Raw genomic sequence first — 57,671 nt, forward strand, 5'->3', positions numbered from 1 at the left:
TTCTTACTCATTATTACCTCGTTGGTTTTGGTTATGATACCTCCAACAATGTGTTTTGAATAATTAGACCATTACACTATGCTCAAACCGTGGACTTGTATATTAGAATAGAGAATACTCAATCTAGCATTTTAGCCCCAGTAGATATTCACACTCTTACGCTTCACCAAACCAGCACTTTCTACGACAGCATACTGTGGGGATTATTCTATGGTGGATTGATTATGTTGGGGGCCTACAATCTACTACTATATTTAGGCATCAAAGATAAAAGTTTATTAACCTACAAAGAGTATATAGTCGCAGTATTATTATGGCAACTTGTGTGGGGCGGACATTTCAAATTACTCATGCCATCCTATCTAGCCACTTGGTTTAGTGCTCATACAGACATCATTTTTATTATCCTTGGTCTAACCTCGGGCATATTCTCAATCACCCTGTTAAACGCCAAAGACAATGCTCCCAAAACTTATCCCTTTATTAAGTCATGCTTAATCACATATGCCATTTTAGCAATTTGTTGTGTGCTCGGCATCTTTCCTAATCTATGGCAAAATTTCTTAGTATATGCTGTCAGTTTTCTAGCAATGTTTTGTTATTTATATGCTGGCTTTGAAAGTTACGCCAATCGTTTTTATCCAGCACGATACTTCATTATTTCTTGGTGTATATTAATTAGCTGTAGCCTTACTGCATCACTACATTTAATTGGTTTTCTCCAAGATAATGTTTTCACATCCCATTGTTTTCAAGCCGGACTATTTATTCAAGCATGTTTATTCTCAGTGGCGCTTATGGATAAACACCGTCATCAGTTGCAGCAGGAAGTAGAACAAGCTACACAAGATTTAACTAACAATATTGAATTAGTCGAAGAGCAAAATGTAAGATTGGATATCGCCAGAAAAGACGCCATTGCCGCCAGTCACGTAAAATCACAATTTTTGGCCAATATGAGCCATGAAATCCGTACCCCATTAAACGCCATTTTAGGATTTAGTAAGGAGCTACATTCAGCTAACTTGTCACCAGAAAAGCAAGAACAAATCAGCATTATCAATGCTGCGGCTGACAACTTACTTAATATAGTAAATGATGTTCTAGATTTTTCGAAAATAGAAGCAGGAAAATTACAAATTAACAATCATCCATTTTCTCCCAATCAAATATTAGAAGATGTAGTTAGCATAATGGCTAAATCGGCCCATTTAAAACACTTAGAGTTCATATACGACTTAAGCCCTTTGCCAGAAAAACTGATTGGAGATAGCTACAGAATTAAACAAATACTTAATAATTTATTGGGCAATGCTTTAAAGTTTACTGACAGTGGGCAAATATCTTTAATTGTCAAAGGCACTGAAAAAGACCACGGAATTTATGAATTAGAATTAAAAATCGAAGACTCTGGGATTGGCATAAGTAAAGACGATCAGCGAAAGCTATTTGCCGCATTTTCACAGGTAGATGACGCCTTAAATCGCTCATATCAAGGAACGGGATTAGGCTTAGTTATATGCCAAGAACTAGTCAAAATGATGCATGGTGAATTAAGCTTACAAAGTACTCCTGATGTTGGCAGTACATTTACTGTATCCATCCGTACCAACCTATTAAACACTACATTATCGATCAAGCCAGATGATAATTGGCAGGATAAAAATATTATTTATTTTGATCCCAACCCACTATCGAGGCATTGCGGTACTAAGATATTGACGGCTATGGGTGGTAATGTAACTGGAGTTGAATCATTAACATTTTTACGTCAATTAACAGCACCACAAGATACATTATTTATTTGTGTACCAGGCAATAAAGCTAGCATGTTACCCAGCATTCTTGAAGCATCTCGGCACATTAATGCCAACAATAAAATTATGTTGTATTCAGGTGTAGAGTCCTTGTCAGCCCGCAGTGATTTATCACAATATTTTTCCCACAAATTGCGTTTACCGCTGACTTTAGGCAAATTAAATAGTTTAACCAAACAAACTGTAAAAACCCCAGTCAATGCCTTACAGCAAAGGTTAGAAGCCTTACCTAGGGCCAGAATTTTAGCCGTTGACGACATGGAAATGAACTTAAAGTTACTCACCACTTGGTTAAAAAACTCCAACTTACAGCTGACCTTAGCCTTAAGTGGAAAAGATGCTGTAGCGCACTGTAAAGAGTACGAATTTGACCTTATTTTAATGGATGTACAAATGCCACATATGGATGGATTAGAGGCAACCAAGCATATAAGGCAAACACCACTAAATTTAGGTACTCCCATCATAGCCGTCACTGCCCATGCGTTTAAAGAAGAACAGGATCGGCTATTAAGTTCAGGAATGGATGATTATTTACCTAAACCCATTAATCTTTCTGACCTTATCGATCTAATAAAACGATGGTGCCAGATTACTGATGCAACAGACGATTCTCTACCAAGTTTTGATTGGCAGTTGGCATTAAAAAACTCAAATTTCAATAAAGAGGCTGCACAAGACCTGCTAAGTCAGTTTATCCGTCAACTCCCTGAATTGGCGGCTGAAATTGAAAGACTCAATCAAGCACAAAACTTTGTGGAAATGCAAAATGCGGTACACAGATTACATGGAGTGTGTTGTTACACAGGTGTGCCAGCGTTACAAATAATATGTGAAAAGATTGAAAGTTCGTTAAAATTGCAGCAAATTGCCAAAGCTCAACAAGAACTGCCCAGATTAATCAATGAAACCGTTAAAGTATTAAAAATTGTTGAACAGGACAAATATTTATTTACATCGTAACACTTGGTTTTGACACTGCTTAAGTAGGGTTAAAAACTCCTGTTCAGGCCGATCAAGGTCCGACGCAGCTACAAAAATATCATAACCTAAGTTTGCTCTGAGCTTAATCATACGGTTAGCAAACATGCCTTGAATACCTTTATACTCTTTACCGCTGAGATCTTTATAATAATCATTCTCTAACAAATCCTGGCCTAAACATTGACCTGTAGAACAAGGTTTATCCTGGCCGGCAGATAACTGGTGAAAAAGCAGGGGGCGCTGCTCCATCAACATATTAGTCATTAATCTTGGAGAGATGTTATCTAAAAAAGTCACATAATCTTTTAACTTAAATCCAAGCATACCTAATTCCCGGTTTTCCATACCCACACTAACTTTTGGAATATCAATTCGTTGAATATTTTCCCAGTTAAGCTGCCATTTTCCATGTCTTGAACGATAGATAATCTGGTATTTGGTTAATTCGAAACTGAATGTAGGCTCTCGATATTTCACCCAAGCAATAATAAGCATCACACAGGCGAGGCTGATCACGAATATACCAACCAAATAGTATTCTTTAGGTAATGCACTTAATAGTATTAGACCAAAACATAAGCCCAAGAATCCACTCAGACTACTCACTAAAATATTTTTCTTGGCTAAACTACGGATCTGAATAATATCTGACATTAATTAAGTCCAAAAATATAAATAAACAACACACATAAAAACAGCCCAAACCAGCATAGCTCTAATTTGTTTGCATTTGGCACAATTAGTTTGCCACCAAGAATGCTTTTTTTTATTTGATTTGGTCATTGTGTTTATACAAATTAATACGATTCCATCTTAATATGTGATCACTCAGAGTGCATCCAGCTGTTTTTGATTGAGGCGTCGCTATGAAGTAATGGTTGTTCCCTTTCAAATAGTGAGAACAAAAAGCAAAACCCGCTGGGGCACTCCTTTCAGGCGATTTTTAAAAGAGCTTACACTGCGTTCCATGACTTAGAAAGAGCACTAGCTATCTTTTATTAAAGAGCTGTCAATCATTCGCCTTGATTAAGCTCTTTTAAACTCTCGCTGAGTGACTATATTTTAAGACGGAATGGTATAAACAAATTAAGGAATAAAGCTATTGTAGAGAATGATACAAATAGATAAAAGCTGATATTAGCGGTAGTTGTATTTCAATATTAATATGTGGTTATAAGACAAAGACCCTTTTGATTGAATCTACTGAAGGGTTACGAGAAAAGGGCACAAAAAAAGCGCAGCTATATCTTTAACTGCGCTTACCTAAGTAACAATTTTTGATTTGGATATTTCAATTGGGCGATTAGCCAAACTGAAATCAATCAACGCCATTACTTACCTTGATTTAAAAAGGCAGCTACTTTGGTAGCAGCACGTTCTTTAGAAAACTCAGTCAGACCAACACCGTTACACTTAACACCTTTCTCAGCGATTAAAAGTGCTTTAACTTTGCTTTGAGTGCTAGCAACTTCACCCACTTGCTTACGCAAACTTTTCTTTAGTAAAGCAACATCATCTACAACAACAGCTTCACAAAAATTCTTAAAATTAGTGTCGCCTTTATATTTAACTTTACTTTTAGATTCCATGGCCGCATTTGCATTCAATGCACACAGCGCGATAGATACAGCAATTAATTTTTTCATAATTTATCTCCAGATATTTAATTTGTGCGCTTCAGACCGCCATTAAATTAAGCCAGATGTAATTGCTAAATTCTGTGATTTAATTGTTCAAAATCAGTAAAAAGCATGTAAAACAGAATATCACAAGACAATTACTGACGTATCCTATTGATTTAATTATATATTCCCCAAACAAATATAACCATATGATATATCAAAACCCAAAGATACAAATATATATTCTAAAAAAATAAGTTGCCAAACGGATAAACGCCTTAAATTATTCAATTGTTAACGTCATTTAACACATATTAAGCCAAAACTTAATTTTTTAAGTCACTGCAAGAACACCTAAAAACATATACTCGATAAAAATAAGCCATTTTATCGTCATTATTTATTTAATAAATATTAGCAAATAAATAGATGAGTAAAGCAAGACAGGCGAGCCGCTTACAATTATAATTTACCTCAAATTTCTTGGTTCAAAACAAAATGACTGTCTATCAACAATTACTCCCCGAATGGGTAAAACAAGAAGCAATTTTATTGGCTTGGCCTGATCATCAAACAGACTGGCGACCTTGGCTAAACGAAGTTCAAAATGTTTATTGTGACATCATAAAAAATCTGATGCGATCTGACGTTGGCGTAATCTTATTAATACGCCAATCAGAAGTCGAAACATGTAAGAAGAAGCTTCCCGCCAATGCCAAGGTATTACTTGTCACAGCCGATTATAATGACACTTGGATTCGAGATTATGGATTTTTAACCACTTCAAGACAGGGCGTGATGATCCCCCTAGATTTTACGTTTAACGGTTGGGGGAAAAAGTTTAACGCAAACAAAGACAATAGAATAAATCAAAACGTATTGGCAAGCTTATGCCAACAAAACATAGAATCGGTTAATTTGATTTTAGAAGGTGGCGCGATTGAAATTGATCAAGACGGGACCTTGTTATCCACCCAATTATGTTTATTAAATTCGAAACGTAATGGCGACCTAACAATCGCTGAGTATAAAGCCCAGTTTAGTAATCAACTGGGCTCAAAGCGAAATGTTGTCTTTGAACATGGCCATTTAGAAGGTGATGATACAGACGGGCATATAGACACTTTAGTTCGCTTCACACCAAATCAAGCTTTAGTGGTGCAATCTGCCTTTAACCGTCCTGATGACTCCCATTATGCGAGTTTAGTTGCACTAGTCGAAGAATGCCACCAAGCGTTCCCACAGTATAAAGTATTCGAGTTACCTCTGCCTTTTATTAAAAATGCTGAAGGGGACAGGTTACCTGCATCATACGCTAATTTTTTGATTTCTAATGAGCAAATATTATGCCCTGTATACCAACAACCAGAAGACAAATTAGCTCTAGATATTATGCAACAAGCCTATCCGCAGTATAAAATTGTGCCGATTAATTGCTTGCCGCTAATTCAACAGTTTGGCAGTTTGCATTGTATTAGCATGCAAATTCCAGTGGGAACACTTAAATCAAACCTAGTCACACAACTTGCCAAAGGAGTTAGCCAATATGCAGGTGAATAACAAATTAAAACTGGGGTTAGTGCAACAAGCTGTAGCCAATAATGACAAAAATGTGAACTGGCAACGATCAGCAGAGCAAGTAACGGTATTAGCAGAGCAAGGTTGTGAACTAGTTTTACTACAAGAACTACATAGCAGCTTATATTTTTGTCAACAAGAAGATACCCAAGCTTTCGATTTGGCTGAACCTATTCCCGGCCCCGCCACAGAGTTTTTTGCTGAATTAGCAGCTAGATTAAACATAGTGTTAGTGACTTCTTTATTCGAAAAACGAGCGACCGGTTTGTATCACAACACTGCTGTCGTGTTCGATCGCGAACTAGGTTTAGTTGGCAAATATCGAAAAATGCATATTCCTGATGATCCTGGATTTTACGAAAAATTCTATTTTACTCCTGGGGATTTGGGTTTTGAGCCTATACAAACCAGTGTGGGTAAATTAGGCGTTCTAGTTTGTTGGGACCAATGGTATCCGGAAGCAGCCCGTCTAATGGCTATGGCTGGAGCAGATATGTTGTTTTACCCCACAGCCATTGGTTGGGACAAAAATGATTCTAAACAAGAACAAGAACGCCAACACAATGCTTGGCAAACAATACAACGTGGCCATGCTGTAGCAAATTCGATTCCGGTTGTGGTCGCCAATAGAACAGGTTTCGAAGCATCACCTATTCAAGGGGATCCTGGTATTCAGTTTTGGGGGCAAAGTTTTATCACCGGCCCCCAAGGTGAAATATTAGCCCAAGCAGCCAGTGATAAAGAACAAAACTTAATGGTAGAAATTGACCTTAATCGCACCGAACAAGTGAAACGCATCTGGCCATATTTCAGAGACAGACGCATCGATGCCTATGGGGATATCGATAAAAGATGGCGAGATTAGGGTTAACAAACTTCAAACTATTTCTTAACCGACTCTAGGGGCTGTTGATCTTTGGTGTATGTTTTTGCAGCGAGTTGTGCGGTATTTATACAATGAAGCGCGAGTGTGGTGTAGTTGTTCTACATGAGTGAGTGCTGAATCAGTAGAAATATTGCACAATCGCTGCGTCATTTTTTTTAAATGAAGTAGGTCTTCCTAAACACTTTTTACTCTTTGTTGCTGACTTTTGGCTTAATCCGCCGCTTTTAAAGAAATAATGCCTTCAAGTCAGCGCCTCAATTTAAAAGCGTTTAGTTTGAACAAAATTTATACACCAAAGATCAACAGCCCCTAATAAAAACTCGAAATCTAAAGCCCTGTTTAAGTTTTTAAGCAGGGCTTTGACATCTTATGTCGGACAATATAACTCGTCATTCCCCCATAAATATCAACCGCTATATGTAAAATTATAGCCATGAGTAAAGATTGACTAAACCAATATACTCCACATAACACCAGGCCAATTATAAAAGTTCTTATAACATGATCCAAACCTTGGTATAGATGGCATAAACCAAATAAAGCACTGGATATTAGCACTGCAAAACTCAGCCCTACATGTTCAGTTAATGCATGTAATAAATAACCTCTGAATATAAGCTCTTCACAAATTCCAGCTGACACAGACAAACCCAAAGTAAAGATGGCAAGTTGACTTTTTGTTTTCGGCATAAACCAAGCTAATGGAGTAATTTGTTTCGCTAAAGATGCTTGTGATGCCTCATCTTTAACCAAAGAAAGTGATGATAAAATGAAATAAAAAATCACCAGTATTAATAATCCTAAACTTGTTAAAAATTGCCAACTATCGTTCCACTTCAATCCAATAGACACTAGGGTTAAAGGTGAATAAACAAGATGTACTAGCAAAAATATAACAGGCAACCAAATTATCAGCATACCTTCAGCATAGGCCTGAATTAAAGACTTTTTATGATCCAAAATACTTTGCTGAGTGTTGTCAAACAAACTAATTACCACCATAAAACCTATCGACAACATCAAGCATATTTCTGTTAACTGCATTTTATTCTCCTTTTAATTTCAGGAAATAGATTAGCCCTAACGCAGTTATAGATATATAGTATACTTATTTACATTATCTAAACTTAAAGTTTATAAAAAAATCAGACTTCATACATCGAACTCAGGTTAAATAGGTTTGCCTCTTGCTAAAAGTAGAACAACTTAAAATTTTTATTGCCTTAACAGAACTCAATACAATGACAGCTGTAGCTAATAACCTGCAAGTATCGGTAATGGCCATTAGCAAGAGTATTGCTTTACTTGAAAAGGAAGTGGGCCAGCCACTTTTTTCTCGGACAAGAAGAAGTTTTACTCTGACTCAATTTGGTCATGATTTTAAGTCCCATGCTCAGCAAGTAGTGGCCCAATTAGATACCTTAGAAAGTTGGGTAGAAGAAAAGAATGGCAGTATTAGTGGCACAGTCAAAGTGTTATGCCAAGCCCCTGAAATGATCCATGAAACGATTATTCCTTGGTTAGATAAGTTTCTTGCTCTGTATCCCAATATCAAAGTAGAACTTGATGTTAAAGAATCGATCATTGATTTAAATACTGACGACTATGATGTTTTTTGGGGAGTATCGGATTATTTAGGAGATACCTTTTCAGGCCTAAAACGTCGAACTTTATGGACTTGCGACTATGGTTTGTATGCCTCACCAAGTTATTTAGCTAGGCACACTGAAATTAAAACTCTTGATGACTTAAATTCCCACACAGTTATTGGATATTTACATAACCAGCCTGCGGATATTATTATTTTTCAATCCGAAACGGGTGAGCCTACACATAAAGTTATTCATAATCGAGTGAAAAGTGTGACAGGTCTGGTCGAAATGGCTTGCAACGGATTGGGCATTATTAACGCTGGAAATGACGACGTTAAAATTTTACCAGCGTTAGCAGCGAATAAACTCCAACCTATATTGCCCGATCATTGGTATAAAAATGTCTCTACCTATGTCTACTTTCATCAGGTAAAAGGAGAACAAGCAAAAGTCAGATCATTCATTGACTATTTTATTGCGCAAAAAAAGTTTTGGGGGCTGGGATAAAGTTTGTTAGGTCAGTAACCCCGCTTTTTCCAAAATTGGATCTCACCATCGCCATGTTCAATCAATACACTGAACGTTTTATCAGCAACTATTTTGCCATCACATTCAATCACCATGCGCCAATCACCTACCTTGTTGTGGATAGGCTCCCACACTGTGTCACCTAAATAAAACTCCCAATCATTGTTTCTAACATAAACTTGTCCTTCAAAGGGCTCCATCACTCGGCCTTTATTATCGGGCACGTCAGGATGGTACATAGTCCAATCTAAACGTTTACCTTTGGCTTTTTTTGCATGCAGAATAAAACCAAATTCGATATCGATTTGTGCAGGGATATTAGTAGTGAAGGTTTTAATTTGTGGTAATTTTTTACTTTTTTCATCCCAGTTTTCATAGATGCCAAAACTAGTAATTTCAAAATGGGAACGCAACTTAGACACTAAATTTCCTGCCAATTATTAATACTTCCATATATTACTCAGGGTTATGAACTGATCCAATGACAATTGCAGCAAATATACAATAATGATTATTTTCCCACCAAGGTGTATAATATTTGATCAAAAACTTCATTCGCTACTAAAAATTATAATTAAGAGCTACTAATGAAATTGATCTCGCACGTTTTAATGATAATCATAGCAATAACTAGCATTCCATTGTTTGCCATAGGCCAAATCAAACACATCAGTAGTGAAGCTCAAGACAACCAAAAATCTTACTTTGTAGATATGTTAGCTTTGGCACTACAAAAATCGGAGTCTAAATATGGTCAATTCCAATTAAAGGCCGTCGATGCATCTATGGGAGAACAAAGACAATTAAAAAGTGTGAACGATGGCACATTAGACGTGATCTGGACCATGACTAGCATAGAACGAGAAAAGCAAGCACTTCCAATACGGATCCCACTACTAAAAGGTTTATTAGGATATCGAGTGTTTGTGATTAGAAAAGAACAACAGCATATTTTTGCAAATATCACTGATACATCAGAGTTAAAAAAATTAACCGCAGTACAAGGTTTCGGCTGGCCTGACTACGATATTTTAAAAGCCAATGATTTCACTGTAGTTGATAGCCAATGGTACAGCACAATTTATAAAAGTCTAAGTAGAGGGTTTTATGATTATTTTCCTCGCTCAATTATTGAAGTTTGGTCTGAAATGGATTTTTACGATGCTTCGCTGCTTACTGTTGACCAAAAGCATTTAGTTATTTACCCAACTGCAATTTATTTTTTTGTTGGCCTGAATCAAACCCAATTAGCCAAACAGATTGAAAATGGGTTGTTATTGGCTATAAAAGACGGCAGCTTTCAAAGGTTGTTAACTAATTACCCAACCCATAAACAAACCTTTAATAGTGACAATATAAAAAGCCGTATCAAACACTTTTTGCATAATCCACTATTACCAGAAAAAACGCCAATTCAAAACCCCGATTTATGGTTCGAACCTATACCTGAAGAGTTGCATTAAGACTCTTCGTCGAAATAACTGTTAGTGGATTGCCATTCTTTTAACTTCTGTTGACTATGCGCAAGGATTTTTTGATGATTTTGACTTACCCACCATTTTTCTATTATCCGTACATTTTTTTGATTAGATTTATAAAACAAATCAATCACATCACCCACTACGGGAATTAAGCCAAATACAAAATCCAATAAGATATGACGGTACATCAAGGCCCTCAGATCAGCAGGTACATCCATCTTTTTAGCTAAATGAACAATTCGAAGTGCAACTCCCACCATAATTATATCGCCTATTATAGGAATTAAACCAATTATAAAATCTAAACCTAGACGTATGCCTAAAATAGGAATACGAATTTTTGTATCGGTTAAATCTGCTAATTTTTGCGCTTTTAACAATGCCCCTGGGGCGAGAATATTATCTGTCATTGCATACCACTAATTTATAAATTGTGAGTGCTTACCATCATCCAATTACCTGTAATATTTGGCCACATAACCAAGCCATATAAGTTCCTACTGTATAGCCTAAAACAGCCAACATCACGGCTACAGGGGCCAGTGAGGGGTGAAACGCAGCAGCAACGATTGGGGCCGAAGCGGCTCCGCCCACGTTAGCCTGACTGCCAACCGCCATGTAAAACAATGGTGCTTTAATGATTTTAGCCACTAGCAACATTAAACTAGCATGTATGATCATCCAAATAGCCCCAATTACAAAATAAAGTGGGGCATCGGCGATCATAGTGACATCCATTTTCATGCCTATGGTCGCTATTAAAATATACAAAAAAGCGGCCCCTATCTTAGATGCCCCAGCGCCTTCTAACTGGCGTGCTTTAGTAAATGACAATATGATACCTGCAGTACTGGCAAATATAATCATCCAGAAAAATTTACTATGAAAACTGAACTTGTGTAATTGAGGAAAATTATCCACAAAATAAGGAGTAATATTGTCTGCAAAAAGATGAGCTAAGCCTGTCACACCTAGACCTACTGCGACTATTAACATGATGTCATGCAAGCTAGGAATTCGCCCATGTTTATCATCAAACTTTTTTACTTTTTCTTGTAACTCATCGATAGCACTAGTATCGGCGCCTGTTTTTGCATCAATCGATTTTGCATTCCCTGCCATAATCAATAACACAGCCATCCATAAATTAGCCACTATCACATCAACCGTGACCATAGCCGAAAACATTTGATCACCTGCATCATATATTTCTTTCATTGCGGCCTGATTGGCACTCCCACCTATCCAACTGCCAGCCACTGTGGTCATGCCTCGCCATACGGCATTGGGGCCGTCTACACCTAATAAATCAGGCACAAAGGTAGCCACAATCAATAATGCGATAGGCCCACCTATCACTATACCTACAGTACCGGTAAAAAATAAAATTACCGCTTTATTGCCAAGTCTGGCAATCGCTTTTAAATCGACGCTTAAGGTCAATAACACTAAGCAAGCTGGGAGCAGATAACGTGAGGCAACATAATAAAGTTGTGACTTAGATCCATCAATTAAACCAAAAGTATTGAGGAGGGATGGCAGAAAATAACAAAGCAAAACAGATGGCACAAACATATAAAACTTCTGCCAAAAAGAGTGCTGGCTACTGGCTGTGTAAAACACCAATCCAAGTAATATTGTTAAAATACCAAGTACAGTTGCATCATTAGTAAAAAGTGGTGTATTCACTGCTAACTGTGTAGCGACTTCTTGATTGGATATCACAGGTGTAGACATAGTTTTCCTATTCGGTATACATCAGTCAATGACGATACGGCCAAATATTTAACTGGTTTGAATATCTATTCTTATATAAACCTAGGACTCAAACCCTGTAAATATAATGTTAACAAAAAGAATGCTATTTTTCTGCTCCAAGTGATTTGGCTCTTTCCAAGCGCTCATTTAAATTGACAGTTGAATTTGTAGCACTAGCTAAATAAGGCTTTAATATCTGGCTTAGGGCATTTATGTGATTAGCATCAGCATTTAATGCTTCAATGTATTGATAACTTTCACCGCCTGCATTAATAAAATAATCGCGGTTCTCTACACCAATCTCTTCAATTGTTTCTAAACAATCTGAGGAAAACCCTGGACATACAACTTGCACAGATTTAATTCCATCAGCAGCAAACTGTTTTAAAGAATGATCAGTATAAGGCTTTAACCATTCCTCGCGACCAAAGCGAGATTGAAAACTCACAAAATATGCATCTTTCTCTAATCCAAGGTTCTCTGCAATTAAGCGAGAGCTTTTATAACATTCACAATGGTAAGGGTCACCATTAGTCAAATATCGTTTAGGTATGCCGTGATAACTGAATATTAATTTTTCAGCCTGGCCATTTTTATCCCAATGTTGACGAATTTTGTCAGCAACAGTTTGAATATAATCAGGGTGATCATGGTAATGCGTGATAAATTGTAATTCAGGCATCCAACGTTTTTTAGTTAAACTCGCGGCTACCGCATCAAATGTTGATGCAGTTGTGGACGCACAATATTGTGGATACAAAGGTAACACCACAAGTTTTCTCACCCCTAGTTGCAACATATTATCAATCACTGAATCTACCGATGGAGAGCCATAACGCATAGCAAACTCTACAACTATATTGTCACCATAAGCCTTTTGTAACTGCTTTCTAAGAGCGGTTGTTTGGTCTTGGGTATGATACATCAAAGGTGAACCTCTTTCGGTCCAAACTGTCCGGTAGGCCTTAGCCGACCGACTCGGTCTAATGTTTAAAATGACCAAATTTAATATAAACCACCATATAAATTTAGGTACCTCTACCACTCTGGGATCAGATAAAAATTCCTTTAAATAAGCTTTTAGTTGCTTTTTTTGCGGTGCATCTGGCGTACCTAAATTGGTAATCAATACGCCAACCTTATCGGCTTGAACATGGCTAAATGCCGAGTTACCTTGGTATTTCATGAATGTCTCTTAATATGAATAAAGTAGTTGTATACGCACAATCAACTATTTTGGACTATTTACTTTAGAAATCAATGGCCAAACCTTTCGAAGGTTAAATAATGCAACCAACACTTAAAACTGTTTAATTTAAGTTAAAAACTGTGCATTATACAAACTTGCGAAATATTTCATTCGTTACTTTGTAGCATAGGATGGCGCCATGACTGACAAAAAAAATACACCCTCTAAAAACGACAAAACTAGCTCAGATAGCCAATCAGAACTAGACACACTCCGGCAGATAGTGTTTGGCGCCGCACAAGATAATATCGAAAAGCGCATTAACACCCTAGAACAACAAACTCTGAGCAGTTTCAGTAAAATGGAACAATTATTAGAGAAAAATGTAAAAACCATAAAAGCACAAATGGAAGATGGTTTTAATAATCTAGAGGACAAACTTGCGCTGGCAGATCAAAGTCAAGACAAACGAGCTACAGAAATTAACAATTACGCGGACCAAATCTCCAGCGCTCTTGAAATGGCTGAAGCCAACAGCAAACAAGAAAATGACGAACTACATGAACGTTTAAATCAAGAAATCAAAAACCTTAGTTCTACATTTACGGAACAGCTTGAACAAGCTTTAGCTAAATTAAATCAAGTGTCGAGCGAATTAAACTCATCTAAAACCGATCGTAAAACCTTGGCCAAATTATTGGCTTCTGTGGCAAGTGATTTAGAAACTGGTGAAGACTAATAATAATTTATTATGACCAGCTCCAAGCAGAGTCAAACACAAACATCTGATTCTCAACAGATGGAAAAAATCCGCCAACTTGTGTTGGGTGAAGACGCATCTCTAGTAAAACAAACACTAAAAGATAACGCGCGAGAAATGGTAGCTGAGGTATTTTCAGAAGCCTTACATGACCGAGAAAAAAACGACGGCTCTGTTAACAAAGTATTATTGCCTTTAGTCGAGAAATCCGTCGAAAAATCCGTTTCCAATCATAGCGAACAATTTGTTGGGTATTTATATCCATTAGTAGGTAGCTTAGTTCGTAAATCTGTCACAGCCTTTATTACCGACTTACTCGAAAAAACCAACGCATTAATTGAAAACAGTCTGACTGTTAAAGGACTTAAATGGCGCTTTAGAGCTTGGCGTTCAAACGTACCTTTTTCACAATATGTTGCCAGTCAAACTTTCTCTTTTAGAGTGGAACAAGTATTTTTAATCCATAAAGAAACCGGTCTATTGTTGAATTCTGTTTCGTTAAACTTAGGTACTGCTGCTGACGCAGATATGGTCTCGTCAATGTTGACAGCCATCAACGACTTTGTGGCAGATTCATTTAAGCCCAATGCAGATAGCAGTGAACAACAGCTTGATGTAGTACGCACAGATGACTTTACTTTAGTCATAAAACCAGGACCAAAAGCAGCGGTAGTCGCCGCTGTTACCGGCAATATGCCACAACATGTAGCAGATCAACTGCAAGTTACTTTAGAAGATATTCATAAGCTCTATGACAAAGAACTAAACAACTTTAACGGTGATGCACTAACCTTTGAAAATAGCGAAAATCAACTACGAGATTGCTTAATAGCCGAATTAAAACCAGAGGCTGAACAAACATCTAAAACACCTTGGATGGCTTGGTCAGTTGTTTTTTTGTTACTTTGTACCATAACATTTTTAATGGCAATACGCTGGCAATCTGTAGCGCTGAAAGACCAAATAGAGTTAATCGATAGGCAACCAGGCATTCTTATTACAAGTTTGGAGTTAAACGGATTACGTGAAATTAATCTAAATGTATTACGTGATCCGTCAGCTATTATTATTAAAGATTGGCTTGGGTCACAAAATATTTCCTTAACTCACCTTAATATAAAAGAGCGAGCCTACCTTTCACTAGACCCAGAATTAATTAAGCACAAAGTCCAGATCGCACTAGGTACATTCCCGAATATTCAAATTCAATGGCAAGGCATGACCCCAAGTTTTTCAGGGCTGTTAACTAATTTTGACAAATTAATGTTACAAAATAAATTGTCTGGAATTTCCGGGTTAAATTTTATACCATCATGGTTAGATGGTATAGTGGTAAACACAGATAAAACAAATGCGGCAGACGACCCTAATGTTATTCGCGCCATTTTAGATTTAAATATCGCTAAAATTGAAAAGATGTCAGTGGCCTTTGAAAAAGGAAAAAGTGAATTATCTGTTACCGCTATTGAAAAGTTAATTTCCATCAAAGATCAATTCAATAACTTAATCAATCTCGCTGAACAACAACAGATATCTCTCGGACTAGTGATCATGGGAGCAACAGATACAGTTGGCACACCTAAATTTAACCAAATACTTAGTCAAAAACGAGCTGACAATGTAAAATTAAAATTGCAAGAATTAGGCATTAGCAACAATCGACTAAACGCAATTGGCTTAGGTGTAATCGATCTAAAAACAACTAATGCAGGTGCCCGAAAAGTATTGTTTAATGTGGTATATTTTGACGCAAGTTAGTAAATTTCTATTTTTGATAAACTTTTTTATTCTAAATAAACTTATTGTGGGTACTAACGTGTCCTTGAGAACCTTATGATCCAGAAGAAAATTTGTATACTTGGCGCTTCCGGTGTTGGGAAAACAAGTTTAATAAAACAATATGTGGAAGGTATATTTTCTGAAAAATACCTCACCTCTATTGGTGTGAAAATCGATAAAAAAATTGTCGATTTAAGTTCTGAAAAAGTTCAGTTAATGATTTGGGACATAGAAGGGATCGATAGATATTGTGGTTTTCAAGCCAAATACCTAAGAGGGGCTTCCGCATTTATCATAGTGACGGATCGTACTCGGTCTCAATCTTTAATTGAAGGCAATGAAATTTTTAATATGGCAAAAGAAGTTGCTGATATTCCTGGCATTCTTGCTTTAAATAAAAAGGACTTGCCTACCACTTGGCATTGGAGCGATTCAGAATTAGCTGACATCAAACATCCATTTGCAAAATCTTTTGATACAAGTGCTAAATCAGGAGAGGGAGTAGAAGAGATGTTCTCCTACATAGCGAAAATATTAACGGAGTAATTTCGAGTATGGACACTTCATTATTTCATGACTTAGGCTTGTTAGATTGTGTGATTTTCAAACGTATAGAGCCAACTAAGTATGAGGTGTTATACAATGCTCAAGATTGGTTGTTTGAACTACTACCAGAAACAAAAAGTCAAAAATCATTTCGGTTTGCCCAAAACTCCTTATACCTAGAAGACTTCTTGATCGATGCAGAAGCTCTGTGGATATCTAAACAGCCAGGTTCAGTTGATTCTGGAATTTGGTCAGAGACCTTACCTTCGAGAGAGTTACTTCAACTTGAAGCTTCAGCTATGGTTTGTAATCAACAAGAATATTTAGTCATTCATAAACTCAAAGACAAGTTTACTCAAAAACAACAAACCTTACAGATAGCTCGTGAATTACTTTTGTCGAATGACAAAATAACTGAACAACACGAACACTTACACGCTCAAATGGATGAGCTACTCAGCCAATCAGAACGAACAAAAGCTTTTCAACAACCCATAATCAATGCCTTAGAACAGACTGATTTAGGGGTAGCAATTCTTGACTCTAACTTACAACTTGTAAAAGGTAACCCAGCATTACAAACCTTATTTAATGACACTCACATTGCATTAAAGCTGCCTGTTGACCGACTTATTCTTGAATTGTTTAAAAAACAGTACCCAGAGTATGATCGCGTTTTTTCCACTAGGAGTGCTTGGACAGGAGAGTTATGTTGGCTAAACCCGCCTGAACAAGGAAAATGGTTAAAAGTGGCGATTCACCCAATTAAAAATGCTGATCAAGCATTACAATATTGGATGTTTAGTGTCAGTGATGTCACACAAATTAAGTTCTTACTCAAACGAAATGAAAAGTTAACTCACTTCGACGTATTGACAGATTTGCCTAACAGACAATATTTTTGGCAACAACTCGAAAACAAAATCAAAAAGAACCGCCCTTTCTATTTACTGTATATTGATATCAAAAATTTCAAACGCATTAATGAAGTGCATGGTCATTTAATTGGTGATCAGTTAATAAAAGACTTAGCGAAACGATTACAGTCGGTTACCAGAGTAGATGACTACATAGCCAGAATTGGTGGTACAGAATTTGCCATAATTATGGAAACTGATTATTTTCGTAAACAATTTGCATCTACCGATCAAGGCCAATGTAAAACCTTTGTACAAGAACTAATAAGAGCCAGTGAACTACCTTTCTATTTAGAGTCTGGTAGCCAATGCGAAATAGGCTTAAATGTTGGGGCATCTGCGTTTCCTACAGATTCTAATGATGCAGAAGAACTAATGAAGTATGCTGACTTAGCTGTGTTTGCCGCAAAAAAACAAGTTAAAAGTAGTTTAGAATTTTATTCAAAAAAATTAGTCGATGCGTCCTTAAAACGGATTGAAATGGAAGATGCTTTACAAAAAGCGGTGACCAATAAGCAATTTGAATTATTTTTACAACCTATTATTGATATCAGTTCCAGCAAAATAGTTAAAGCAGAAACGCTTATCAGATGGAGATTAAGCGATGGATCGATTATTGCTCCGGATGAGTTCATTCCACTTGCCGAACAAACTGGGCTAATTGTCCCTATTGGAAAATGGGTCATAGCTGAAGCTTGTAGGTTCTTGAATGAATTAAAAAAAACTCATCAAGAAATAAAACTATCTGTAAACTTATCTCCAAGGCAGGTAGCAGATCGGCAATTATTAGACTTCATCAAAACCACATTAACTCAACAAGATATATCACCTGAGCTACTAGAATTAGAACTTACCGAAGGGGTGTTGATCGATAATTACGACAAAGTACATTATTTACTTACCGAACTCCGTACATTAGGGATTAGTGTGTCTATTGATGATTTTGGCACTGGTTATAGCTCATTATCTTATTTACAAAAACTCCCCATTGATCATATAAAAATCGATCGTTCTTTTACTATGTCAATTCAGGATAATGAGCAAGACCAAGGAGGTAATAGTGCAATCATTTTAGCCGTGATTGCCATGGCTAAAAGTTTGAAGTTAGGAGTAATTGCTGAAGGGGTTGAGACAGATTCACAAAAAGAATTTTTGTTACGCAATCAATGCCATATAGCTCAAGGTTATTTGTTTAGTCGCCCACTGCCTTTTAATGAATTTTGCAAACTACTAAACACTAAAAATTAGACTTAGTAAAAATCAAATAATTGACACTCTCAATATTTCTTCCAGTCAAAAACTTGCCACTCCCCTAGCTTTGTCCTAGCGCTTCATAGATATGTGACATTAAGTTCACCTCCAGTTTTGGCACCAAACATGCTTATGGCTAACTCCTATTTCGACACATTAAGAAAACTATATGAAAATACTAAAACCAACCATTTTAGGATTAGGCATATTGACAAATTGTGCCCTAGCAGAGTCTACTATTTATCAATCTATTGCTAATGAATTAACCATAGATAGTGCAGGGGTTATAAAAGTAAAAGTCCTACTCGTTAATGAAACAGATGAAATAACCTGTAGCCATGGTAATTATGATTTTTTATTCAACCTAGAAAGCATTATTGGGCAGAAGTGGTATGACACATTATTATTATCTCGTAACGCTAATAGTCTAATAGATTTCATATACGACAACACTAGTTGCACATTATTAGCACTCAAACTACCTAAATTATACGAACACGGAGATAATGTTAACGAACCTGGAAAGGGGCTTAAAGAAACAGGCGAGTATGGCAATGTTGCACTTATTGGTAGTAATATTTTAACCGACGCAAACTACTCAACAAATAGCCACTACGGTCAGGATGTTGTTACAGCGGCATTTGACGGGTATACATATTCAACAAAATCAAACTCAGATGCTACAGACAAAATTAGCCGAGGGATATGGTTACACAAAATCATAGATGAAGCTGATGAGGAAATCGTAAAACCGTGGTTACAAGTAGACTTTAATAAAAATGTTACACTAGTTGGGCTAGCAATATTCATGAACCAACAATCCCTAGAATTGGGACGCAGTCCACGTTATGCCACTTTGTATACATCACTTGATGGAGTGGATTTTGAAAAAATTGAAAACCTATCATTTTCTTTTGATTCTCCAGCTTCTGGTAATTTTTCATCGCCGATTACATCTCGATTTTTTAGACTAGTCATAGACAGTAATTACGGTGATAACCGCTTTATAGAAGTTGACGAGCTTGAGTTTTATCAGTAATAATTTTACAGGTTTTCATAATTCAATAACCAATAAAAAAGCGCCAAATTTGGCGCTTTTTTATATTTTAGATAAATCGTCAATTAAAGGTTATTTTTTACCTTTCTGACCTTTCATATAACTGAAAAAGTCGCTATCTGGCTCAACAACCAACACATCTTGTTTGCTGCTAAAACTCTTTTTATACGCATCCATACTTCTTAAAAAAGCATAAAACTCAGGATCTTTAGTGTAAGTTTCTGCGTAAATTTGTGCAGCTTGGGCATCACCCTCACCTTTTAATTTACGTAAATTACGTTCTGCATCAGCCAACATAACTGTTACTTTTGCGTCGATCTCAGCTTTGATAAATTCTGCTTTTTCTTTACCTTCAGATCTGTGCTCTCTTGCTACCGCTTCTCGCTCGGTACGCATACGTTGGAAAATAAAGTTACGTACTTCTGGTGGTAAATTAATTTGTTTTACACGCACGTCAACAATTGCGATACCTAGTTCATCTGAACTAGTAGCTGCTTGAGCCATGGCTTCATCCATAAGCTCTGAACGTTCACCAGATACAATTTGCTGAATGGTTCGTGTACCAAACTCAGAACGTAATCCGTTATTGACTTTTTGTTGTAGTAACACTTCTGCGCTACTTTTAATGCCGCCTGTGGCTAAATAATATTTAGCAAAATCTTTAATTTTCCACTTAACGTACAAGTCTACAATTAAATCTTTTTTCTCAGACGTTACGAAACGGTCAGGCACTTCATCCAATGTTTGAATACGTGCATCAAGCTTAACTACACGATCAAAAAACGGTAGTTTAAAATGTAAACCCGGTTCAAATACTACAGTTTCGTCAGTTGCAGAGTCTCTCTGAACTTTACCAAACTGGATAACAATAGCTTTGTTACCTTCTTCAACTACAAACAAAGAGCCAAACGCTAACAAGCCTACAGCCACTATGAGTAATGCAATAAAATTTTTCATGGCTTAGTTTCTCCCCGTACGAGAACTGCTTCCACGAGAAGAGCCTCTAGAATTATTAGAGATTGAATCAGAACTAGTATCTTGATTACGTAATCCTTCTAATGTGCTTCTAATGTTAGCTGGAACCGTTGAACCAGACTGGCGATCTAATATTTTATCTAAAGGTAAATACATCATGTTACCTGTGCCTTGAGTATCCACTAAGATTTTGCTGGTATTAGAATAAACTTCTTCCAAAGTTTCTAGATAAATACGACTACGTGTCACTTCAGGCGCCGCTTTGTATTGAGGTAGTAACTCTTCAAAACGCGCTATTTCACCTTGTGCTTCTAACGCTACACGCTCTTTATAAGCTTGTGCGTCTTGAGCCATACGATTAACTTGGCCACGAGCTCTAGGCTCAATTTCACGAGAATAGGCTTCAGCTTCGTTGATAAACCTTTGTTCATCTTCTTGGGCTGCTATTGCATCATCAAACGCTTCTTTCACTTCTTCAGGTGGTCTAGCATCCTTGAAGTTCATATCAACAATGGATAAACCCATATCATAAGATTCGATAATGCTGGATAGTTCATCACGCACTGCTTGCCTAGCTGATTCACGTCCTGCTGTTAACACACTGTCCATTTTAGAATGGCCAACCACATAACGAATAGCACTATCAAAGGCCTGGCTTAAACTTTCTTCAGGGCTAGTCACTGCGAAGCTATACTTGTAGGGTTCAGTAATACGGTATTGTACTTCCATCTCAACACGTACTACGTTTTCATCTTCGGTTAACATTGAACCAGAAGAAGGCATTGAGCGAACAGTCTGCACATCTACAGGCTTAACTGTATCGATAAAGGTTGGTTTCCATTGCAAACCCGGCTCAACAAAATGGCTGAATTCACCAAAACGTAAAACCACACCACGCTCTGCTTCTCTAATGGTATAAATACCACTGAAACCCCAGGCTATGAGTAAAATTCCGGCTATAACAGCAATACCTATGCTACCTAACCCTTTGCCATCAGATGAACCACCATTACCGCCACCTAACTTGCCGAATTTCCCCATCAAGTTTTTAAACACCTCATCTAAATCAGGCGGCCCTTGATTTTTGCCGCCTTTATTTTTCCAAGGATCATTATTATTACCACCGGGCTCATTCCAAGCCATGTTTACTCTCCAACTAGTTAATTCAATAAATATACGAATATTTCTGTTTATTCGATCTGTTTATCATTCACTCATTAAACAAATCTACTGTTTTACTATGTAAGACTCTAAGTTCTCATCAACTCGCTTTATCAGTCTTTGCCAATCGGCCTGCTCCATACGCACTTCCACTAGCCAATCTCCGTTTTCAGCATAACTCTGTGCAGCAATACAATTCATTTCAAAAAACACGCCACGCAAATTACCTTTTTCTGGCGGGATCGACAAGCTGTGTTGTACCATATTTTCAGATAAACATTCAGTTATCGCTGTTAATAATAGATCAACACCTAAACCTTGTTGGGCCGAGATCCAAACCCGAATTGGTGTTCCTTCTTCGTCTCTATCTATTTTAGCTTCAACCCCTTCCATACGGTCAATTTTATTACACACCACCAACTGCTGGATCTCATGAGCGTCAATTTCTTCTAACACCTCATTGACCTGATCAACATTTTCTCTAAATTGATCATCAGCATAATCCACTACGTGCAACAAAAGATTAGCTTGTTGTGTTTCTTGCAGGGTTGCTTTAAAGGCTGCTATTAGATCATGGGGGAGGTGTCGAATAAAACCAACCGTATCAGCCAGAATTGCTGAACCAACATCTTGTAACTGAATCTTTCTAAGGGTTGGGTCTAGGGTGGCAAACAGTTGATCTGCTGCATAAACCGCTGAATTAGTCATTTCGTTAAATAATGTCGATTTACCCGCATTGGTATAACCCACTAACGAAACTGTCGGTATTTCTGCTCTAATTCTTGAACGACGACCTTGCTCACGCTGTTTTTGCACTTTTTCTAAACGGCGAAGAATACTTTTTATTCTCGCTCTAAGTAAACGCCTATCAGTTTCAAGTTGACTTTCACCTGGTCCACGTAGGCCAATCCCACCTTTTTGTTTATCTAGGTGAGTCCAACCGCGGATTAAACGTGTACTAATATGCCTAAGTTGAGCCAGCTCAACTTGCAACTTTCCTTCGTGGGTCCGAGCTCGTTGAGCAAATATATCCAAAATTAGACCGGTGCGATCTAATACACGACATTTGCACAATTCTTCTAGATTTCGTTCTTGTGAGGGGGATAAACTATGATTAAAAATGACGATGTCAGCTTGCTGAGTACGCACTGCGTTAGCAATTTCTTCAGCTTTACCACTACCAACAAAATACCTAGGATGTGGCGCTTGTCGTGAACCTGTTACTACATCAATTGCATTAACACCAGCAGAAGAAACCAATAACTGAAGTTCTAATAAATCTTCTTTACTATTTTCATCTGCAAATTCTACATGTACTAAAACAGCTTGTTCACCTGCTTCATAACGGTCAAACAAGCCGTTCTCCTATACCTTTCATATTAGCTTTTATTTATTTAGCTTTCGTCAGATTCCGATTGGCCTGCAGTAGGCATTGGAATAGCTCTTGATGGAACTACAGTTGATATGGCATGTTTATACACCATTTGACTCACCGTGTTTTTTAGTAAAATCACAAACTGGTCAAAGGATTCAACTTGCCCTTGAAGTTTAATACCATTAACTAGGTAAATGGATACGGGAATACGTTCTTTCCGTAGCGCATTTAGGAACGGGTCTTGTAGAGATTGCCCTTTTGCCATGATCTTTCCTTTTTATTATAATGATTTACCACTGATTTGGATTATACAGAAAATCAATTCTCTGTATAGGCCCTACTATAGTTGTATTTGGCTATGATTTATGACTTTTGATGAATTGTCATTCGCAAACGTATCTAAAGTGTAAATATTTTCCCAACCTCGCAGCCAAGTTAATTGCCTTTTGGCTAACTGTCTGGTCGCTGCAATTGACTTATTTCGCATCTCATCGAAATCAAATTCTCCCTCTAAATACTGCCACATTTGACGATAACCCACACATCGAATTGACGGCAAGTCTAGATGTAAATCTGCCCGTTTTTTCAAAAGTTCAACTTCTTGCTGAAATCCAGCATCTATCATCAATTGAAAACGTAAAGCAATTCTTTCATGCAATACAGATCTATCTTGGGGGGCAATACTAAATTGTTTAATTTCATAAGGAATTGGAGGGGATTTAGTCGCCATTAAATCTGTCATAGATTTATTAGTTAATTCGTAAACTTCCAATGCCCTGACTAATCGTTGGGGATCATTTGGATGAATACGCTTAGCCGATACAGGATCAATCTTAGCCAACTTATTGTGCATTTCTTGCCAGCCCAAATCAGCGGCCTGTTGGCTTATTTGGTCTCTTATTTGAACATCTGATTCAGGTAAAGGGGATAAGCCATCAACTAAGGCTTTGTAATACATCATAGTGCCCCCCACCAACAAAGGAATGTTTCCTCTTGCCGTGATTTCTTGCATAGCAACTAATGCGTCACGTCTAAACTCTGCTACCGAATAACTCTGTGCAGGGTCAAGTATGTCGATTAATTTATGGGGTGCCTTAGCTAATTCCTCAGAAGTTGGTTTAGCTGTGCCTATATCCATACCTTTATAAATTAATGCCGAATCCACACTAATAATTTCACAGGGTAATTGTTCACACAACTTGATCGCTAAATCGGTTTTACCAGACGCGGTAGGGCCCATTAAAAAAATAGCTGTTGGAAGGCAAGTATGTTCTAGCACTTTGTTATCAGTCATTATTTTTCTCAGCAGCGGACAACCATTTGTTTAATGGCAAAGGTCGAGCGAGTAACTTTAACGCATCTGATAAGTTAGATGACTGGATGACGAATTGTGCCCAAAGATCTTGTATTTGATTGTTCTCAGTAATATTACTATTTTTCACCACAACAGAAAGTAAGTATTCACCTACTTCATCAACACTAATTTTATCGCACTCTAAAATTTTTGATAAACATTCTGCCCATTGAAATTGTCTTAGTCCCGCTGGAACTTTGCGTAAGAGGATACGGTTGGGTGTCCAGCCAATCTCGACACTATTTTCGAGTAAAGGCTGATACAGTTTTTTGGCTTGGGTTAACATTTCTTCATTAGCCTCAATCGACACTGGCATTAATAAAGGCTGACTGACCGGCAAGGATTTTTGATACAGTTTCATCAAAACAGCCTTGTGTAAATCAGTTACATTCAATAAATAATAGTTTTGCTCAACCCCAACTATAATCTTTCCATCATCACACCTTAACCAATTCCCTACACCAACAGGACTTGCAGTCCCTTGTGAAGCTTGCATCAAGTCCTGATAACCTTGATAAGATTTTGTATTAACGCCTGCACCAGTAATCTTAGGTCTACTGCTAGTGTGGGCCAAACGCCCACGATTAGAAAAATCTGCCGAGTTAGATATTGGTGCGGTAGAAGCGGAATATCCATTCTGATTCTCTCGTGCCGCAGGTTCAGAGATTTGTGCTCCTGCTAAATAAACGTCTTGATCTTGAGTAGATTGTAAAGACTGTAGAGGTTGAATGTAATCATGCTTAGGTTCAACTGGCTCTAATACATTTATATTTGTAGTTGCCTGCTCATGCTCAAAATACTGTTTTAAAGCATCAGCCAAAGCTCGATAGATAAAATCATGGACTAAACGGGCTTGATGAAATCTCACCTCATGTTTAGCAGGATGCACATTTACATCCACCTGATCTGCGTTAATCGTTAAATATAAAACATAAGAAAATGAAGACTCTACGTCTGAAAAATTTTCAATAGCCTGACGAATAGCGTGATTAATTAATTTGTCACGCATAACCCTACCATTCACATAAAAATATTGAAATTCACTATTAGTTTGAATGTCACTTGGCGGAACCAGCCAACCTTTGAGTTCAAATTCTTGATATTGACTATTTAGTTCAATACTTTGCTGCGCAAACTCTTTTGAACAAATGGCAGTCACGCGTTTGATTGGGTTTCCCTGTTCACTTATTGCTGGGTATTTACGTAACAATTTACCGTTATGTTTAAGGTTAAAGCTCACATCGAAACGGCTTAACGCAATGCGCCTCACCACTTCGTCTATATGTGAAAACTCTGTTTTTTCGGTTTTTAAAAATTTCCGCCTAGCTGGCGTATTAAAAAATAAATCCGCCACATCAACACTGGTGCCATCTGGATGAGCTACAGGATTGATCTCGACCTGCATGTCCCTGCCTTCACAATGAGCTTGCCAAGCTTGCTGTTGTGCTTTGGGCTTAGAACTCAAGGTTAATCTTGCCACCGAGCTTATACTGGCCAACGCTTCGCCCCGAAAACCTAAACTACAAATAGCTTCTAAATCATCTAAGCAAGTTATTTTACTGGTAGCGTGACGGCTAAGCGCGAGAGCTAACTCGTCTTTAACAATGCCTGAACCATTATCGCGCAGTACAATCCGCTTATGACCACCTTTTTCAATTTCGATATCTATTTGCGTGGCGCCCGAATCCAAACTGTTTTCGATCAACTCTTTAACTACCGATGCGGGACGTTCGACTACTTCTCCGGCTGCTATTTGGTTGGCTAATCTAGCTGGCAGTATTTGAATTGGCAAAACAGTAACCTTGAATAAAGTGTGAAAAAATTGACATAGTTAGGTACGTGGGATTGTTAGTACCTGACCGATTTTTACCACGTCAGAACGCAAGTTGTTTACTTGCTTAAGTTGACTAACAGGTACGTTATATCGCTGAGCTAGTAACGACAAAGACTCGCCACTTTGTACCCTATGAGTGCGAATTTCTTGTTTCCATTTGGCCCATAAAGATCCATCTGGTGGCGACGATTTAAAATGTTGTTTTATGCCAGCAAAAATTGATTGAGCTAGCTTCTGTCTATAAGCAGACCAATTAAGATTTTTTTCTTCTCTAGGGTTAGAAATAAATCCTGTTTCAACCAAGATAGATGGAATATCTGGAGAAGTTAACACTGCCAAACTCGCAGCTTGAGGCGTTTTTTTATGCATTTTAGTCACGCGGCCTAAGTGTTTTATTACGTCTCTACTTAAGTCATAACTAGTGGTTAAGGAATGATCCATAGACATATCCAACAAAGCTTCCGCAAGATAACGCTCACTAGCCGTATCTTGGATCACCTCGGCTGCACCGCCTAACAATTCAGAGTGTCTTTCTGTTCTTTCTATCCAACGACCCAATTCACTGTTAGCCCGTTTCATGGATAATACCCAAACCGAAGCACCGCTGGGTTGTGGAGTGGTAAACGCATCCGCATGAATTGAAACAAATAAATCTGCTTTATGTTTACGGGCAATTTGCGGACGACTATTGGGAGAAATATAGTAGTCCCCAGTACGAGTCATAACAGCTTGTAAGCCTGGCTCGTTTTTAATTAAAGCCTCTAATCGTTTAGCAATACCTAGTGTGACGTTTTTTTCATAACTTTTCGCCCGACCAATTGAACCAGGATCTTCCCCTCCATGGCCAGCATCTAACACTATAACTATGTCTCTGTTATTACTGGATTTAGCGTCGAGTACAATTTGCGGAGTAGTGGGCACACTGTTATCGGTAAAATCTATCACCAAACGATTACCATATGGTGTAGTTGGCGGTAAGGCAAAAACTGTCTTATCTAATTTTTTTGTTAATTCGATGACAACTCTTATAGAACGAGCATTCTTGGCTTTACTGTAACGTACTTTTTTAACTAAGTTACTTTCGTTAGCTACAGTTGAAAAATCAAAGTCTTTAGTGGTGTTATCTATATCCAAGACTAAACGTTCTGGTTTAGACAAACTAAAATAGGTGAATGTAGGTGTGTCAGTTACATCAAAAACCAAACGAGTTGAATTTGGCGAAGGCCAGATCCGCAAACCATCAATATTATTTTGATTGGATGAACTTTGCGCTAATCCACAATTACAGACTATTAACAGCAATACACTGAAAATAGCTAGTTTCAAATTTTTAGACCTAGTTTTCTGCATTATTTTTATTCTAGTTCGCGAGCGCGTTAAGCAAATCTAAACCTTTTTGCGATTGCGCTTGCATTAATAAAGTTCGCCCTGCTTGTGTATATTCAATACTAATGTGTAAATCAGCAGAAGCCAATAGACCCGCACCTTTATCCGGCCATTCAATCAAACAAATACAATCATCTGCAAAATAATCTCGAATGCCCATAAACTCTAACTCTTCAGGATCAGAAAGACGGTATAAGTCAAAATGGTATATTTTCCAAGATACCAACTCATAAGGCTCAACTAAAGTATAAGTGGGGCTTTTAACCTTACCGCTATGCCCTAAACCTTGGATAAATCCGCGACTAAACGTAGTTTTGCCCGCACCTAAATCACCTTCTAAGTATATAACAATTGCTTGTTTGACCTGCTCAGCCAAGGTGTTAGCTAAGGTGACTGTGGCTTCTTCATTGGATAATTCAAATCGTCGCTGCGCTAAATTTGATGAAGTTGAGGTTAAAAAGTTCATAAACCGTTAATAATCGCTCTTAATGGTGTTAATAAATCTGAGGCTATCATACCACGTTGACCATATTGTCTGGCAACTCTATCACCTGCTTCAGCGTGGGCGCACACAGCATAAATTGCAGCTTGTTGTTCAGGCATTCCCTGAGCAAGAAAGGCAGATATTATACCGGTCAATAAATCTCCCATTCCAGCGGTCGCCATACCTGGGTTGCCACCATTACAAACCCAAGAACATTGATTCTTATTTTGAGTTTCTGCAGTTTGAATGAGCGTACCTGCTCCTTTTAATACACATGTGCCGCCATACATTTTGGAAATATTTTCGCTAGCTAGATACCTGTTATTTTCAATATCTTTAATCTGAACTTTAAGTAACCTAGCGGCTTCACCAGGATGAGGAGTTAAAATACATGCCGGAAGTTTAGAAAATATATTATAAAGATTAGTTTTGTCTTTTTTGTCAGCCAGTAAATTTAAAGCGTCTGCATCAACAACTAGGGATTTAGGATCCGTTGTTAAATACCTGAGTACATGATCTAACTTTTGCACCGCCCATTGGTCTTGACCTAAACCAGGCCCTATTACGACACAAGTACACCAGTTTAATGCCGCTTCAAGATCTTGATATTGCAACATTATTTCTGGCCTACCAGAAGCAACATGTAGTCCACTCGACTGGTGACAATACACCTTGACTAAACCAGTACCAGCCCGTAAAGCAGACTCTGCGCTCAAACGAATTGCGCCTGGCATACCTTGGTTTCCACCAATACATAACACTTTACCAAAGGAGCCTTTATTACCGTTTACAGGCCTAGATTTGATCGGATTCAATAGAGACCAATTCACAACTTGTGAATCAACATTTACTAGCTGATAAAACGCTTTACCAATCGCCAAATCCGTTAACTCTATTCGCCCACATAATTCTTTACCTATTCCTGTTAATAAACCTAATTTCGGGGCAATAAATGAAACGGTTATGTCTGCATGCACACAAATTGGCATGGGTATGCCAGTATTGGCATGCATACCAGAAGGTAGATCAAGACTTAATCTAGGCATTGCTGTTTGATTAATTTTTTCTATTAATAACTGAAAACTCTGTTTAACTTCACCTTCTACACCTGTGCCTAAAATGCCATCAACAATAATTTCAAAGTCACTAAAATCGATACAACTGAAATTTTTGCTCTCACCACCTGCTGCAACCCATTCTCGTTGAGCAAGACCCGCATCTGCTAGCAACTCACGCTCAATATTTTCACAAAAAACACAAACCTGCATGCCACTTTGTAATGCCAGCCTTGCTAAAATATAAGCATCACCAGCGTTATTTCCATTACCTGTAACCACTGCTATTTTTGTAACCTTAGGCCAGTGTGTTTTTAATACCTCAAACCCTGCCTCACCTGCTCGAGTCATAAGTTCGAACATACTACAATCTGCATTTTTTGCGGCTTGAGGTTCAAACTTTTTGACCTGTTCTGAACTTACAGCTTTATATGCTAAAATTTCAGCTGCTTGCTCGTTTAACAGGTTTGGTAATGTCATCATTTAGCACTTCAGATTTATTGGGTTTAGTTGAAAATATCAAGGCTTGGGGCAAAGAGCTAGGATTTCAGCAAGTTGGTATTAGTGATCTTGATTTAAACCAGCACGAAAGCTACTTAAAGTCATGGCTCGAAAAAGGATTTGCTGGTGAGATGGGATACATGTCAGAACATGGTATGAAACGGGCTCGTCCACAAGAATTATTACCTGGAACCTTAAGGGTAATCAGTGTACGGATGGATTATTTACCTCCAGATGCACAATTTTCTAAAACCCTTAAAAACAAAAATAAAGCTTATATAAGTCGTTATGCTTTAGGCCGCGATTATCATAAATTATTACGTTCTCGCTTAAAAAAATTAGGCGAAAAAATTAAAGCGCAATGCCAACACCTTAACTACCGTCCGTTTGTAGATTCAGCACCAGTGTTAGAACATGCTCTTGCTGAAAAAGCGGGTATAGGATGGACTGGTAAGCACTCACTTACGATAAACAAACAGGCTGGTTCTTGGTTTTTTCTAGGTGAGTTATTTATTGACTTACCACTTCCAGTGGATAAAAAGGTAACCGAAAACTGTGGCTCTTGTAATGCTTGTATAACCATATGCCCTACTCAAGCCATAGTGGAACCATATGTGGTAGACGCTAGGCGCTGCATTTCCTACTTAACCATAGAACAAAAAGGAGCGATCCCAATACAATACCGTAAGTTAATCGGCAATCGAATATACGGGTGTGATGATTGCCAATTAATATGTCCGTGGAATCGATATGCAAACATTACAGATGAAGCCGATTTTCACCCCCGTAAAAAACTTTTCAGCCAAGAGTTACTGGATTTATTTGCGTGGAACGAAGCCACATTTTTAAAAAATACTGAAGGCTCAGCTATCCGCCGCATTGGTTTCGAAAGGTGGCAAAGAAATATTGCAGTAGCATTGGGTAATGCTAATTTTTCACAAACAATAATTGAACATCTTCAGCACGCATTAATAACAGCTAGTGATTTAGTAGCGGAACATATTAATTGGGCGTTAAAGGAGCAAAAAAACAAGTATTCGGCGGGTGAATCTCCGGAAAACCGCTTAACAAAAAGATTAATCCGCAGCGTCGAAAAAGGTTTACCCAGAGATGCATAGAATCATTTTAAAAAGAGGACTCTACCGATCGTGATAAATTAAACGTAGTCACGAACTATTCTGGTCACCGAACCATGATACGAAGAAATATGTACGTCAGGATCGACAAAATCAGCGGGATATCCGTACAAGCCAAATAAGTTGCCACGACTATGACTAATCACTACAGCAAAGTTCGGAGTCGGCTCTATATTGCCTCTAAAGGGATCTAAGATTGGAATGGTATAACGTCCAAATTTTAACAAGCCAATTTCTCGGCCATTTTTATAAATAATTTTGTCAAACACAGGATTTTCGATAATAGAATAAACAGCAAATTTAGGAATTTGAACTGTCACCCCCTGCCAGTTGATTTGAATAATCTGCAACTCTTGTGCAAGCGATGATATTGATTTGGGTAATTCAAATGCTTTCATCATTTTCCCCTTTCATTTCATATCTGCGTAATCTCTACCTGATCAAAAGATAGGTGATATAAACATGGGTTGTCAAAAATTAAGGTAATATTCTCGACATAATTTTCGATACTCAGTAGAGTATTTCTCTTTCTGCTCGCCATAAATGCACATGTGTGAGATCAGCATTTGGCTTTTCTGTTTGCTAAATAATAGTAAATGTCGAATTACCTTTCCTTCGGGGTTTGCTTTTACTTTTAGCTGCTCCTTGCAATAAAGCCCCACCGACTCAGCGAATACAATAAATTTGGCCACAGCATCATCTGGCAAAACACAATAAAACCGGCCTGCTTCTGTCAAAAGTGTTGCCACTCTTTCTAATAACTCTGCGTGGTTTAATCCACTGATCTGTCTCGCTTTAATTCTTTTAATATCGCTATTTTTTGCATTAGAAGCATGATTAACAGGAAAGTAAGGAGGATTAGACACAATCAAATCGAATGGTGTATTAACTTGAAAAATTTGTAATGCAACCTGTTCAAAGAACAATTGTTCTGCCCAAGGAGACTGTGCCCCGTTACTCACTGCTTGGACAATTGCACTGACATCTAAATCAATTCCTGTAATTTTACAATCTGGTTGAACATTCTGCGCCAACATAATTGCCAGTAACCCACTGCCAGTGCCAATATCTAAAATATTTTTTGCATTGGCTACATTCACCCAGCTGCCTAACATAATACTGTCAGTGCCTACCTTCATGGCGCACTTAGCGTGCTCAATCGCGAATTGTTTAAACTGAAAACCATACATGCGTAACTTAAAGCTCCCGCCAAACATTGAAATTTAATATAAGATATAACATAATTAGATTATAGATTTAAAAGCTAGGTAAGTTTACACCCCTTCAAGTATACCCTCGCAGTTAAGCTCTTTTCACCCTTAAAAATAATTGGAATTTAATATGATTAAACAACTCGCCTGCTTTATGCTGTGCAGCTTGAGTTCAAGTCTTGTACACGCAAGTGAAAATACACTCGATAATCAAACCTTATCTATTGAACGTATATTTCAATCGCCTGCTTTGCAGGGCAGCAAAAAAAATAAATTGAAAGTGTCGCCTGATGGTAAACGTGTCACCTTTTTACAAGGGAAAAAAGATGACTATGAGCGTTTAGACATTTGGGAATATGACATCTCTAGTGGTAAAACCCAACTATTGTTTGACTCCAATAACTTACAATCTGCACCTGCTGAATTGTCAGATGAAGAAAAAGCCCGTAGAGAGCGTATGCGTTTAAGCGGTACTGGCATTGTTAGCTACCAGTGGGCAAAAGATGGAAAATCACTACTTTTTCCACTTGATGGTGATGTTTTCCACTATTCGTTAGGGGCAAAAAAAGCCAAACAACTACTTGATACCCAAGCATTCGAAACAGATATCAAACTATCCCCTCAGGGTAATTTCATATCTTATGTGAGAGAGCAAAACCTATTTATCCAAAATATGGACAGTGGTCGTGAGACTCAGCTTACTTTTGACGGTAAAGACAATATAAAAAATGCCATGGCGGAGTTTGTTGCACAAGAAGAAATGAAGCGCATGACGGGTTATTGGTGGTCGCCAGATGAGAAACGTATTGCTTTTATTCAAGTTGACGAATCACCGGTAGAGCAAATAACTCGCAGTGAAATATACGCTGACTCAATTAAAATGATCACTCAGCGATATCCCAGTGCTGGCACAAATAATGTAACCGTTAAATTAGCCATTATTGAGCTAGCGTCGAACAAAGTTGCTTGGGTAGATTTAGGCAAAGAGCAAGACATCTATCTACCTAGAGTTAAATGGATGGCCGATAGTCAGCATTTAACTTATCAATTGCAAACTCGCGACCAACAATCTTTAAGTTTGAATAGTTACAATGTGCAGAATCAAACACAAACAACATTGCTAACTGAAACTAGTGACACTTGGGTTAATTTGCATAAAGATTTACGGTTTCTAAAAGATAAAAAACACTTCATTTGGGCTTCAGAAAGAAGTGGATACAAGCACCTATACTTGTATAAAAATAATGGAGAGTTAGTCAAACAACTTACTACAGGTGATTGGGTAGTGGATAAAATTGCCGCTATTGATGAGAAAAAGCAGCTAATTTATTTCACAGGTGCCTTAGATACACCAATCGAACGCCATTTATATAGCGTGTCATTAACCAACGCTACAGTTAAAAAAATCACCAAACGCAGTGGCACACACGCAATTAGTTTCAGTCATGATGGGAGTGTTTATGTGGATAGTTTTTCTACAACCAATACACCTCAACAAGTCAGTTTACATAAAGCTAATGGCCAAGAAATCACTTGGTTAAACGAAAATAAAATTTCTCCATCCCATCCCCTTTACCCTTTTCAACAACAATGGGTAAAACCAGAAATATCGAGCTTTAAAACAACTGACGGCACCGAGTTATATTACCGTTTATATAAACCTAAAAAACTTGCAGACAAACATCCAGTCATTGTATTTACCTATGGTGGCCCACACGCTCAATTAGTAAAAGACAGTTGGCAAGGTAACCGTGGTCTGCTTATGCAATATTGGGTGAATAAAGGATATGTAGTATTCACTGTGGATAACAGAGGCTCGAACTATCGTGGCCATCAATTCGAAGCCCCTATTTATAAAAAAATGGGCCAGATTGAAGTGCAAGATCAAGTCGAAGGTGTGAAGTTTTTAAGAAACCTACCTTATGTTGATGCCAATAGAATAGGCATACATGGGCATAGTTATGGTGGATACATGGCACTTATGGGTATGTTTAAGGCGGGAGAATACTTTCAAGCAGGCGTAGCAGGTGCCCCTGTAACGGATTGGGCATTGTACGACACTCACTACACAGAACGTTATATGGGCAACCCCAAAACAGACAGTGCAGCTTATGTAGCATCATCTGTTTTCCCATACGCCAAAGATCTAAAAGGTAAGTTGTTGATTTATCATGGAATGGCAGATGACAATGTACTGTTCTCTCACAGCACTAAGTTATACAAACACCTACAAGACTTAGCCATACCATTTGAAAGCATGGATTACCCAGGTAAAAAACACAGTATTCGTGGCAAAAATACCGGAATACATATGTATAAAACCATTACCAACTTCTTCGATAACCATTTCGATATGGAAGAAAAGTAATCACGATTAAATTAACGCCCTTTCATTTTAACTAAGGGCGTTAAATATCTTCTGAGTGAGCAATCACTTACGGTTACTGAAATATATTTCTAGGCAAACATATTGGTTGCAAGTGTTTTTTGAATACCCACCACAGTATCTTTCTTCAATTCCTTTTCAATTGGTTGGTCTTGACCAGAGATCCAAATTTTTAGCTCTGCATCAAGATCAAAATGTCCGGCAGTTTCAATTTTAAACTGCGTTATGGCGCGATATGGGATCGAGTGATAATCCACTTTACGACCCGTCATGCCTTGTTTATCAATTAGTATGAGTCTTTTGTTAGTAAACACATACATATCTCTAATTACTTTAAAAACCTGCTGAATACTTTCAGTATCGCCAATTATTGGCGCTAATTCTTCAGCCACTTCATTTACATTTATCTCAGATGCGTTGCCTAATAATCCGTCAAGGATACCCATTTAACATTCCTTCTGGTTGAATTTTCAAAATCAGCATAAATGTTGCTAGGAAAATATCAAGATTAGGATAAGATCTAGCACACCTTCTTGCCAATCTATGCCCTGAACTAACCATGCCAAGTATCACCTTATCCGATATTGAAACTGCCCATACACGTATTAAGCCCTATATTAGTCAAACTCCGATTATAAAATCTAGCTTACTGAATGAGTGGTTAGGACACGAGATTGTTTTTAAAGCTGAGTGTTTGCAAAAAACCGGTGCATTTAAAATGCGAGGCGCCTTGAATATGATGTTGAAAGCCAAACAAGAAGGCAGGCTTGGCAACGAAGTAGTAGCCAGTAGTTCAGGTAACCATGCTCAAGCTGTAGCCTATGCTGCACAAGTTTTGGGTGTAAAAGCCACTATTTACAGTGCGAAAAATATTTCGACAGTTAAAGCGGCTGCCACTCAATATTATGGTGCAACCCTTGATTTAAGTAACACTCGAAAAGAAGCTGACCAAAAAGTAAAAGAAGCTGCCCAAAAAAACGGTGCACTTTGGGTACCGCCTTTTAATCATCAAGATATCATTACTGGTCAAGGAACAGTGGTATTTGAAGCCATGCAACAAACCGACAAAATAAGTGCCGTTGCAGCGCCTGTTGGTGGTGGAGGTTTAATTTCCGGCTCATTGATTGCAAGTAAAGCTATCTCACCCAATATCCAAGTTTTAGGTGCTGAGCCATTATTAGCCAATGATGCAGCCCAGTCGTTACGCACAGGCTCTATCCAATCATTAACTGCCCAACCTAACACCTTAGCTGATGGCGCTGCTACGTTAGCGGTTGGCCAAGAAACCTTTCCATACCTGCAAGCCCTTGATGGTTTTTATGAAATAGACGAACAGCAGATTGCTTATTGGTGTCAATGGTTACAGCACTTATTAAAGCTCCACGTAGAACCAACAAGTGCCATGAGCATGGCAGCGGTTGTTAATTGGTTAAAAAACCAAACCACCCGACAAAAGGTATTAGTAATATTATCCGGCGGCAATATTGATTACCAAAAGATGCAACAAATTTGGCAATTTAATCATTTAGAAAACATGCCTAGCTTGTAAGCCCCAAACACATCAGATTAATCAATTAAGTTAAAAACCTGAAATCAATATCAATGGCTTGTATGATATGAGGGATAACTTAACGCTTAATCAATTGAGAACATTAATTTTGAAATTATGGTGTGTTGCCGTACTCCTAATGGCATTATTTCAATCCCGTTTTTTACAAGCAAATGAATGGTTATTTGCCGATGCTAACTGCACCATAATATATTCACTTAAGCCTGCTGCTGATCTGTACTTAAATAAGGAAATTAAGACTCTAGATAGATTAATCCAAAGGCGGAAAGTAGTATTCATCGATCTAAATTTATGGCGTGACACAGCTCCTCACAAAGAGATTAGTGGCCGCCAAAGGCACCAAATTCGTAGTTTGTTTAATTTACCTAAAAACTCGAATCAAGCTTTGATTTTTAATCAAAAAGGTCAGTTAATAGGCCGTCATTCTGGGTCTGTGACTTTGGTAAATATGTTAATTGATTGTCAGCCTTAACTAGTCTCTGTTCACTTTCACCATATACACACAATCTTTCATATTACCTGGCACCCCCCCTGGATAATCCGTCTCAACAAATCCCAATTTTTGATAACAATGGTAAGCTGCTAGGTTGTCTTCAAATACAAATAATGAGGCGCTCTGGGCTGTATGTAAGCCAATGGCTATATCTAGTAATTGTTTGACCAGTACCTGACCTAAACCTTGCCCTCGGTTGTTGGGGTTAACCACCAAACGTGCTAAGTGGTGACGCTCTAATCTTATATAATGCTGACCAAATGCCATGACCTGGTTATTTTCATCTAACATAGCGTAAGAGTTAAAATGAGGCGCTTGTAGTAACTCGGTAAAGGTTTGGTCTTCAATTGGGTATGTTAATTCCGGCCCACCCCACCTTTGAATTTCGTCAAAATGATGAAACCACCTTTTTATCTGCAACATATGTTCAGTTGTTGCCCTTAAAAACTTCATACAAAGGTTTCCTTTAATTTGTAAGGCGTATAAATTGATAGTTCCTAATTCAAAGAAGATAACATGCATGTTCAAACGGATACAAAACACCAGTCTAATTTTCTTTATTTGCTGTTTGCTCTGCGCCTTTTACATTAACTTTAATCTATCGCCTGAGTGGGTAGAGAATCAACATCAGTACCAAACTTATAAGACTGCAGATGGAAGGTTAGTCTACAAAGCTGCTGACCAACAAATATCAATCGAATCTATAGTGGATTATCAAACCTCACCTATACGCCAAGCTGTCTTAGACTCGCAACAAGATAAACCTCTAATATTAGAACAGTGGGTATATTTAGGCTCCGAGGGTGAAGTAGTACTACTTAAGGCAGACTTCCATTTTGGGATATGGTCATTGTTGCCAGCATTTGTAGCTATTGCTTTGTGTTTATTAACGAGAGAACCCTTAGTCTCATTATTAGGTGGGATCATCATAGGAGCAGTGATGTTAGGGCGATTTGATATTACCCATCAAGTGTTTATCCCTAATATTGGTACCTCAAACGCCGCATCGATTCTAATATTGTATTTATGGTTACTCGGTGGATTAATGGGTATGTGGGCTAAAACGGGAGCCGCTCAAGCCTTTGCAGACTACATGACTTTACACTATGTAAAAGGCCCTAGATCAGCCAAATTAGTCACTTGGTTATTAGGTATTATATTTTTTCAAGGTGGTACCATGAGTACTGTGTTAGTGGGAACCACAGTTAAACCTATAGCCGACAAAGCTGGAGTAAGTCATGAAGAGTTAAGTTATGTAGTCGACTCTACCGCTTCACCTGTTGCTTCAATCATAGCTTTCAACGCTTGGCCTGCCTATGTACAAGCTTTTTTGTTCATTCCTGGCGTGGCATTTTTAGCTACCGAACAAGACAGAATTGCGTTCTTTTTTTCCAGCCTACCCTTTAGCTTTTATGCTATTTTTGCCATTTTAGGCACACTTTTGCTTAGTCTTAATATCACAATTTTTAGTGGTAAACCTTTACAAAAAGCCGTGTTGCGCGCTCAATCTACTGGCCAATTAGACGCGCCAAACGCCATGCCTATTAGCGCAAAAGAACTACACCACAATCAAGTGCCAGAAGGTTATCAAGCACACATGCTGGAATTTATTTTGCCTCTTCTCAGCTTAATTTTAGTCGCTATAGGTTCGTTTTTTGTGATGGGTTCACCGCAAATTCATTGGGCTTTTTCTAGTGCTTTAGGCTTATCAATTTTTATCGCCGTTTTTAAAGGCATGACCCTCAAACAAGTGATAGATGGTTTCGGTAACGGATTAAAAGGCGTGGTTGTCGCCTCAGTCATTTTAATGTTTGCTTTAACCATAGGTGTGTTAAGTAAACAATTAGGAGGAGGGATATATTTAGTGGCCACCTTAGGTGAGCAAATTCCTTTTTGGTGTCTACCTGTGATTTTACAATTGATGACTATGTTAATCGCATTTTCAACTGGCACAAGTTGGGGAACCTATGCTATTGCATTTCCGCTAGGTTTACCCTTAGCTTGGAGCATTGCGCAAACCCAAGGTTTAGCTAACCCAGAAATATTTATGATGGTTTGTTTTGCCACCATCTTAAATGGCAGTGTTTATGGCGATCAATGTTCACCTATTTCTGACACCACCATTTTAAGTTCAATGACCACTGGCTGTGATTTAATGGATCACGTTAAGTCGCAAATAATACCCGCTACTTTCGCAGCAATTTTAGCGGCAATACTTTGGACATCCACTGTTTGGATCTTTGCTTAATTTTGATTTATTACACCTTAACAATATTCTACTAAACTTGATTCGTCACATATTTTGTTGAGTTAGTCACATAGATCGTTAAATTCACATGAAATATGTTATTAACAATCAATAAGAGTCATTTTTTCGGATAGTTATGTATGCCAAAATTTAGTGTATTACGAACAATTAATGTCAACGCACCAATAGACAACATTTTTAAAATACTGACCAATTTTAACCACTGGCAAGCTTGGTCTCCATGGTTGATTATGGAGCCAGACGCCAAAGTACAAATATCAGGCGATGGCAAATCTTATCAGTGGTTTGGTTCTAGGGTAGGTGAGGGCAAAATGGAAATTTTATCCGAGCAAAAAAACAATCAGATTATTTATTCTCTTAATTTTTTTAAGCCATGGAAGTCTAAAGCTGAGGTTTCGTTTTTACTTTCAGACAAACAAGACTCAGTTGAAATTACTTGGACTATGCATAGTAAGCTGCCTTTCTTCCTATTCTGGATGAAAAAAATGATGATAGCCTTTATAGGTAAAGACTATGAGCGAGGTTTATTGATGCTTAAAGCCATAGCCGAACAAGGCGAAGTACCTTCCAAACTGGAGTTTAAGGGAGTGAGTGAATCCCCCTCAATAACTTACATTGGAATAAAGACTGAGTGTTCTCAATCGGAAATTGCTGAAGCAATGGGTAGAGACTTTAATGACTTAGCGAATTACCTTGAAGGTCATAAAGATTTAATAAATGGTCAAGCATTATCGATTTACCATAAATGGGACATGGTAAAAAAGGTAGTTGAGTATACCGCGGCAATACCTGTTAGGCTATTTCCTCAACAGCGATCTTCAAAGTATATATATGCCCAAATACCAGCGACAAAAAAATATACCATCAAACATACTGGCCCTTATGTTTACCTAGGCAATGCTTGGAGTACTTTATATAACATGCAACAAAACAAGGAATTAAAGTGTAATAAACACATTCCACCATTCGAACAATACATGAACGAACCAAACATCACACCACACAATGAGTTAGTGACTGAGGTTAATTTTCCAATTAAATAAAGTAAGAAAATTAGCCTAAATATTCAAATCTGGGCTTATTTTCTCCTTCAACTTCCACCTGCTCAACAAACATTTCTAATGGTCTTACCCAAAGGCCCTTGTCGCCATAAAGCGGTCTGTAGACTACTAATTGGGATTCATCCTCAGAGTGTCTAGCTACACCAATCACTTCATATTTGTTACCTTTGTAATGACGATATTTACCTAACTGTAATGACATCTAATTTAACCTTAAGTGAATGATTGTTCTTTAACTGTTTTGTACTGCTGCCAAGCAATGATACCAGTCTGAATCAGTATGATGCTAACACTTGCCATTAATAGTCCATGCCAATGAATTAGATTTAAAATAACGCCAGCACTTAAGGATGCCAAAGCCTGACAACCGAAAACTAAAAACTCGTTTAAGCCTTGCACTTTAAATTTTTCAGCAGGCTGATAGCTTGTTGACAACAATACTGTCCCACCTAAAAACAAAAAGTTCCAGCCTAGCCCTAATAACACCAATGAAAACCAATAGTTCATAAATTCTGAACCAGAAAGTGCAATGACAATGGTGGACATATATGCCATCAAACCTAAATAAATCACTTTATTCACGCCAATTTTACTAATTAACCAACCGCTAAATAACGAAGGAAAAAACATGGCAAAAATATGACTCTGAATAACCAGCTTTGTATGTTCTAAAGAATGGGACTCTATAACATGCATATGCACAGGCGTAGCTGTCATAATAAAACTCATCAAAGCGTACCCCACTACCGATGCCGAAACCGCTAACACAAAACTAGGCTGTTTAACTATTTGTTTTAAACTGCGTCCTGAATCAGATACGTACTGATTTTTTACATGAGTGTTTTTGATAAAAGCGAATAGTACACAACAAATAGCGAGTATCGTTGCCATTAGATAAAAAGCGCCAACAAAATTCTGCAGCACGAGCTTATTACCGATTAACACAAGTTCAGGGCCTAAAATTGCGGCCACTAAACCGCCGAGCATAACGGTAGAAGCGGCCTTAGGTGCTAGCAGTGGACTTACGGATTCCATCGCGGCAAAACGTATCTGCTGGATCCCAGCCATTACCATTCCAAGAATGAATGTTCCTATAATAAATCCGTAAAAACAACCATGCAAAACGCTATAAGCTAAGAATAGACTATCAGTAGCGCCCAAACTGACTGCAATCATAAAGATTGGTTTACGACCAAAGTGTTGCATTAAACGAGTGATTGGAAATACTCCAACTGCGGTTCCCACTACTGTCATAGCAAGAGGCATAGTCGCCCACTTTGGATCTGGAGCTAATTGAGCCCCCAACACTCCGCCAGCTAACACCAGCATAGTGGCAGCACTCATGGCAAGGGATTGAATTAAGGTTAACAACCAAATATTAGCGGGCATAAAAAAATACAAGACAGTCATTGAAAGGGAAAGTACAACTATACCTAATTTAATCGCTCGAATAAGACATTTGATATGTCTTTCAAGACACTAAGTACAATCGGTAATTTGGGCGTATCTTATTCGCTAAAAGCTAAGGTAAGTTGTTTTTGGGTTTGTCTGTCAATCAAGCCTACATGTAACCCGACTAAACGAATACCTCTGTTAGCTTGTCTGGCTAGTCCTTCTGTTAAAAGCTCAAAGAAGTAATCTTTATTTAACTTTTGAAATTTGTGCTCTACAGTAGTTTGTTGGAAATCAGAAAACTTAAGTTTTATCCCTTGGCTTTGAATCGCTAGGTTGGGGCTGGATTTCTTTAATCTCTCTTGAAGTTTTGGATAGAGATTATCCACCATCTGGCGACAATCGCTTAGGCTAAAAATATCTTGTGGTAAAGTTCGCTCTACTCCAACAGATTTTCTTTGGCGTTCTACCGTTAAACCACGATCGTCTTCACCGTGGCTACGAGCCCAAATTACAGGCCCAAATTTGCCAAAACGTTTAACTAATTTGTCAAATGGATAATTACGCACATCGGCGCAGGTATACAGTCCCATGTCATTTAATTTAGAAAGAGTAACTTTACCCACTCCAGGGATCTTCCCCAACTTTAGTTGCACAACAAATTGGTCAAGGTTCTGTGGGGTAATTACGCAAATTCCATTTGGCTTATTTTCGTCGCTGGCAATTTTAGCTACAAATTTACACGGTGCTACCCCGGCGGATGCGGTTAATTGAGTTTCTGCAAAAATGGCTCGACGAATATCTTCAGCAATTAAGGTTGCACTACCAGAAAATAACTCGCAGTCAGACACATCTAAATAAGCTTCGTCTAAAGATAGCGGTTCAATTTTATTGGTATAACGCAGGAATATCTGGCGGATTTGCTCAGATATATCACTATATAAATCCATTCTACTAGGTGCTAATACTAAATCAGGGCATAGCTTAAGCGCATGTGAAGTGGCCATAGCAGAGCGTACACCGAATTTTCGAGCGATATAATTACAGGTGGAAATCACTCCACGCCTATCGGTGCTACCACCAATAGCTAAAGGCACATTCCGGTAATCTGGATTATCTCGCATTTCTACCGCGGCATAATAACAATCCATATCTATATGGATGATTTTCTTCAAAACCGGCCTATTTAAAAAACAACTGTTTATTTAAACAGTATACTGCCGGAATTATTTAAAAAATCAATATAAAAAAACCGCCTAAATATCTGGCGGTTCAATCGAGAAGAAGCTTTGATTACACTATAATATCTGGTTTTCTTTCCATTCTTTTAGTTTCTTTTCTCTGGCTAGCTCTCTTTCCATACGCATTTTTTTACGATCGCAAGGTTCAGGGCAATCACAAGCTTTATCAATACCTATTGAACCTAATCCACCGCAACTACCAGAGATGGTTTTTTGCTGGAAAATATAGCCTACAGCCATTGCCACAACGACAACGAGGAAAAATACGAATGCGAGAATAAAGGTACTCAAAATTAACTCCGAATAAAATACTTAAACCTTAATGAACAGTAACCACTTGTTCAAACTTGGTACTAGTATACTCTTTAAAATCATCATTTTCTCTAGTAATCAAAAACACGGCTAAGTCATTTTTGTTAGCCAATGCTAAGGCTCTTTCTTTACCCATTACATTTAAAGCGGTTGCTAATCCATCGGCTGTCATTGAAGACGAGTGAACAACTGTCACTGAGACTAGATTGTGATTAATCGGGTAAGCTGTAGTCGGATCGATCAAATGGGAGTAGCGAATGCCATTTTCTTCATAGTAGTTGCGATAATCTCCAGAAGTCGCAATGGCGTTATTTCCTACACTAATAATACGCTCAACAGCACGCTCTTTTGTCAAAGGTTTCTCAATAGCGACTCTCCAATCCTGACCATTTGATTTTTTACCTGACAAACGCATTTCACCACCCACTTCTACTAGGAAATTGTGAATATTATACTGCTGTAGGATTTCTGCCAATCTATCCACTCCGTATCCTTTAGCAATGGTGGATAAATCAACGTACAGGTTTGGATGAGTTTTCCTCGCTGAAGTCACGTTTAGTTTAAGTCTATTCAAGCCGACTCGCTCTCTAGCCGCTATAATATCTGCATCCGAAGGTATCTTCTCGGGACGTGCTTCAGGACCAAAGCCCCATAAGTTAACTAAAGGGCCAACTGTCACATCGAGTAAACCACTACTAAGTTCTCCAAGGCGTTTAGCTTCTTGCATCACAAATAAAGTTGCATTAGATAAAGGAAAAGGCTCTGTACTATTCCATTGATTAAAGCGACTCAATTCTGAGTCCTTAATATATGTAGACATCAGTTGATTGATATTAAGTAACTCAGTATCTACTAATTTTTGTAATTCATTTGCTGTAATCAAGTCTGTATCTACATATTTAATATTGTACACAGTACCCATAGTTGGGCCAGTGAGATGAATTTCTTTTTCATCTCGTCCACAAGAGAACATTAGAGTTAAACAAAAAACTGATAAAACCAGCGATTGAAAATAAGACTTTAGTAATTTCACAATAAACTTTTCCATAAGAAAAGGGGCATCAAGCCCCTTTGTAATTCATTTAAATAAGCTTAACGATTATCCGCCGAAGTCATCCAACATAATGTTTTCGTCTTCTACACCTAACTCTTTAAGCATATTGATAACCGCTGCGTTCATCATAGGTGGACCACACATATAGAACTCACAGTCTTCTGGAGCAGGGTGATCTTTCAGGTAATTTTCTAACAATACGTTATGAATAAACCCTGTATCCCCTTCCCAGTTATCTTCTGGTTGTGGATCAGATAAAGCAACATGCCAAGTAAAGTTGTCGTTCTCTTTTTGTAACATGTCGAAATCTTCAACATAGAACATTTCACGAAGTGAACGAGCACCGTACCAAAATGTCATCTTACGTTTTGATTTTAATCTACGTAGTTGATCAAATATATGTGAACGCATTGGCGCCATACCAGCACCACCACCTACAAATACCATTTCAGCATCAGTGTCTTTTGCAAAGAACTCACCGAAAGGACCAGAGATAGTCGCTTTATCACCTTCTTTAAGACTCCAAATATACGACGACATTTTACCAGCAGGCAAAGACAAGTTGTTAGGCGGAGGGGAAGCCACACGCACGTTCAACATTATGATGCCTTCTTCTTCGGGGTAATTAGCCATCGAATAAGCACGAATAGTTTCGTCGTCAACTTTTGATTCAATATTAAAGAAACCAAAACGTTCCCAGTCACCACGATATTCTTCAGGGATGTCAAAGTCTGAATACTTAACATGATGAGGTGGAGCCTCGATTTGAATATAACCACCGGCTTTAAATGGAACGCTTTCGCCATTTGGAATTTTAAGTTTAAGTTCTTTGATAAACGTGGCTTTGTTATCGTTAGAAATAACTTCACATTCCCACTTTTTAACACCGAAGATTTCTTCTTCTAACTCAATATTCATGTCTTGTTTAATTGCCACTTGGCAAGATAAACGACAACCGTGTTTGGCTTCTTTTTTACTGATGTGATCTAACTCAGTAGGTAATAGTTCTCCACCACCTTCTTTGATATCAACACGACACTGACCACATGTTCCGCCACCACCACAAGCAGAAGAAACAAATATGCCTGCATTGGCTAACGCACCTAATAGTTTGTCACCCGGCTGTGCAGTAATTGAGTCTTGGCTACCATCATTAATGGTAATAGTTACTTCACCTTCTGGTACTAATTTGGATTTAGCAAACATGATGATAAACACTAACGCTAATACGATAGTGATAAACATGCCTACACCAAGATAAATTTCATTTGGATTCATTAAAATACTCCCAGACCGCTTAAAGCGACACGCCAGTGAATGATTGGAAACCCAGAGCCATCAAACCTGCGATCATAAATACAGATCCCAAACCTCTGATACCCTCTGGCATGTCAGCATATTTCAGCTTCTCACGAACAGCAGCAAGTAAAGTAATGGCTATTGCCCACCCTAACCCACTACCTATACCGTAAACTAAACTTTCACTTAAGTTGTATTCGCGCTGCACGGCAAAAGCTACACCACCAAAGATGGCACAGTTTACAGTGATTAGCGGTAGAAAAACGCCAAGTGCGTTATACAACGCAGGGAAAAACTTATCCAAAGTCATTTCTAGAATTTGTACTAAAGCAGCGATCACACCGATGAAGGTTAAAAAGCTCAAAAAGCTTAAATCTGCGTTAGGAAAACCAGCCCAAGCAAGTGCACCAGGAGCAAGAATATTGACAAAGATAATTTGGTTAACCGGTACCGAAATACCCAACACAACAATTACCGCCACACCTAGACCCATGGATGTTTTTACTTTCTTAGACACAGCTAAGAAGGTACACATACCCAAGAATAATGAAAGCGCCATGTTTTCAATGAAAACAGACTTAATAAAAATACTTAAATAATGTTCCATGAATTACTCCTTCGGCTCTACTTGTTCAGGACGGATAGTACGAATCGCCCAAATCAAGCCACCAATCAAAAAGAAAGAGCTGAAAGGTAAAATCAATAAACCATTACCTTGATACCAACCACCATTTTGAACAAGTTCTAATACAGGGAAACCTAAAATTGTACCGAAACCAAATAACTCTTTAATGGTACCAATAACAATCAATACCATAGAGTAACCTAAGCCGTTACCAATTCCGTCTAAGAAAGACATCATAGGTGGACTCTTCATGGCGTATGCTTCTGCTCGTCCCATTACAATACAGTTTGTAATGATCAAGCCAACAAACACCGAGAGTTGCTTAGAAATCTCGTAAGAATACGCTTTCAATATTTGGTCAACTACTATTACCAATGAAGCAATAATAGTCATTTGAATAATAATCCTAACACTCGATGGTATTTGAGTACGGATTAATGAGATAAACAAACTAGCAAATGCTGTTACCGCTGTTAACGCTAACGACATAACCAAAGCTGTTTCTAATTTAGTAGTAATTGCAAGCGCCGAACATACGCCCAGTACTTGTAGAGCAATTGGGTTGTTGTCTAGAACCGGTCCAAACAATACCTTTTTCATTTCTTTAACGTCAGCCATTGTGTGAACTCCTTACGATTTCCAAGTTTTATTTTTTAGGTAAGGGCCGTAACCATTTTCACCTAACCAATAAGACAATGTGTTTTGTACACCGTTACTTGTCAACGTCGCACCAGAAAGCCCATCGACAGCATATGGATCAGCTGGATTTGCATTTTTCTTGACCTGAATAGCCACTTCGCCTTCGTTAAACAATTTTTTACCGTCCCACTTGGCTTTCCAGCTAGGGTTCAAGACTTCGCCACCTAACCCTGGGGTTTCTTTTTGTTGATAATAAATCAGTTCACGAACTGTATTACCATCAGCGTCAATCGCTAAGAAACCGTACATTAAGTCCCACAGACCACTACCATGCACAGGTAAAATGATACGTGACACTTCACCAGCATCATCTTTAACAACATAGATGCTTGCAATACTAGCTCGTTGTTGAAAGCCAACATTACTACCTTCAACCTTAACCGAGTATTCAGCCATTTTGGCAGCTTTATACATGTCGTAGTTATCAGAAGGTTTTTCTACGTATTGGCCAGTTGCTAGGTCAATGTACTTTTCTTCAACGTATTTGGCAAAGGTACCAGCAATATCACCGGCAGCTTTATCCATTAAACCTGCAGCTTGAACAATATTTGATTGTTTATCTAATGCTGCGTTTGTTTGTTGTAACGAACGTAAACCAACTGCTGCGCCAGATACAATAATCGAACAAACTAAACATACAGCAACAACAACACCTACTGTTTTTCCTAAAGTTTCTTTTTTAGCCGACACGAGCGATCCTCCGTTTAATATTACTTTGGGCAACAAAATAATCGAACAAAGGAGCCCACAAGTTAGCGAATAAGATGGCCAACATCATGCCTTCAGGGAAAGCAGGGTTGATAACACGCACCATGACACACATTACGCCAATCAAAATACCGTATGCCCATTTACCTTGATTGGTAAATGATGCAGAAACAGGGTCAGTCGCCATAAAGAACATACCAAAGGCAAAACCACCTGTAACAATATGCCAGGTTGCCGGCATAGCAAACATTGGATTAGTATCACTACCGATCATATTTAGTAATGTACTTAATGCTGCTCCACCAATTAACACACCCAATACAATTCGCCATGAGGCAATACGCATGTAAATTAGGAATAAACCACCTAAGGCAATAGCTAAAGTCGATACTTCACCAACAGAGCCTTGGATATTACCGAAGAATGCATTCCACCAATCAGCGTTCATACTCCAATCTGTAATGCTACCTGATGCAGCCTGACTTAAGGCTGTTGCACCCGAATATCCATCTGCAGCTACCCAAATCGCATCACCAGAAATTTGTCCAGGATAAGCAAAATAAAGGAATGCACGACCAGACAATGCTGGGTTTAAGAAGTTACGGCCAGTACCACCAAATATTTCTTTAGCGATTACTACACCAAATGTAATACCTAACGCGGCTTGCCATAAAGGAATGGTAGCCGGCAAGGTCAAAGCAAATAACACTGAAGTAACGAAGAAACCTTCGTTAATTTCATGTTTACGTACCGATGCAAATAAGACTTCCCAGAATCCACCAACAATAAAGACTGTTGCATATATGGGTAAGAAGAAACATGCGCCGTAAAGCATCATGCCTATCCAAGTACTATCAGCATTTAGCTGACCACCAAACATTTCAAACAAACCTGCTTGCCAAAATGCTGTAGCTGTATCAGCCCAGACTGCACCACCTAAAATAGCTTCGTGAGCTTGTGCACCTACATTGTACATACCGTAAAACATAGCTGGGAATGTTGCCATCCACACCATGATCATAATACGTTTTAAATCGATACTGTCTTTTACGTGAGTAGTCGATTTATTAACAGTTCCTGGAGTATAAAAAATGGTGGCTGCAGCTTCATAAAGCGCATACCATTTTTCGTACTTTCCACCGGCTTCAAAATCCGGCTCAATTTTTTCTAAAAATGCCTTTAAGCCCATGATTAACCCTCTTTCTCAATCTGGTCTAAACATTCACGTAAGACCGGGCCATAGTTATATTTACCTGGGCAAACATAAGTACATAAAGCCAAATCTTCTTCGTCTAGTTCTAAGCAACCTAAGGTTTGCGCACCATCTGTATCACCTGAAAGTAAATCTCTCAGTAGCAAGGTAGGCAAAATGTCTAACGGCATAATGCGTTCGTAGTTACCAATTGGCACCATTGAACGATCTGAACCATTAGTTGTTGTTGTCATACTGAACAACTTCTTAGGACTTAAATGCCCAAGATAAGCGCGGGTAATTGAATGTTGATTCACACCTGGCTTGATCCAACCGAAAAGCTCTTTTTCACGACCTTCACGCAACACTGACACTTGGTTGTGGAAACGACCTAAATAACCATGAACACCGTGAGCATTGGTACCCTGTAATACAGAACCAGATAACACACGTAAATCACCGTCATTAACTTCATTAGCAGTCAGTTCAGCAAGATCAGCACCTAGTAAGGTACGAACCAAACGAGGATTTTTCACCTCTGGACCACCTAGAGCAACCACTTTACGGTTGTCTAACTCACCTGTGGTAAATAAGCTACCAATGGCAAGTACATCTTGATATCCAACATGCCAAACAGTTTTGTTTGCACCGGCAGAGTCCAAGAAGTGGATATGAGTTCCGACTAAGCCAGCAGGATGAACTCCCGCAAATTCATTTACATCAACATTCGCATCGCCAGTTGCAATATCTGCCCCAGGCGCTTTGTTGACGTACACTTTGCCGTCAGTTAAGCAAGTTAATACTTTTAAACCATTAGCAAAATCTTCAGTACGTTCGGCAATCACTAATTGCGGATCAGCCGCTAATGGATTGGTATCCATAACGCTTACAAAAATTGAGCTCGGTTTTGAGTCTAACGCTGGTGCTTTACTAAATGGGCGAGTTCTAATCGCGGTCCACATACCAGAGTTAACTAAATTTTCTTGGACTTTAGCAGCGTCTAATGAACCCAGCTCAGCGCTGCTATATTTAGCAAACTCTTCACTTTCTTCACCTTCCAGTTGAATAACAACCGACTGCAAAACACGTTTTGCACCCCGGTTAACTTCAACCACATTACCCGCAGCTGGAGCAGTAAACTTAACACCAGGATTCTTTTTATCGACAAAAAGAACTTGGCCTTTTTTTACCTTGTCTCCAACTTGGATATGCATGGTTGGACGCATACCGACATATTCTTCACCCAAAATAGCCACTCTTGTGACAGAGTTTCCATCTTGAATACTTTGTTGTGGCGACCCCTGAATAGGGAGGTCTAACCCTTTCGTGATTTTTATCATACGCAATAGCACTACTCTAAATTAATACACAGCACCATTAGGTTCTTTTGCCACAAATCCTAAAATTTCAGTAAAAACCTAATGGTGATGAGTATTTTATGCCTATATAAGGTTGTTTAAATTAATTCGCTGCAACCGCTTGCGAACCGTATGAGATGTTCAAAACCCTTATAAAATGTGTGCCTAATCAAAATGCACAACACCATTATCATATTTCGCTTGGGTTTAGCCTCGGAATTTTAACATTAACCGCACCCGATCTTCCACGCAAATTATTGTTTAAACGCCTTTTTTGTGTGGTTTTTATGTATTTTTCTTCAAAAACCCCCTTAGAAAGGTAGACTAATTTTCCAAAATAAAAAAACCGCCATTTTAGGCGGTTTATTTTTAATCAATATTTTGCTAAATTACCAACCAGCTAAAGTGTCTACTTCAGCTTCATAGTCCACACTTTCTAAATCAAAGCCAAACAACTTCAAAAATTCATGATGATAACCAGCATAATCACTTAACTCATGAAAATTTTCTTGGGTCACTTGATCCCACAATGCTTTGATTTTAGCTTGAGTGGCATCATTGGTTTCTTTGCCATTCATATACAAGCGACCATTTTCATCAACAGTTGGCTTAGCTTGATTTAATTTTTCGTTAAACAAATCATAAATTTGTTCAATACAACCCTGATGTGTACCTTCTTCTTTCATCACTTTATAAATTAATGAAATATACAAAGGCATAACAGGAATAGCGGAACTAGCTTGGGTGACCAATGCTTTTAACGAAGATACATAAGCCTGAACGTTTTTAGACGCTTTACTTTTAACTATAGCCGCTGCTGCCCGATCTAAATCTTCTTTAGCTTTACCGATAGTCGCTTGTCCGTAAATCGGCCAAGTTAACTCTTTACCTACATAGGTGTAAGCTGTGGTTTTGCAATTATCCGCTAATAGATCTGCTTGATCTAATGCATCTAACCACAACTCCCAATCTTCGCCACCCATAACTTTAATGGTGTTTTGAATTTCTTCTTCGCTAGCTGGCTCTAAGCTGATGTCATGCACCTTGTCTTTGTCTGTGTCATAAGTCTTAGTGGTATAAGCTTGGCCAACAGGCTTTAAGGTCGATTTATATACTTCACCTGTTTCTGGATCGGTACGACGTGGGGAAGCCAAGCTATAAATAACCAGGTCAACTTTACCCATATCAGCTTTAAGAGTGTCGATAACTTGCTGTTTCATTTCTTTTGAAAACGCATCACCATTTAAAGTTTTGGCATACAAGCCTGCTTCTTTAGCCTTAGCATGAAATCCAGCTGTATTGTACCAACCAGCCGTACCTGTTTTGCGCTCGGTTGGCTCTTTCTCAAAACACACACCTAAAGTTTTTGCGCCGCCACCAAATGCTGACACGATACGAGACGCCAAGCCATAACCTGTTGAACAACCTAACACCAAAACATTTTTAGCAGTATTAGGCACATCACCTTGGCTTTTTACATAATCAATTTGTTGTTGAACACTTGCGGCACAACCTACTGGATGAGCATTTGTACAGATAAAGCCTCTGATTTTGGGCTTGATTACCATGTGATATTCCTATTTGAAAAAGAGTAAGAGTTAACATCCACTATTGTAGAGGCCATATTCAGATAAACAAATCTGAACAGCTAACCTCTACCTAATGAGATGTTAAAGTTATTAGTTTTGAACTGAGCGGTTTTTATAATACTCATGCTCAGAAATCTGATGATACTGACTGACTTTATTTTGAAACTCTGAGTAAGATTCATACACTTTCTTGAAAGTGGCATCTAAAGCCGATTGTTCTTGCATGACTTCAGTCGAAGCAAGCTTTAACGCTTTCATCACATCTGCTGGTAAGGCACGCATATCTACATTATGAGTATCTTTTAAAGACTGCATGGCGGTATTATTGCGCGCGGTATATTCATCTAACATGTCTTGATTGACTGCGCGGGTTGCCACTTCAACAATAGCTTGTAAGTCTTTTGGTAAAGCATTAAACGCATCTTCGTTAACAATAAACTCTAAAACAGGGCCAGGTTCATGCCAACCTGAATAATAGTAATAATCTGCAGCTTTATATAAACCAAATGCCAAATCATTGTATGGACCAACCCATTCGGTCGCGTCAATTGCGCCGGATTGCAAAGACGTAAATAACTCACCACCGGTTAACGCCACTGGAATACCGCCAAGCTTTTTAAATACTTCTCCACCTAAACCTGGAATACGCATTTTTAAACCTTGGATATCTTCAATACTATTGATTTCTTTTTTGAACCAGCCCGCCATTTGTACGCCTGTGTTACCACCTGCAAACGGAATGAGTCCAAATGGTTTATATACTTCGCGCCATAACTCCATGCCGCCGCCATAATGCAACCAAGCATTAGTTTCTTGGGCGTTCATGCCAAAAGGGATAGTGGTAAAAATTTGTGCTGCCGCAGCTTTACCTTTCCAATAATAAGCCCCTGAGTGACCCATTTGCACTGTTCCTTGAGATACCGCATCAAACACTTCAAAACCTGGTACTAACTCGCCTGCGCCATACACTTTTACGGTTAGGCGACCACCAGACATTTTCTCAACATATTCAGAGAAGGTCTCAGGCGCACGGCCAAGGCCAGGAAAGTTCTTAGGCCAAGAGGTGACCATTTTCCACTGATAACTTTGTTGTGTTTGAGCCGCTGGATCAGAACTTGTTTTTTCTTGTCCGCAAGCAATTAACAAAAAGGAAAGAGCAATAAAAATTGAGGACTTAATAAAACGTCCGAATGTAACATTAAGCATAGTGTTTTCAACCGTATAAGTTTTCAGGTAACCAAGTAACTAAATTAGGCCATTTCGCCATAGCGATTAACAGCATAATTTGGATCGCAATAAACGGCAATACACCTTTATAGATATCAGTCGTTTTCACTGATTTAGGTGCAACACCACGTAAATAAAATAAAGCAAAACCAAAAGGTGGGGTCAAAAATGAAGTTTGCAAATTCACTGCAATCATAATTCCCAACCAAATAGGATCTATGCCCATGGCTAATAAAACAGGAGCAACCAGAGGCACAACTACAAAAGTAATTTCAATAAAATCTAGGATAAAACCTAAAACAAAAATCACCACCATAACTAACAACACGGCTGTAAATACACCACCTGGCAAGCTATTAAATAATTGTTCGATTAACTCTTCGCCACCATAACCACGAAAAACTAACGAGAAAATTGATGCGCCAATCAAAATCAAAAACACCATAGAGGTTACTTTAGTGGTGTTCAACATCACTTCTTTTAACTTAGTTAAACTCAATTGCTTTTGGATTAACGCCAAAACAAGTGCGCCAGTTGCGCCCACACCTGCGGCTTCTGTCGGTGTGGCAAAGCCACCCAAAATAGCCCCGAGCACCAAAAAAATTAAAACTAAAGGCGGCAATAAGGCATTTAATAACTGCGGGATAGAAACGTTACTGGCTTGAGGGGCAACTTTAGGTACTTTATGTGGCTGAAACCAAGTGACCATGACCACATACAATAAATACAAAGAAACCAAAATCATGCCAGGCACAATTGCGCCAACAAACAAATCCCCTACCGAAACAGACTCAGGGGAAAATATACCCATATTAAGTTGGGCTTTTTGATAGGCACTGGATAACACATCACCTAACAAAACGAGCGCAATAGAAGGAGGAATGATTTGCCCTAAGGTACCTGTTGCACAAATACTGCCAGTGGCAAAACTAGGCGCATAACCTTGTTTGAGCATAGTAGGCAAAGATAACAAACCCATAGTCACTACTGTAGCGCCAACAATGCCAGTGCTGGCCGCAAGTAATGCTCCAACCAATATAACCGAGATAGCCAAACCACCCCGATATTGACCAAATAATTGGGTCATAGCGTTGAGTAGATTTTCAGCGACTTTAGATTTTTCTAATACCACACCCATAAATACAAAAAGAGGCACCGCGATAAGCGTTTGGTTAGTCACTATGCCGTATAGTCGACTAGGCAATGCATGCAGATATGCGCTTTCAAAACCACCTGTCATTACGCCCACACCGGCAAAAATTAAAGCCGTACCCGCTAAAGAATAAGCTACGGGGAAGCCCAACAATAACACCGCACATACCACCACAAACATAAGTAACGAGATATATTCCATTACACCTCTCCCTTATCTGCTTCATCAATTTTTTGCGAATGTTTAATAATTAGAATGTTACGGATTAATTCGGCGAGGCCCTGCAAGTTCATGCTTACCGCAAACAACAAAATCAGAGTTTTTAATACAAACACAAAGGCTAAGCCGCCAGCTTGGGGGGAAGACTCAAGGATTTGCCAAGACTTGATCACATAATCAAAACTCAGGGCCAAAATAAAACAATTCACAGGCATCAAAAGTAACAAAGTACCTAAAGTATCCACCCAAGCTTTTTTCTTTTGACTCATCTGTCGATAGAAAATATCCACTCGAACGTGTTCATTTACTTTTAAGGTATGTGCAGCGCCAAGCAAAAACACAGTAGCATGCAAATACATCACAGATTCTTGCATGGCTATCCAACCTAAATTAAAGCCATACCTTAGTACCACAATTAAAAAGGTGATTAACACCATAAATAAGGTGAACCAGCTAACCAGTTTGCATAGTGATTGATGCACTAAGTCGATTTTATGCTGCAAACCTGTAGTGAGAGATGAAGAGTTCATAAAGGGGATATTGGTTTCTTATTTTTGTTACTACCGGATGACAACTTTAAGGTAGCTAAACGAATAATGTTATTAATATGTGAATGTTAATGGCATTTACAAAAAATTGGAAGGAAGGGGCAGTTATAAGTAATTAACTTGTAATTATTCAGCTCGTCGCCTTATTGTCCAACTTCTGCGTTCGAAGTGCTCAAGTAGTACTCATACGTTCTGCGCTTCTGCCTTGAATTTAAACAATATGGCTTAGATTTAAACAATTACGGAGATATACTGACTATGAAAATCAGCTTTAGCCAGTTGAACTACTGCTTTGAACCACCCAAACAATTAGGAGACTTAGGAAAATCGCCAAATAACTTTTGCCATTCGCTTTCTGTGTAGGTGTGCAAGGCTAAAGCGTGGATATCATTTTGCAATTCATCTTTAAGCACGGCATTAACCGCTCTATGCCTGTTAATTAAACGCTCTCCAGAAAATTCTGGTGTCACTATCACAACTTTAAAATGACTTTCAGAACCTTCAGGCACATTGTGCATAAAACTTTCGTTTATCACTTCTAAATGTTCAGGTTTAAAATGAGATAAGAGTTTGTTTTCTATATTATTTTGGATGTTCATATGTGTTCCTCTTTCAATGCCTATTAAGCGGATAAAGCTCCAGAGAAATATTTTTTGTTGATTTTATTATTGTCTATTTCAAACTTAACTTTAGCTACAAAAAGCATGTTCCGTCACTAAGTTTTCAATCAACCTTAGTGTTTTTCAGTTAACTTGTTGAGTGCTAGCGATATATATTTAATGAGGTATTTTACCAGTTTTAATATCAAAAAGTATTAAAAATCACTATTTTTCTTTATAGATCTGAAGGTTAGATTAACCCTAGGCCCTAATACTTTTTTACTTTTGGCCACGCCATGTTGCCAATTAGCTTGAGTGCCACCTTTCATCACTAACAAACTGCCAGATTCTAAAGGTAACCTCAGTTTTTGAGTAGAGTGATTATGATAAAAATCTAGGTTACGGGTTTCACCAAAACTTAAAGATGCTATCACCGGGTTTTGGCCTAACTCTTTTTCATCATCTGCATGACGACCCACTCCATCAGCGCCATTCCGGTAAAGATTTGCCAATACCGAATTAAACTGAGTTTTAGTAGTTTGTTCGCATATCTTTTTTAATTCCAATAACTCTTTAGTCCAAGTTTGTGGCTGCATAGTTAATCCTGAATACTCATAAGCAGCGTCGTCATCGCCATACCAAGCTTGAAGTCTAGGGACATTAAAAATTTTACCATACAGGGTAATTTGATCTTTTTTCCACAAGATAGTTTGCTGTAAAATAACCATCAACTCAGACGCTCTTGGCGGCGGGATAAAATTTGGATAATAAACTACGTCGGCGTCAGGCATATGTAAAATGATAGGCGTGTTATCATAGTCACTATCGAACAAAGATTGTTGCATGATCAATCAACTCTTAAAAATGTACTCATTTGGAGCTTATGAATACTAGTTTAACCTTATTAAATCGTGAATTGCAGTTAGTCCGCTACCCACAAAATTTACAGCATCCAAGTTGGCAGGCATGGGATGCAGCTGATGAATATTTAATTGAGCACGTAGAACAAAATATATCTGACATAAACAATCTCAAGATGAGAATTTACAACGATGATTTTGGTGCTTTGGCTTGCTGGTTTGCCCATTTAGAACCTGATTTAATTAGTGATTCATTTGTTGCCCAACAAGCTTGTTTGCAAAATTTAACACAAAACCAATTAAGTATTGATCCTGAACACTTTTTTGATTCTGTAACTTTGCCGATTGATGTCGCAGACTTAGTGTTAATTAAAGTGCCGAAAACCACTGCCTTGTTAGAACAGCAGTTAATTGATTTGCAGAAGTATGTTACTCCTCAGACTCAGGTGATTGCTGCGGGTAAAGCGAATTTAATTCAAAAATCTACCCAAGCATTGTTTGATAAATATTTAGGTCCTTGCCATACCTCGCTCGCCAAGAAAAAATCTCGTTTAATATTTTGCCAACCAACAGGGGATAAATCTCATACCAGCCCCTATCCAACAGTTTGGTACACAGATAAACCAAGATTCGAGATAAGCAATTTAGCCAACGTATTTGCGCGGCAACAATTGGATATTGGTGCGCGGTTTATGTTACAACATTTATCGAAACTACCCGACTTACAAAACAAAACTATTGTGGATTTAGGCTGTGGTAATGGCGTATTGGGTTTACATATTTTGGCGAAACAGCCAGATACTCAAGTGGTTTTTGTGGATGAATCTCATATGGCGATTGAATCTGCAAAACATAACATAGAAACTAATCTAGCTAACGCCGTTTCTAATTGTGAATTTATAGTCAATAACTGCCTAGATCACTTTGCAGAAAAATCTAAGTTCAGCTCAATTGACCTTGTGTTATGCAATCCGCCCTTTCATCAACAGAACACCATAACAGACCATATTGCTTGGCAAATGTTTAAAGGTTCAAAAGATTTATTAACCAAAGGTGGACAAATTTTTGTGATAGGAAATAGACACTTAGATTACCCAGCCAAACTAAAAAGGTTGTTTGGTAATGTCACAGTGGTTGCAAGAGATAAAAAATTCAGTATTTTATCCGCAACAAAATAATAGGGATCCACCATGCAAAATAAATTTATCTTAAAATCTTTATTCTTACTTTGTTTTTTTATATCTCAAGCAAGTTATGCTAAACCAAAGGATGATGGCTCTCAAATTCAAGCCGATAACTTTTACCCTAGAGTAAAAATGGTGACTAGCATGGGTGACATCATTGTTGAATTAGACCGGGCTAAGGCACCGATTACGGTCAATAATTTTTTACGTTATGTAAGCAAACGAAGTTACGAAAACACTATATTTCATCGCATTATTCCTGACTTTGTTGTGCAAGGTGGCGGATACGATACTGACTTTATTAAAAAACCAGCTTTTGCTCCAATTTATAACGAATCAGGCAATGGTTTAAAAAACAAGATGTACAACCTGACTATGGCTCGAGAAAACGATCCACACACAGCGACACGTCAGTT

At 38.2% G+C, this 57,671-nt stretch carries 55 protein-coding genes (1 of these 55 running past the window's edge); 18 read left to right on the forward strand and 37 right to left on the reverse strand.

The window, feature by feature from the left end; translation table 11 throughout:
- Positions 1-89 precede the first annotated feature (89 nt).
- Positions 90-2,780 carry a 7TM diverse intracellular signaling domain-containing protein gene (locus tag L0668_RS12890; protein ID WP_235313052.1) on the forward strand — a complete coding sequence of 897 codons (2,691 nt, stop codon included), beginning with the start codon at positions 90-92 and terminating at the stop codon, positions 2,778-2,780.
- Here the strand turns inward: L0668_RS12890 and L0668_RS12895 are convergent.
- Positions 2,766-3,455: a DUF2982 domain-containing protein gene (locus L0668_RS12895; protein WP_235313053.1), complete on the reverse strand. Its 690-nt coding sequence runs from the start codon at positions 3,453-3,455 to the stop codon at positions 2,766-2,768. The genes L0668_RS12890 and L0668_RS12895 overlap by 15 nt on opposite strands.
- A gap of 677 nt (positions 3,456-4,132) precedes the next feature.
- Positions 4,133-4,447 (reverse strand): hypothetical protein, encoded by a 315-nt coding sequence (locus L0668_RS12900; RefSeq protein ID WP_235313054.1) that lies wholly within the window; start codon positions 4,445-4,447, stop codon positions 4,133-4,135.
- A 474-nt stretch (positions 4,448-4,921) separates the two neighbouring features.
- Here L0668_RS12900 and L0668_RS12905 point away from each other — a divergent pair, with 474 nt between their 5' ends.
- On the forward strand, positions 4,922-5,983 hold the full coding sequence (locus L0668_RS12905) for an agmatine deiminase family protein (RefSeq protein WP_235313055.1): 1,062 nt from the start codon (positions 4,922-4,924) through the stop codon (positions 5,981-5,983).
- Positions 5,970-6,866 carry a carbon-nitrogen hydrolase gene (locus L0668_RS12910; RefSeq protein ID WP_235313056.1) on the forward strand — a complete coding sequence of 299 codons (897 nt, stop codon included), beginning with the start codon at positions 5,970-5,972 and terminating at the stop codon, positions 6,864-6,866. Before L0668_RS12905 ends, L0668_RS12910 begins: the two co-directional genes overlap by 14 nt.
- Before the next feature lie 360 nt (positions 6,867-7,226).
- Here L0668_RS12910 and L0668_RS12915 read toward each other — a convergent pair whose 3' ends face one another.
- Positions 7,227-7,931 carry a CPBP family intramembrane glutamic endopeptidase gene (locus L0668_RS12915; protein WP_235313057.1) on the reverse strand — a complete coding sequence of 235 codons (705 nt, stop codon included), beginning with the start codon at positions 7,929-7,931 and terminating at the stop codon, positions 7,227-7,229.
- 143 nt (positions 7,932-8,074) lie between these two features.
- Between L0668_RS12915 and L0668_RS12920 the strand changes: the two genes are divergently transcribed.
- Positions 8,075-8,986, forward strand: coding sequence for a LysR family transcriptional regulator (locus L0668_RS12920; RefSeq protein ID WP_235313058.1), 912 nt, complete (start codon positions 8,075-8,077; stop codon positions 8,984-8,986).
- A gap of 11 nt (positions 8,987-8,997) precedes the next feature.
- Here the strand turns inward: L0668_RS12920 and L0668_RS12925 are convergent, their stop codons facing one another.
- Complete coding sequence (locus tag L0668_RS12925) at positions 8,998-9,429, reverse strand: DUF3859 domain-containing protein (RefSeq protein ID WP_235313059.1); 432 nt, start codon at positions 9,427-9,429, stop codon at positions 8,998-9,000.
- Positions 9,430-9,594: 165 nt separating this feature from the next.
- On the opposite strand from L0668_RS12925, the gene L0668_RS12930 reads away from it, so the two are divergent.
- Positions 9,595-10,470, forward strand: a complete 876-nt coding sequence (locus L0668_RS12930) for a hypothetical protein (protein WP_235313060.1) — start codon at positions 9,595-9,597, stop codon at positions 10,468-10,470.
- Here L0668_RS12930 and L0668_RS12935 read toward each other — a convergent pair.
- The 3 genes from L0668_RS12935 to hemH form a co-directional block, all read right to left on the reverse strand.
- On the reverse strand, positions 10,467-10,898 hold the full coding sequence (locus tag L0668_RS12935) for a DUF4112 domain-containing protein (protein ID WP_235313061.1): 432 nt from the start codon (positions 10,896-10,898) through the stop codon (positions 10,467-10,469). The genes L0668_RS12930 and L0668_RS12935 overlap by 4 nt on opposite strands.
- A 37-nt stretch (positions 10,899-10,935) precedes the next feature.
- Positions 10,936-12,225, reverse strand: coding sequence for a DUF819 family protein (locus L0668_RS12940; RefSeq protein WP_235313062.1), 1,290 nt, complete (start codon positions 12,223-12,225; stop codon positions 10,936-10,938).
- Between the two features lie 124 nt (positions 12,226-12,349).
- Positions 12,350-13,432, reverse strand: a complete 1,083-nt coding sequence (gene hemH / locus L0668_RS12945; protein ID WP_349815648.1) for a ferrochelatase — start codon at positions 13,430-13,432, stop codon at positions 12,350-12,352.
- Between the two features lie 202 nt (positions 13,433-13,634).
- Between hemH and L0668_RS12950 the strand changes: the two genes are divergently transcribed.
- The 5 genes from L0668_RS12950 to L0668_RS12970 all read left to right on the forward strand — a co-directional run bounded on the left by L0668_RS12950 (position 13,635) and on the right by L0668_RS12970 (position 19,727).
- Positions 13,635-14,174, forward strand: a complete 540-nt coding sequence (locus tag L0668_RS12950) for a hypothetical protein (RefSeq protein ID WP_235313063.1) — start codon at positions 13,635-13,637, stop codon at positions 14,172-14,174.
- A gap of 12 nt (positions 14,175-14,186) precedes the next feature.
- Positions 14,187-15,953, forward strand: coding sequence for an OmpA family protein (locus L0668_RS12955; RefSeq protein WP_235313064.1), 1,767 nt, complete (start codon positions 14,187-14,189; stop codon positions 15,951-15,953).
- 75 nt (positions 15,954-16,028) lie between these two features.
- Entirely contained in the window at positions 16,029-16,520 is a 492-nt protein-coding gene (locus tag L0668_RS12960) for a Rab family GTPase (protein ID WP_235313065.1), read from the forward strand.
- An 8-nt stretch (positions 16,521-16,528) separates the two neighbouring features.
- Positions 16,529-18,685, forward strand: a complete 2,157-nt coding sequence (locus tag L0668_RS12965; protein ID WP_235313066.1) for a putative bifunctional diguanylate cyclase/phosphodiesterase — start codon at positions 16,529-16,531, stop codon at positions 18,683-18,685.
- A 172-nt stretch (positions 18,686-18,857) separates the two neighbouring features.
- The gene (locus L0668_RS12970; RefSeq protein ID WP_235313067.1) at positions 18,858-19,727 is read left to right on the forward strand and encodes a discoidin domain-containing protein; all 870 of its coding nucleotides are present in this window, start codon (positions 18,858-18,860) and stop codon (positions 19,725-19,727) included.
- Positions 19,728-19,817: 90 nt separating this feature from the next.
- Here the strand turns inward: L0668_RS12970 and hflC are convergent, their stop codons facing one another.
- From hflC to L0668_RS13015, 9 genes are all read right to left on the reverse strand, one after another.
- Positions 19,818-20,702 carry a protease modulator HflC gene (gene hflC / locus L0668_RS12975; protein WP_235313068.1) on the reverse strand — a complete coding sequence of 295 codons (885 nt, stop codon included), beginning with the start codon at positions 20,700-20,702 and terminating at the stop codon, positions 19,818-19,820.
- A gap of 3 nt (positions 20,703-20,705) precedes the next feature.
- Entirely contained in the window at positions 20,706-21,863 is a 1,158-nt protein-coding gene (gene hflK / locus L0668_RS12980) for an FtsH protease activity modulator HflK (RefSeq protein WP_235313069.1), read from the reverse strand.
- Positions 21,864-21,947: 84 nt separating this feature from the next.
- The gene (hflX, locus tag L0668_RS12985; RefSeq protein ID WP_235313070.1) at positions 21,948-23,237 is read right to left on the reverse strand and encodes a ribosome rescue GTPase HflX; all 1,290 of its coding nucleotides are present in this window, start codon (positions 23,235-23,237) and stop codon (positions 21,948-21,950) included.
- 38 nt (positions 23,238-23,275) lie between these two features.
- A complete protein-coding gene (gene hfq / locus L0668_RS12990; RefSeq protein WP_235313071.1) occupies positions 23,276-23,521 on the reverse strand; it encodes an RNA chaperone Hfq in 246 nt (81 codons plus the stop codon).
- A 75-nt stretch (positions 23,522-23,596) separates the two neighbouring features.
- On the reverse strand, positions 23,597-24,550 hold the full coding sequence (gene miaA, locus L0668_RS12995; protein WP_235313072.1) for a tRNA (adenosine(37)-N6)-dimethylallyltransferase MiaA: 954 nt from the start codon (positions 24,548-24,550) through the stop codon (positions 23,597-23,599).
- On the reverse strand, positions 24,543-26,402 hold the full coding sequence (gene mutL, locus L0668_RS13000; protein WP_235313073.1) for a DNA mismatch repair endonuclease MutL: 1,860 nt from the start codon (positions 26,400-26,402) through the stop codon (positions 24,543-24,545). The genes miaA and mutL overlap by 8 nt, the downstream gene beginning before the upstream one ends.
- 39 nt (positions 26,403-26,441) lie before the next feature.
- Positions 26,442-27,794 carry an N-acetylmuramoyl-L-alanine amidase gene (locus L0668_RS13005; RefSeq protein WP_235313074.1) on the reverse strand — a complete coding sequence of 451 codons (1,353 nt, stop codon included), beginning with the start codon at positions 27,792-27,794 and terminating at the stop codon, positions 26,442-26,444.
- Between the two features lie 10 nt (positions 27,795-27,804).
- Positions 27,805-28,296, reverse strand: a complete 492-nt coding sequence (gene tsaE, locus L0668_RS13010; RefSeq protein WP_235313075.1) for a tRNA (adenosine(37)-N6)-threonylcarbamoyltransferase complex ATPase subunit type 1 TsaE — start codon at positions 28,294-28,296, stop codon at positions 27,805-27,807.
- The gene (locus tag L0668_RS13015; RefSeq protein ID WP_235313076.1) at positions 28,293-29,852 is read right to left on the reverse strand and encodes an NAD(P)H-hydrate dehydratase; all 1,560 of its coding nucleotides are present in this window, start codon (positions 29,850-29,852) and stop codon (positions 28,293-28,295) included. The genes tsaE and L0668_RS13015 overlap by 4 nt, the downstream gene beginning before the upstream one ends.
- Between L0668_RS13015 and queG the strand changes: the two genes are divergently transcribed.
- On the forward strand, positions 29,843-30,988 hold the full coding sequence (gene queG / locus L0668_RS13020) for a tRNA epoxyqueuosine(34) reductase QueG (RefSeq protein ID WP_235313077.1): 1,146 nt from the start codon (positions 29,843-29,845) through the stop codon (positions 30,986-30,988). The two genes, L0668_RS13015 and queG, sit on opposite strands and share 10 nt — an antisense overlap.
- Positions 30,989-31,026: 38 nt before the next feature.
- Here queG and L0668_RS13025 read toward each other — a convergent pair whose 3' ends face one another.
- Together L0668_RS13025 and L0668_RS13030 are read right to left on the reverse strand one after the other, a co-directional pair.
- On the reverse strand, positions 31,027-31,404 hold the full coding sequence (locus L0668_RS13025; protein ID WP_235313078.1) for a hypothetical protein: 378 nt from the start codon (positions 31,402-31,404) through the stop codon (positions 31,027-31,029).
- A 72-nt stretch (positions 31,405-31,476) separates the two neighbouring features.
- A complete protein-coding gene (locus L0668_RS13030; protein WP_268820367.1) occupies positions 31,477-32,223 on the reverse strand; it encodes a tRNA1(Val) (adenine(37)-N6)-methyltransferase in 747 nt (248 codons plus the stop codon).
- Between the two features lie 127 nt (positions 32,224-32,350).
- Between L0668_RS13030 and L0668_RS13035 the strand changes: the two genes are divergently transcribed.
- Positions 32,351-34,585 carry a S9 family peptidase gene (locus L0668_RS13035; protein ID WP_370659905.1) on the forward strand — a complete coding sequence of 745 codons (2,235 nt, stop codon included), beginning with the start codon at positions 32,351-32,353 and terminating at the stop codon, positions 34,583-34,585.
- Positions 34,586-34,674: 89 nt separating this feature from the next.
- Here the strand turns inward: L0668_RS13035 and L0668_RS13040 are convergent, their stop codons facing one another.
- Positions 34,675-35,049 (reverse strand): PH domain-containing protein, encoded by a 375-nt coding sequence (locus tag L0668_RS13040; RefSeq protein WP_235313080.1) that lies wholly within the window; start codon positions 35,047-35,049, stop codon positions 34,675-34,677.
- Positions 35,050-35,162: 113 nt separating this feature from the next.
- Between L0668_RS13040 and L0668_RS13045 the strand changes: the two genes are divergently transcribed.
- Positions 35,163-36,152, forward strand: coding sequence for a serine/threonine dehydratase (locus L0668_RS13045; RefSeq protein ID WP_235313081.1), 990 nt, complete (start codon positions 35,163-35,165; stop codon positions 36,150-36,152).
- 139 nt (positions 36,153-36,291) lie between these two features.
- A complete protein-coding gene (locus tag L0668_RS13050; protein ID WP_235313083.1) occupies positions 36,292-36,645 on the forward strand; it encodes a hypothetical protein in 354 nt (117 codons plus the stop codon).
- Here L0668_RS13050 and L0668_RS13055 read toward each other — a convergent pair whose 3' ends face one another.
- Complete coding sequence (locus L0668_RS13055; RefSeq protein ID WP_235313085.1) at positions 36,646-37,119, reverse strand: GNAT family N-acetyltransferase; 474 nt, start codon at positions 37,117-37,119, stop codon at positions 36,646-36,648. It lies immediately after the preceding gene.
- A gap of 67 nt (positions 37,120-37,186) precedes the next feature.
- Here L0668_RS13055 and L0668_RS13060 point away from each other — a divergent pair, with 67 nt between their 5' ends.
- Both L0668_RS13060 and L0668_RS13065 read left to right on the forward strand, forming a co-directional pair.
- Positions 37,187-38,914, forward strand: coding sequence for a Na+/H+ antiporter NhaC family protein (locus L0668_RS13060; protein WP_235313087.1), 1,728 nt, complete (start codon positions 37,187-37,189; stop codon positions 38,912-38,914).
- Positions 38,915-39,054: 140 nt separating this feature from the next.
- Complete coding sequence (locus tag L0668_RS13065; protein WP_235313089.1) at positions 39,055-39,978, forward strand: SRPBCC family protein; 924 nt, start codon at positions 39,055-39,057, stop codon at positions 39,976-39,978.
- A gap of 10 nt (positions 39,979-39,988) precedes the next feature.
- On the opposite strand, the gene L0668_RS13070 is transcribed toward L0668_RS13065, so the two are convergent.
- The 17 genes from L0668_RS13070 to L0668_RS13150 all read right to left on the reverse strand — a co-directional run bounded on the left by L0668_RS13070 (position 39,989) and on the right by L0668_RS13150 (position 56,056).
- Complete coding sequence (locus L0668_RS13070) at positions 39,989-40,198, reverse strand: DUF1653 domain-containing protein (protein WP_235313090.1); 210 nt, start codon at positions 40,196-40,198, stop codon at positions 39,989-39,991.
- A gap of 11 nt (positions 40,199-40,209) precedes the next feature.
- Complete coding sequence (locus L0668_RS13075; protein WP_235313092.1) at positions 40,210-41,385, reverse strand: MFS transporter; 1,176 nt, start codon at positions 41,383-41,385, stop codon at positions 40,210-40,212.
- 119 nt (positions 41,386-41,504) lie between these two features.
- The gene (gene dinB / locus L0668_RS13080) at positions 41,505-42,563 is read right to left on the reverse strand and encodes a DNA polymerase IV (protein WP_268820368.1); all 1,059 of its coding nucleotides are present in this window, start codon (positions 42,561-42,563) and stop codon (positions 41,505-41,507) included.
- A 123-nt stretch (positions 42,564-42,686) separates the two neighbouring features.
- Positions 42,687-42,920 carry a (Na+)-NQR maturation NqrM gene (nqrM, locus tag L0668_RS13085; RefSeq protein WP_235313094.1) on the reverse strand — a complete coding sequence of 78 codons (234 nt, stop codon included), beginning with the start codon at positions 42,918-42,920 and terminating at the stop codon, positions 42,687-42,689.
- A 28-nt stretch (positions 42,921-42,948) separates the two neighbouring features.
- Entirely contained in the window at positions 42,949-43,989 is a 1,041-nt protein-coding gene (locus tag L0668_RS13090) for an FAD:protein FMN transferase (RefSeq protein ID WP_370659899.1), read from the reverse strand.
- Between the two features lie 51 nt (positions 43,990-44,040).
- The gene (nqrF, locus tag L0668_RS13095) at positions 44,041-45,273 is read right to left on the reverse strand and encodes an NADH:ubiquinone reductase (Na(+)-transporting) subunit F (protein WP_235313096.1); all 1,233 of its coding nucleotides are present in this window, start codon (positions 45,271-45,273) and stop codon (positions 44,041-44,043) included.
- 19 nt (positions 45,274-45,292) lie between these two features.
- Positions 45,293-45,901, reverse strand: a complete 609-nt coding sequence (nqrE, locus tag L0668_RS13100; RefSeq protein ID WP_235313097.1) for an NADH:ubiquinone reductase (Na(+)-transporting) subunit E — start codon at positions 45,899-45,901, stop codon at positions 45,293-45,295.
- A 3-nt stretch (positions 45,902-45,904) separates the two neighbouring features.
- The gene (locus tag L0668_RS13105) at positions 45,905-46,537 is read right to left on the reverse strand and encodes an NADH:ubiquinone reductase (Na(+)-transporting) subunit D (RefSeq protein WP_235313099.1); all 633 of its coding nucleotides are present in this window, start codon (positions 46,535-46,537) and stop codon (positions 45,905-45,907) included.
- Between the two features lie 12 nt (positions 46,538-46,549).
- A complete protein-coding gene (locus L0668_RS13110) occupies positions 46,550-47,308 on the reverse strand; it encodes a Na(+)-translocating NADH-quinone reductase subunit C (protein WP_235313101.1) in 759 nt (252 codons plus the stop codon).
- Positions 47,298-48,515: an NADH:ubiquinone reductase (Na(+)-transporting) subunit B gene (locus L0668_RS13115; RefSeq protein WP_235313102.1), complete on the reverse strand. Its 1,218-nt coding sequence runs from the start codon at positions 48,513-48,515 to the stop codon at positions 47,298-47,300. Before L0668_RS13115 ends, L0668_RS13110 begins: the two co-directional genes overlap by 11 nt.
- 2 nt (positions 48,516-48,517) lie before the next feature.
- On the reverse strand, positions 48,518-49,858 hold the full coding sequence (locus tag L0668_RS13120) for a Na(+)-translocating NADH-quinone reductase subunit A (RefSeq protein WP_235313104.1): 1,341 nt from the start codon (positions 49,856-49,858) through the stop codon (positions 48,518-48,520).
- Positions 49,859-50,265: 407 nt separating this feature from the next.
- Positions 50,266-51,444 (reverse strand): enoyl-ACP reductase FabV, encoded by a 1,179-nt coding sequence (fabV, locus tag L0668_RS13125; RefSeq protein WP_235313106.1) that lies wholly within the window; start codon positions 51,442-51,444, stop codon positions 50,266-50,268.
- 111 nt (positions 51,445-51,555) lie between these two features.
- On the reverse strand, positions 51,556-52,671 hold the full coding sequence (locus tag L0668_RS13130; RefSeq protein WP_235313108.1) for a TRAP transporter substrate-binding protein: 1,116 nt from the start codon (positions 52,669-52,671) through the stop codon (positions 51,556-51,558).
- Positions 52,672-52,678: 7 nt separating this feature from the next.
- Positions 52,679-54,046, reverse strand: a complete 1,368-nt coding sequence (locus L0668_RS13135; protein WP_235313109.1) for a TRAP transporter large permease — start codon at positions 54,044-54,046, stop codon at positions 52,679-52,681.
- The gene (locus L0668_RS13140; protein ID WP_235313111.1) at positions 54,046-54,594 is read right to left on the reverse strand and encodes a TRAP transporter small permease subunit; all 549 of its coding nucleotides are present in this window, start codon (positions 54,592-54,594) and stop codon (positions 54,046-54,048) included. The genes L0668_RS13135 and L0668_RS13140 overlap by 1 nt, the downstream gene beginning before the upstream one ends.
- A 302-nt stretch (positions 54,595-54,896) precedes the next feature.
- Complete coding sequence (bolA, locus tag L0668_RS13145; protein WP_235313113.1) at positions 54,897-55,211, reverse strand: transcriptional regulator BolA; 315 nt, start codon at positions 55,209-55,211, stop codon at positions 54,897-54,899.
- 215 nt (positions 55,212-55,426) lie between these two features.
- Positions 55,427-56,056, reverse strand: a complete 630-nt coding sequence (locus L0668_RS13150; RefSeq protein ID WP_235313115.1) for an alpha-ketoglutarate-dependent dioxygenase AlkB family protein — start codon at positions 56,054-56,056, stop codon at positions 55,427-55,429.
- A 38-nt stretch (positions 56,057-56,094) separates the two neighbouring features.
- On the opposite strand from L0668_RS13150, the gene L0668_RS13155 reads away from it, so the two are divergent.
- Together L0668_RS13155 and L0668_RS13160 are read left to right on the forward strand one after the other, a co-directional pair.
- Positions 56,095-57,249, forward strand: a complete 1,155-nt coding sequence (locus L0668_RS13155; protein ID WP_235313116.1) for a methyltransferase — start codon at positions 56,095-56,097, stop codon at positions 57,247-57,249.
- Between the two features lie 12 nt (positions 57,250-57,261).
- Positions 57,262-57,671, forward strand: the 5' portion of a protein-coding gene (locus L0668_RS13160; protein WP_268820370.1) for a peptidylprolyl isomerase. Its footprint extends 202 nt past the window's final position; only the first 410 of its 612 coding nucleotides appear in the window; the start codon lies at positions 57,262-57,264; its stop codon lies off the right edge, out of view.

The organism is Paraglaciecola algarum (assembly GCF_021532655.1).
Taxonomy (GTDB): Bacteria; Pseudomonadota; Gammaproteobacteria; order Enterobacterales; family Alteromonadaceae; genus Paraglaciecola; species Paraglaciecola algarum.

What these genes read in the sequence shown, in the direction of transcription:
- L0668_RS12895 (WP_235313053.1), bottom strand. Translation starts at nt 3,455, where the DNA reads ATGTCAGATATTATTCAGATCCGTAGTTTAGCCAAGAAAAATATTTTA.
- L0668_RS12900 (WP_235313054.1), bottom strand. Translation starts at nt 4,447, where the DNA reads ATGAAAAAATTAATTGCTGTATCTATCGCGCTGTGTGCATTGAATGCA.
- L0668_RS12905 (WP_235313055.1), top strand. Translation starts at nt 4,922, where the DNA reads ATGACTGTCTATCAACAATTACTCCCCGAATGGGTAAAACAAGAAGCA.
- L0668_RS12910 (WP_235313056.1), top strand. Translation starts at nt 5,970, where the DNA reads ATGCAGGTGAATAACAAATTAAAACTGGGGTTAGTGCAACAAGCTGTA.
- L0668_RS12915 (WP_235313057.1), bottom strand. Translation starts at nt 7,931, where the DNA reads ATGCAGTTAACAGAAATATGCTTGATGTTGTCGATAGGTTTTATGGTG.
- L0668_RS12930 (WP_235313060.1), top strand. Translation starts at nt 9,595, where the DNA reads ATGAAATTGATCTCGCACGTTTTAATGATAATCATAGCAATAACTAGC.
- L0668_RS12935 (WP_235313061.1), bottom strand. Translation starts at nt 10,898, where the DNA reads ATGACAGATAATATTCTCGCCCCAGGGGCATTGTTAAAAGCGCAAAAA.
- L0668_RS12940 (WP_235313062.1), bottom strand. Translation starts at nt 12,225, where the DNA reads ATGTCTACACCTGTGATATCCAATCAAGAAGTCGCTACACAGTTAGCA.
- hemH (WP_349815648.1), bottom strand. Translation starts at nt 13,432, where the DNA reads ATGAAATACCAAGGTAACTCGGCATTTAGCCATGTTCAAGCCGATAAG.
- L0668_RS12950 (WP_235313063.1), top strand. Translation starts at nt 13,635, where the DNA reads ATGACTGACAAAAAAAATACACCCTCTAAAAACGACAAAACTAGCTCA.
- L0668_RS12955 (WP_235313064.1), top strand. Translation starts at nt 14,187, where the DNA reads ATGACCAGCTCCAAGCAGAGTCAAACACAAACATCTGATTCTCAACAG.
- L0668_RS12960 (WP_235313065.1), top strand. Translation starts at nt 16,029, where the DNA reads ATGATCCAGAAGAAAATTTGTATACTTGGCGCTTCCGGTGTTGGGAAA.
- L0668_RS12965 (WP_235313066.1), top strand. Translation starts at nt 16,529, where the DNA reads ATGGACACTTCATTATTTCATGACTTAGGCTTGTTAGATTGTGTGATT.
- L0668_RS12970 (WP_235313067.1), top strand. Translation starts at nt 18,858, where the DNA reads ATGAAAATACTAAAACCAACCATTTTAGGATTAGGCATATTGACAAAT.
- hflC (WP_235313068.1), bottom strand. Translation starts at nt 20,702, where the DNA reads ATGAAAAATTTTATTGCATTACTCATAGTGGCTGTAGGCTTGTTAGCG.
- hflK (WP_235313069.1), bottom strand. Translation starts at nt 21,863, where the DNA reads ATGGCTTGGAATGAGCCCGGTGGTAATAATAATGATCCTTGGAAAAAT.
- hfq (WP_235313071.1), bottom strand. Translation starts at nt 23,521, where the DNA reads ATGGCAAAAGGGCAATCTCTACAAGACCCGTTCCTAAATGCGCTACGG.
- miaA (WP_235313072.1), bottom strand. Translation starts at nt 24,550, where the DNA reads ATGACTGATAACAAAGTGCTAGAACATACTTGCCTTCCAACAGCTATT.
- L0668_RS13005 (WP_235313074.1), bottom strand. Translation starts at nt 27,794, where the DNA reads ATGCAGAAAACTAGGTCTAAAAATTTGAAACTAGCTATTTTCAGTGTA.
- tsaE (WP_235313075.1), bottom strand. Translation starts at nt 28,296, where the DNA reads ATGAACTTTTTAACCTCAACTTCATCAAATTTAGCGCAGCGACGATTT.
- queG (WP_235313077.1), top strand. Translation starts at nt 29,843, where the DNA reads ATGTCATCATTTAGCACTTCAGATTTATTGGGTTTAGTTGAAAATATC.
- L0668_RS13015 (WP_235313076.1), bottom strand. Translation starts at nt 29,852, where the DNA reads ATGATGACATTACCAAACCTGTTAAACGAGCAAGCAGCTGAAATTTTA.
- L0668_RS13025 (WP_235313078.1), bottom strand. Translation starts at nt 31,404, where the DNA reads ATGAAAGCATTTGAATTACCCAAATCAATATCATCGCTTGCACAAGAG.
- L0668_RS13030 (WP_268820367.1), bottom strand. Translation starts at nt 32,223, where the DNA reads ATGTTTGGCGGGAGCTTTAAGTTACGCATGTATGGTTTTCAGTTTAAA.
- L0668_RS13040 (WP_235313080.1), bottom strand. Translation starts at nt 35,049, where the DNA reads ATGGGTATCCTTGACGGATTATTAGGCAACGCATCTGAGATAAATGTA.
- L0668_RS13045 (WP_235313081.1), top strand. Translation starts at nt 35,163, where the DNA reads ATGCCAAGTATCACCTTATCCGATATTGAAACTGCCCATACACGTATT.
- L0668_RS13050 (WP_235313083.1), top strand. Translation starts at nt 36,292, where the DNA reads ATGGCATTATTTCAATCCCGTTTTTTACAAGCAAATGAATGGTTATTT.
- L0668_RS13055 (WP_235313085.1), bottom strand. Translation starts at nt 37,119, where the DNA reads ATGAAGTTTTTAAGGGCAACAACTGAACATATGTTGCAGATAAAAAGG.
- L0668_RS13060 (WP_235313087.1), top strand. Translation starts at nt 37,187, where the DNA reads ATGTTCAAACGGATACAAAACACCAGTCTAATTTTCTTTATTTGCTGT.
- L0668_RS13065 (WP_235313089.1), top strand. Translation starts at nt 39,055, where the DNA reads ATGCCAAAATTTAGTGTATTACGAACAATTAATGTCAACGCACCAATA.
- L0668_RS13070 (WP_235313090.1), bottom strand. Translation starts at nt 40,198, where the DNA reads ATGTCATTACAGTTAGGTAAATATCGTCATTACAAAGGTAACAAATAT.
- L0668_RS13075 (WP_235313092.1), bottom strand. Translation starts at nt 41,385, where the DNA reads ATGCCCGCTAATATTTGGTTGTTAACCTTAATTCAATCCCTTGCCATG.
- L0668_RS13090 (WP_370659899.1), bottom strand. Translation starts at nt 43,989, where the DNA reads ATGGAAAAGTTTATTGTGAAATTACTAAAGTCTTATTTTCAATCGCTG.
- nqrF (WP_235313096.1), bottom strand. Translation starts at nt 45,273, where the DNA reads ATGAATCCAAATGAAATTTATCTTGGTGTAGGCATGTTTATCACTATC.
- nqrE (WP_235313097.1), bottom strand. Translation starts at nt 45,901, where the DNA reads ATGGAACATTATTTAAGTATTTTTATTAAGTCTGTTTTCATTGAAAAC.
- L0668_RS13105 (WP_235313099.1), bottom strand. Translation starts at nt 46,537, where the DNA reads ATGGCTGACGTTAAAGAAATGAAAAAGGTATTGTTTGGACCGGTTCTA.
- L0668_RS13115 (WP_235313102.1), bottom strand. Translation starts at nt 48,515, where the DNA reads ATGGGCTTAAAGGCATTTTTAGAAAAAATTGAGCCGGATTTTGAAGCC.
- L0668_RS13120 (WP_235313104.1), bottom strand. Translation starts at nt 49,858, where the DNA reads ATGATAAAAATCACGAAAGGGTTAGACCTCCCTATTCAGGGGTCGCCA.
- fabV (WP_235313106.1), bottom strand. Translation starts at nt 51,444, where the DNA reads ATGGTAATCAAGCCCAAAATCAGAGGCTTTATCTGTACAAATGCTCAT.
- L0668_RS13130 (WP_235313108.1), bottom strand. Translation starts at nt 52,671, where the DNA reads ATGCTTAATGTTACATTCGGACGTTTTATTAAGTCCTCAATTTTTATT.
- L0668_RS13135 (WP_235313109.1), bottom strand. Translation starts at nt 54,046, where the DNA reads ATGGAATATATCTCGTTACTTATGTTTGTGGTGGTATGTGCGGTGTTA.
- L0668_RS13140 (WP_235313111.1), bottom strand. Translation starts at nt 54,594, where the DNA reads ATGAACTCTTCATCTCTCACTACAGGTTTGCAGCATAAAATCGACTTA.
- bolA (WP_235313113.1), bottom strand. Translation starts at nt 55,211, where the DNA reads ATGAACATCCAAAATAATATAGAAAACAAACTCTTATCTCATTTTAAA.
- L0668_RS13150 (WP_235313115.1), bottom strand. Translation starts at nt 56,056, where the DNA reads ATGCAACAATCTTTGTTCGATAGTGACTATGATAACACGCCTATCATT.
- L0668_RS13155 (WP_235313116.1), top strand. Translation starts at nt 56,095, where the DNA reads ATGAATACTAGTTTAACCTTATTAAATCGTGAATTGCAGTTAGTCCGC.